The organism is Dyella psychrodurans (assembly GCF_003363265.1).
GTDB lineage: Bacteria > Pseudomonadota > Gammaproteobacteria > Xanthomonadales > Rhodanobacteraceae > Dyella_B > Dyella_B psychrodurans.
Map to the genome: position 1 here is coordinate 288,177 of NZ_QRBF01000004.1, position 57,671 is coordinate 345,847.

The following is a 57,671-nucleotide window of genomic DNA, read 5'->3' on the forward strand; positions in this document are numbered from 1 at the left end:
GCGCCATCGCTGGGTGGTGCTGGCGTCGACGGTGGTGTTGTTCTTCGTCGCGCTGGCCGGCTTTGGCGTGGTGCCTAAGCAATTTTTCCCGAGTTCCGATCGTCCGGAGTTGCTGGTCGATCTGCGCTTGCCGGAAGGCGCGTCCATCGCGGCGACGCTGCGCGAGACCAAGCGTTTCGAAGCGGCCTTGCAGGGACGAAAGGAAATCGCCAGCTACGTGAGCTTTGTCGGCAGCGGCGCGCCGCGTTTCTACCTTCCGCTGGATCAGCAGCTGACGCAACCCAACTTCGCCCAGTTCGTGATCACGGCCAAGGATGTCGAGCAGCGCGAACACCTCGCGACGTACCTGGATGGCGTGCTGAAACAGGATTTCAGCGCCGTTCGTACGCGCGTGAGCCGATTGGAGAACGGCCCGCCGGTGGGTTTCCCGGTGCAGTTCCGCGTCGATGGCGATGACATTGGAAAAGTGCGCGAGATCGCCGAGCAGGTGGCCGCCGTGATGCGCGCGAATCCGCACACCACCAACGTGCAGTTCGACTGGGATGAGCCTGCCGAACGTTCGGTGCGATTCGAGGTCGACCAGAACAAGGCTCGGCAGCTCGGCATCAGCTCGCAGGATGTCGCCAACTTCCTGGCGATGAATCTGTCGGGCACCACGGTGACGCAGTTCCGCGAGCGCGACAAGCTGATCGCCGTCGATCTGCGCAGCGAGCAGGGCGATCGCATCCATCCCGACCAGATCGAACGTCTGGCGATACCCACGCCCAACGGCACCGCGATCCCGCTGGCGCAAATCGGGCACGTCAGCTACGGCCTCGAATACGGCGTGATCTGGGAACGCGACCGGCAGCCGTCGATCACTGTGCAATCGGATACGCTCGACGGTGCGCAAGGTCTGGATGTCACCAACGAAGTGGACCGCAAACTGGCCGATATTCGCAGCCATTTGCCGGTCGGCTATCGCGTGGAAGTGGGTGGCTCCGTCGAACAGAACGAAAAGGCGCAAGGTTCGATCAACGCACAGATGCCGCTGATGGTCATCGCGGTGTTGACCCTGCTGATGATCCAGCTGCAAAGCATGGGCCGCACCTTCATGGTGGTGTTGACCGCGCCGCTCGGATTGATCGGCGTGATCAGTGCGCTGTTGCTGTTCGGCAAGCCCTTCGGATTCGTGGCCATGCTCGGCACGATCGCAATGTTCGGCATCATCATGCGCAACTCGGTGATCCTGGTCGATCAGATCGAACAGGACATCGGCGCGGGTCATCCGCGTTGGGAGGCCATCATCGGTGCCACGGTGCGGCGCTTCCGTCCCATTACGCTCACGGCTGCCGCGGCGGTGCTGGCGCTCATTCCGCTGTTGCGCAGCAACTTCTTCGGTCCGATGGCCACGGCCTTGATGGGTGGCATTACCGTCGCGACCGTACTCACGTTGTTCTATCTGCCCGCGCTTTACGCGGCGTGGTTCCGCGTGCGTGCCGACGAGCCGGCGCCGGAACCGGAGGCTGTGGCATGAAGACTGAAAAGATCGCTCGACCCACGCACGCGATGGCCGCTTTGGCCACAGCGCTGACTTTATCGGGATGCGCATTCGCACCGCCTGCGAAACCGCCGGCCTCACCGTCGCCGCAGCATTACGCGGTAGCGCCGACACCGGCACAGAGCGCGACGGCCGATGGCGTGGCGCAACGCTTCAGCCTCGGCGAAAGACCCGTGCCGGACTGGTGGCGGTTGTATCAGTGCGACACGCTCGATAGCTGGGTCGAAGAGGGTTTGCACAACAATCCCTCGCTGACGGCGACCAGGCACACGCTTGAAGCGGCACATCAGCTGCTGCGCGCCCAGGTCGGGCAAAACATGCTGCCGTCCCTGGATGGCGGTGCGCAGGCGAGCCGGCAACGTGCCTTGGGTTTTCCGCAAATCGGTCCGCCCACCAATCTCTACGACGTTTACGCCGGCCAGCTGCAATTGAGCTACACCTTCGATTTGTTCGGCGCCACGCGACATGGGATCGAGCAGACCGCGGCGCAGGTCGATCAGCAGTCGTATGAATTCGACGCGGCACGACGTGCGCTGGCGGCCAACATCGTGACGGCGGCGATCAATGCGGCGTCGTTGTCGGAACAGCTCGACGCCAGCGAGCGATTGTCGGTGCTGGCGCACCAGCAGGCGGATATCGCCGAGCGCGGTTATCGGCTCGGTGCCGTGTCGCACGACGACCTGTTGCTGGCGCAGCAGCAGGCGGCAACGTTCGATGCGTCATTGCCTGCCTTGCGCGCGGAGGCCTTGCGCGCCCGACATGCCTTGGCGGTGCTGATGGGACGCACGCCGGATCAGGCGCCCTCGAACCTCACCCTTGCGCAATGGCATCTGCCGGCGGATGTGCCGGTCAGCGTGCCCTCCGAACTGCTGCAGCAACGGCCGGATGTGCTGGCCGCGGAGGCGTCCGTCCATGCGGCATCGGCGCAGGTTGGCGTGGCTACCGCCAATCTGTTTCCGCATCTTTCGCTGTCCGCATCCCTGGGTTCGGCGGCGTTCAATCGTGCCATGCTCTTTACGGGTGCGGGTTCGGTCTGGAGCGCAGGCGCGTCGCTGACGCAACCGATCTTTCACGGTGGCGCGCTGATCGCGCAACGCAAGGCGGCGATTGCGAACTACAACGCGGCGATTGCCCAGTATCAGCAGACGGTGCTCAATGCCTTCCAGAATGTCGCCGACACACTGACTGCGCTGGATCAGGATGCGTTGGCGTTGCAGTCGGCCCAGTTGGCGGCAACGTCGGCGGAACAATCGTTCAAGGATGTCGATGTGCGTTATCGGCTCGGAGCTGTTTCGTACCCGACGACAGTGCTCAGCGAACAGCAGCTGCAGAACGCAAGGCTTGGGGAAATCCGCGCCAGCGCGGCCCGGCTTGCTGATACAGCAGCGCTGTTCCAGGCCATGGGCGTGCCGCCCTCCGCCGTGCTGGCAGCGAATCGCCAAGAGCATCCAACAAAATGATCGCGTAGCGTTAAAAGCCAGCCAGGCACATCACACTCCCTCCCCTGCGTGCAGCAGGGGAGGGCGGGGGTGGGGTGAAGCCTTTATGCGAAGCAAGAGCGTTACCCCCTCCCAACCTCCCCCTGCTTCGCAGGGGGAGGAGCAGCTCGCGGCCTCTTTCATCATCTTCGGCCAGTGTCGATGTGCTCATTTTGTTGGAAGCTCTAAGAGCCCATTTCGCGCCATTTCAAAATCGGCAGTCTGAAACGTCTTGGAAGGACTGTGACTGATTTGTAGGGCGAATGCCTTGAACAAGCCAAACCATCCGCCCGCAGGCGTCCTGGGTATCGGTGCCGATGCTTTCCTGCCTCCCGGCGTGTCCGCCCCGGAATGGTCCTATCGATTGGGCCAGGTACGCCAACCAACGCCACCGACGCTGCTTGGCCGGTGCCGCGCCGCGATGGCGCGTCTATCCGCGGCGGTGCCGCACGATTGGACGGCCAACATGTTGCGTTCGCTGCGCGACCGCCGCGATTGGCGCGGTGCGTGGTACAAGCGTGGCGCATCGGCGATCAAATATGTGCTGCGTAGTGCCTGCATGCCGGTGCGTCACGGACGCTTTCTCGCATTCGTCCACGCCCATCCGCAGATGGTTGCTTATCGGCAGCGCGATCCGCGGTTGCTGGAACGTCACATGCATCGCTACGTCAATGCGCATTGGCATCGTCGCCGTCGCCTGCAGAATTTGCATCAGCACTATCGCTTTGCGCTCGCGAATTTGCCGGGCGGATTGTTCGATCTGGTTTATGGCCTGGGGCACGCCAGTTTGGGAGGCTTCATCGCCAAGGATGGCAGCTTGCTGACCCTTTGCATGCGTCCGCCGATTTTCATGGGCTGCGAGGGTGAGTTGTGCCTGCAGCTCTGCGACGGGAATGAAACGCCGCTCTACAGCATCGTCTTCTCCGTCGTCGGGGAGCATCGCCCGCGCCTGCTCATCGGTTGCCTGCAAGGACCCGGCGGCGACAGTGCCAGGGATGTTGTGCGCGAACTTACGCGCAATCTGCATGGCATGCGTCCGAAGCAATTGATGTTGGCGCTGGTGTACGCTTTTGCGCGGCGCTATGGCATTCACGACATCGTCGCCGTCAGCAATGAAGCGCATCCGCTGCGGCGTACCGGCCGTCCGGTGTTGTCCGATTACGATGCGTTCTGGGAAGAACAGCACGGTACGGCTATCGCCGGCGGCTGGTACGCGCTGCCCGCATCTCCGCACCACAAGTCGGAAGCCGATGTGCCCAGCAACCATCGCTCCGCCTTCCGTCGCCGCGAGGCATTGAGGCTTCAGGCCGAGCAACGGGTCATGAATGCACTGGGTAGCCTTCCGGTAAAACAGGCCGACCCCCTTGTGCACGGGCGGCTGACGGCATACAAGCCCATGCATGAATTCCGTGAAAGATCGTGGGCAAGCTGAACACAGCGATTTATGAGGGCATGACGACCGTGACGCTTTCGGTGCACGCGAACGATGTTGAGCAGCTGTTTCGCGAGCACAATCGCGCGCTGATCGCGTTCCTTCAGTGCCGGCTCAATTCGCACTCCGATGCGCAGGAGGTCGCGCAGGAGGCGTATCTGCGCGTGCTCACCATGAGCAATCGCGAAGAGGTCGATTCGCTGCGCAGCTATCTGTTCACCATCGCGGGCAATCTGGCGATCGATCGCTTGCGCAAGCGCAAGGTGCGCAGCGATTTCGCAGCGGTGCAGTCTCAGGAGGAGCCGGCAACCGAAGCTTTGCCGGACCATCATGCGATGGCGGTCGAGCAAGTGGCCGGCCTGCGGCGCGCACTGCGCGAGCTGCCGCCCAAGGCGAGCCAGGCGTTTGTCCTGCACGTTATTGAAGGGCGCGATTTTGGAACCGTCGCGCAAACCATGAAACTCAGCGAGCGCATGGTGCGCTATCACGTCGCCAACGCGCTGGCGCACTGCCGCGCGTGGGTGGACGAGAAGGAGAAGCCGTGATGGCCAAGATCGACCCACGCAAGCAAGACGAAATCTTGCACGCCGCCGCCGATTGGTGGGTGAAGCTGCGCGAGCCCGATACCGAAGGCGAGGCGGTCGAGCAGTGGCTCGCATGGGCCACCGAAGACGAGCGTCATCTGGAAACGTTCGAACGCATGAACGAGCTTGCAGGAAGGCTGGGGTCGCTGGATGCGGTGTCCCGCCAAGGGTTGATCAACGCGTTCACGCGGCCTGCCGCACCACCGCGTCGCTGGTTGCCTTTGGCTGTTGCTGCATCGATCGCCGTGGTGGCGCTGTCGGGTACCTACATCGTCTGGAGGAACGGTGTGTCCAGTGTTGGTTCGCAGGTGTATGCGAGTGCCGTCGCGCAGAACAAGGACATCACCTTGCCGGATGGTACGCAGGTGGCGCTGGGTGCCGCGTCGACGCTCACCACGCATTTCAGTCACGGCCAGCGTCGCGTGGAATTGAGCCAGGGCGAAGCCTTCTTTCAGGTGATTCATGACAACAGCCGTCCGTTCGTGGTGGCGGCAGGGAATGTGTCGGTCCGCGATATCGGCACGGCGTTCGATGTGCGTCGCACGGGCGAGCGCGTGACGATCGCCGTGACGCAGGGACGTGTGCAGATTGCCGATACGCATCCGTCGCCGGGTCAGGAGCCGCGCGGTACGCTGGAAGTTTCCGCCGGTCAGCTGGTTTCCTACGATCCGAATTCGTCGGGCATGACCATCGGCAGCATTACATCCGAGCAGGCTACCGGGTGGCGCGACGATCGACTGGACTTCATCGACGAGCCGCTGAGCGTGGTGGTCGCCAACCTCAATCGCTACAGCGTGCGTCAGCTGCATATCGCGGATGCCGATCTCGGCAAGCTGACCTACACCGGCAGTGTTCGCACCGATGCCATCGACAGTTGGTTGAGTGCCTTGCCCCAGGTGTTTCCATTGCGTGTAAGCACAGGCGGCAATGAGGTCATTCTTTCGGACGCGGCGTATCCATCGCATCGCTGAACGCCGGGATGCAGGTGTCGCGGCGTTCCCAGGTGCCAACCGGCACGCCACATGGCAGACTCGTGATTTGGTCCTGGATTGACGCGATTCATGAGTCGGCTTGCCTGGCTGCCAGCTTACGGCTGCCTGACATTGTTGTGTGCTGTGACGAGTGCCAAGGCGGCGCCGTCGTATGCGGCAGAACAGCCGGCGACGCTGCGTTTTTCCATACCTGCGCAATCGCTCTCTACCGCGTTGATTGCGTTCGGCAAGCAAGCCAACGTGCAAGTGCTCACGGCGGGACGGACGATCGATGCGCTGCGTTCCACTGACGTCAGCGGAGCGTTGACGGCCGAGGCCGCGCTGACGCGGCTGCTTCAGGGAACGGGCGCGGTCTATACGTTTGTCGATGCACGCACCGTCGTGATCAAGCCGCGCGAGGCAGAAACATCGCAAGCAGGGAACGCCAAACCCTTATCCAAGCCTGTACCGGTGGCGACACTGCTCCCACCCATACAAGCGATCGGATTGGTCGGCCGCGATGTCGGTTTCATGGCGGACGTCAGCAGCGGTCCTACGCGCACGGTTTCCGATCCGATCGATGTGCCGCAGTCGGTGGGCATCGTCACGCAGAGTCTGCTCCAGTCGCAGCAACTGCGGACAGTTGCCGATGCGGTGCAGAACGTATCCGGTGCGCAATATGTCGACGGCTCCAGTGGCCTGCCGATTTTCGAGGTCCGCGGATTCTTCACCGGCAACGGCATGACCGATGGTTTGCCCAACAACATTTTGGGCATCGGCGATTCGCCGCCGCTGATCGGCGTGGAGCGTGTCGAGGTGCTCAAGGGACCGCAGGCGATTCTGGGCGATACGTCGGTCTACAACAATTTCGGCGGCTTGATCGATGTGGTGTTGAAAAAGCCGCAGGCGGAGCCGGTCCGCGAGTTCACGTTTTCCATCGGCGATCACGGCCAGAAGCAAGCAGGCGTGGATCTGGCGGGGCCCCTGAACGACAGCCACTCGTGGAGTTATCGCCTGATCCTGAATGGCGATGTCGCGAACGACACGGTGCAGGGGATGCGTGGCCAGCGCAATCGCTACGTCGCGCCGTCGATCGGTTGGACGACGCCCGATACGACATTCATCGGCGGTGTGTCATGGATGATGAATCACATGCCGATCCCCGATCACGTGATCCTGCTCGACGATACGTTGTCGTCCGCTTCGCCGCGGGGTTTGCTACTCGACAATCCCGACGATCACACGGCCGTCGAAACGCGGCGGTTGTTCTACCTGTTCGAGCATCGGTTCAACGATAACTGGACCTTTCGCAGCAGGGCGCAGTACGTGCGCGAGTCCATCGATCTCAAGGATTGGCTGATCGGCGGCATAGAGCCGACCGGCGACGTGAATGCGACCGCCGAACACTATCGATCTTCGGATGCCTACTACGTCACGCAGAACGATGTCGCTGCCACGTTCGGGAAAGGCTGGCTGCAGCATTCGATGGTGCTTGGCTTCGACTATTCGCGCGTGCAAGTAGGCAGCAGCGACGATGCGTTGAGCAACGGTGGTGGCGGCATGCCATACAACATCTTCACCGGTGGGGCGCTGCCGCTGCCCGATGCGATGCTTTCACCAAGCGATTACGCCAGCGGTTATTCGCCGGGTAGTCCGTGGGTGACCGACAGCGGCATTTTTCTTCAGGATCGGATCAGCCTGGGCAGCTATTGGGAAGTGCTGATGGCGGTGCGGCGTGCGGCGTACGAATTGCAGACCAGCTACCCGGACGGCACCCCCTGGAATCAGCACAAGGCGAAATGGGTGCCGAACTTCGGCGTGGTGTACAAGCTCACGCCGGATACGTCGATTTACGCCAACACGTCCAACGGTTTTCAGCCCGACACGCTATTGGGCAAGGACAACCATCCCCTGCCACCGTCGTTGTCGCGGCAGATCGAACTCGGGGCGAAATTCGACGTGTTCCAGAACAGGGCCCGTCTGACGGTGGCGGCGTATCGCATCATGCTTGATCACAGCACCGATCTGATTTCGTTGCAGCCGCCGTATTACGTGGTGAGCGGTCCCGGGCAGTCCAACAAGGGCGTTGAAGTTGAATTCAACGGGCAGGTCGCGCCCGGCATGGACCTCAGCGCGGCATACACGTATAGCGTGATCCGCAACAACGACGGGACGCCGGCAACCAGTGCATCGCGACAGCGCTTCAATGTGTGGGCGAGTTACACCTTCCAGTATGGTTTATTGCGTGGTTTCGGCTTGGCGGGTGGCGTGCTCGCGCGCAGCCGCAGCCTGACCCAGACTTCCGACTTCACCAGCTATATCCGAATTCCAGGGCAGGCGGATGCTTCTGCCAACGTTTTTTATCGCGCCCACCGCTGGAGCGTGACGCTCGGCGTGAAGAACCTCTTCGACCGGCAGCTTTACGGTACGTATTTCGACGAAACCTTCGTGCCGTTGCGTTACCGGCGCACCTATATGCTGAGTGGCGCGGTGGACTTCTGAAATGGTGGGCGCCCCCTCTCCCGCGTGGAAGAGGGGGCTGCTGGATCAGAAGTGATAGGTGCCGGTCATGCTCACCACGTCGCCCGAGTCGGCGAAGTAGCCATTCATGGTTTGCGCGCCGAGGATCGCTTGATTCGTCAGGTGGACCGGGGCATTGCTGACGAACTGATGCTGATAGCCCAGATCGAAGCTGACATGCTGGTTGAGCTTGTAGCCGAAACCGATGCCTAGCAGCTTGCGGGCGTTATCGGGCACGCGCGGATCGCGGCTGATGATGTTGCTGGGCGTTTCGTCGTAGCCGATGCCGCCATGCAACGTCCATTGATCGGTAAGCTTGTAGTCGCCGCCTACCGCAAACAGATAGCTGTCCTTGAACTCTTCGGGCAGCGCGAGCAATTGCTGGCCGTTCGACATCAACACCAGGTCCTTGAAGGTCGACCATTGCGTCCACTTGATGGTGCCGGCGATGGATAGCCGATCGTTGAAGGCGTGCAGCCAGTCTGCACTGGCGAACGCGGGTGTATCGAATTGCGCGGAGGCCGATGCACCGTTGGGATTGATGGTCGGCAGGCTCGGATCCAGCACGGGTGCCAGTGCAAGCAGCTGTTTGCCTGCGGCGCTGCCATACACGGCGTAGCTGCCGCTCAGGTTGTTCTTCACGCGCGAGTGATAGCTCATGCCGAAGGTATCCTGATCGGTCGGCTTGTACACAAAACCGCCGAAGTAACCGAAGGAGAATTTGCGCTTGACGTTGACGTTGAGCTGCTCGTCGTCCTGCTGTGGCGGGAGGGGCAGGCCGAAGATCGCCTTGGCCGCGCCGTTGGGATCGAGCATGGTGTTGAGTTCGGCCTTGGTGCGCTGACCGAGTACGCCCACACCCAGCGAGAACTTGTCACTGACCTTGAAGGCCGCCGACAGGCTGATGTTGACCGACTGCAGATCGGTTTCGGTACCGAAATAACGACCCCGCCATTGCGGGTTGTACTTGCTCTCCAGGCCGTACGGCACGGCGAGCGCGCCACCCAGCGCGAGCCAGTCGTTCACGGGCACGACCCATCCGGCGTTCGGGAAAGGAACGAACTTGCCGAAGCCATTGGGGTTGCCGCCGGTGGTCGGGTTGCCGTCCACGTCGAGGGTCTGGCCGGTGAACTGGCCCTGGGGTCGAATTTCAGTGAGCGTGCCTTGAAACACCGGGGCGCTGAAAAAGGACATCGCCGCCGGATTGTTGTAGGCCGCCGTGGGATCGTCCGGGAACAGCGAGCCGCCCGCATTCGCGTGCGCCCAGCCGGCGGCGTTATCGGTTGGAAGTTGGAAAGCGCCTGCCTGAGCCACAACCGGAAGGGCGAGGGCAGATACCACGGCTATAGCGAGGGCGGCATGCTGGCGGCGGCGAGTCATGCGAGGCTTGGAATGATGAGTCACGTTCTTCTCCTCTGGCGGCGGTAATCGGGTACGACGCAAAGTTTCTGTAAAAGGCGTGATCAGAATGTCGATGGCTTGATTAACAAATCCCCTGGCCGTCTTCACGATAGCATTACAGGCACAAGAAAGAAGAAGCGACCGATACCGGCAACGGGCAACGCAGCATGCGCGCGTTCGGCGCGAGCATGCCATTGTGCGCAACACTTCCCGCGTTGTGCGTTGCGCAAAAACAGGCGGGTGTTCGTTGATCTCCCGGAATCCGAACACGTTTTAAACGTTGGCCGCCGTGCCGGCTCGCCAGCTCCATAAGGCGGTGGGGCGCGCGTGACGGCTCTGTCCGTGCGGCGCCATGCCGCGCTTACGAGAGTTCGATTCGAAAAAATCGTCGCGCATGCCACGCGAAGATCATGAGCAGGCCCTTAGGGTATAGCGACGCTGTTCCAGCTGAAGTGTCGATGTGTGGATTTGCGTCGGGTGCTTCATGGCTCGACCACGCAGGGCGCGTTTACGCGACGGCGGGATAACGGAGGGTTTGTGTTCTTCGCGGGCCATGCGCCCCCTGCTTCGCCAGGGGGCGTTTTTGATGGAACGAATGGGTTACTTCGAGGTTTGCGGTTGCGCGGTGAAGATGTCGCTGCCGAAGGTGTTTAGTCGATCGTCTTGAGCGTAACCGAGATGCTTCAGGCCGAAGATATTTTCAAGCGTGCGCAGCAGGCTGTAGTGGTTGTACTCCACCTCGGAGTGCGTGCCTGGCGCGATGAAGGGCGACAGCAGCACGGCACCGATCTGTCCGCCGCCTGGGCCGATCTTTCCACCCGGTTGCGGACCGCCCGGGAGCGGCTGTTCGTTACAGCAGGCGTTGCCGTCGTTGCCTTCATCGAAGGTGACGATCAGCAAACCATCTTTCTTGAATGCCGGCGATTGAACGATGCGCGGCACCCAGGTGTTCAGGAAAGCATCGGCAGAAATCAGGCCGCCCGGTTGCTTGCCATCCTTGCAAGGTGCGTCATGGCCGTCATGGCAAAGATTCGGCGTGATGTAGACGAAATTCGGCGTGCTGTCGATGCGCGCGAGGTCGTGGGTAAGGTGATCGAGGTTCACCACGTGCGTGTCGCAGTTCTTCTTGTCATCGATGATGGCGTGGAAGTACACGAACGGATTGTGCTTCGTCGCGTACTGGTCGTTCGGTGCGGCATGCTCGGTCCCGTCGATCGCCCCGATGGCCGGATGCGCGCACGTCGCCGCTTCGCGTGCAGGATCCAGGCCCATGTCTTCCATATATGCCTTCCAGTTAAGGCCTGCGTCGGCAAGCTGGTTGGCGATGGTGCGCACGCTCTTGGGATAGACGCAGCCATCACCCGGCAGTTGTCCGTTGGCGTCGGGCTTGCTCGCGGTGGGCGCGAATTCGCTGAAGGTGTCGCAATCGGCCTGTGTGGCAGGATTGGGTGCCTGTCCGCTGATCATGGCGACGTAGTTGTCCAGGCTGTAATGGCCGATGCCGTAATAGTTGGGCAACAGCGCGCCTAGCTTGGGCAGCTCGCGGGAAAGGTAGGGTGCAGGCGATTGCGGGTTGAACGTGACCTGGTAGGACTCGTTCTCCAGCATGATGATGAAAACATGCCGTACCGGCGGGAGCGTAGACGCCGAGGCGGCAAGGCCGGTTGCCGGCATGCACAGCATGGCGATCAGTGCGACGAAAACGGCACGAGTGTGCATCAGCCTGCGCCATGCACCCAGACAGGTCGATAAGTAAGACATCAGCGGATTCCTTGAGGACGTCGCACCTCGCGAGATACGAGGTGCAACGGCTATTGCAGCCGCCTTGCGCGACAGGATCAAGTCACGCGAGTGTCAGGGCCGCCGAGATGTCTAAGCCAGATCACGCACGACCGTAAACATCGTCGAAGCGAACGATGTCGTCTTCGCCCAGATAGCTGCCCGACTGCACCTCGATCAATTCCAGCGCCACCTTGCCGGGATTGCGCAGGCGATGCACGCTGCCAAGCGGGATATAGGTGCTCTGGTTTTCGGTCAGCAGGAACACCTTCTCGTCGCAGGTCACTTCAGCCGTGCCCGACACGACGATCCAGTGCTCGGCGCGATGATGATGCTTCTGCAGGCTCAGGCTGGCGCCCGGCTTCACCACGATGCGCTTGACCTGGAAGCGACCGCCCGCCTCGAGCGAGTCGTAGCTGCCCCACGGACGGTGCACTACGCGATGGAAGGAATGTTCGGTGCGGCCGGAGGCCTTGAGCTGGTCGACCACTTTCTTCACGTCTTGCGCCGCGTCGCGATGCGCCACCAGCGTGGCATCGGGCGTGCTGACGACGATCAGGTCGTCCACGCCGACGGTGGCGATCATGTGGCGATCGTGCGAGCGCAGCAGCGAATTGCGCGTGTTCACGGCGAGCGTGTCGCCTTCGCGCTGATTGCCCTGTTCGTCGTGCTGACCCGAAAGCCACAGGGCCGACCAGGAGCCGATGTCGCTCCAGGCGCAACTGACCGGAATCACCGCCGCGCGGGACGTTTTTTCCATCACGGCATAGTCGATCGAGTTGTCCGGAACCTTGGTAAACGCTTCCTTGTCGACGCGTACGAAATCCAGGTCGCGGTGGCCCGTGGCGTAGGCGGCGCGCACGGTGGCCAGCATGTCCGGGGCGTGCTGGTCCAGTTCTTCGAGGTAGCGCGAAGCCCTGAACAGGAACATGCCCGAGTTCCAGTCATAGCCGCCGTCCGAGACATAGGTTTCGGCTGTCGTCTGGTCGGGCTTCTCCACGAACTGCGCGACCCGGTAGGCGTTCTCACCAATCGATTCGGCGCGGCGGATATAGCCAAAGCCCGTTTCAGGACGATCCGGACGAATGCCGAATGTGACCAGCCAGCCGTCCCGTGCCGCAGGCAAGGCTTGTTGCACTGCGGTGGTAAAGCTCCGCGTGTCGCCAATGAGGTGATCGGCGGGCAGGACCAGGAGCAAGGCGTCGGGATCGCGCTCCAGGGCTTTCAGCGCGCCTAGCGCAATGGCGGGTGCCGTGTTGCGGGCAACCGGCTCCAGCACGATGTTGGACCCTTCGATACCCGACTCGAGGAGTTGGTCCGCGGCCAGAAACCGATGATCCTCGCTTGCCACCACGATGGGCGCCGCCACTTCCGGAAGAAGGCGAGTGCGAGCCACGGTCTGTTGGAACAGCGTGCCTTCACCGGTAAGCGACAGGAACTGCTTGGGCATGTTCCGGCGCGAGACCGGCCACAGGCGTGTTCCGCTGCCGCCACTGAGAATCAAGGGAATCAGCATGATTCAACGTGCCTGAGTGGAGAGTGTGTCGATGACTTCATGCAGGCCTGCCTGCCAGTCCGGCAAAGCATAGCCGAAGCGCTGTTGGAACCCGGTGTTGTCCAACACCGACCAGGCGGGGCGCTGGGCGGGCGTGGGAAATTCCGCGGTCGTGATGGCGGCAACGCGCGGTATGCGGGCAATCAGGCCGCGTTCGTGGGCAGTCTGGAAAATGGCGCTTGCGAAGCCGTGCCAGCTGGTGTGTCCGCTAGCGACGAGATGGTGCGTGCCGGTCATGGCACGGCGTTGCTCCGCATTGCCCGACTGCCACGCATCCAGCGCGGCCAACGTTGCGCGAACGATGGTATCGGTGCTGGTGGGAGCGCCTTGCTGGTCGGCAACCACACGCAGTTCCTCGCGTTCGGCGCCCAGTCGCAGCATGGTGCGCAGAAAGTTATGGCCGTGCGGCGCATAAACCCACGCCGTGCGCAGCAGCAAATGCGCTGCGCCACTGCTCTTGAGTGCTTGTTCGCCCGCCAGCTTGCTGCGGCCATACGCACCCAGCGGAGCGGTTGCGGCGTCCACGGCATAAGGTGCCTTTGCGCTGCCGTCGAAGACATAGTCCGTCGAGTAGTGGATGACTAGCGCATGATGGGCTGCGGCCCACTTGCCGAGTACGCCAACGGCTTCGCCATTGACGCGTGTGGCAAGGTCTTCTTCCTGCTCGGCGCGGTCTACCGCCGTATAGGCGGCCGCATTCACGATGATGTCCGGGCGCAGCCGGTCGAGCAAGGTTGTAAGCGTATCGGGCCTGGACAAGTCCGCGACTTCGGCCGATTCGCCATCGGTACGCGTGCCGTCGCGACTGGCCGCTGTCAGGTGGCCTCGCGCGGCCAATCCGCCATGTTCAAGGAAACTGCGGCCAAGCTGGCCATTGGCACCGAGCAACAAAATGTTCATGGGATGAAAACAGGCAGACGCTCGGCGGGCATGTCGGCGAGGTGCAGTGCCTTCAGATCCTTTTCGGAAAGCTGCGGCTGGCTGATGGGCCAGTCGATGCCGATACTGGCGTCGTCCCAACGAATGCTTGCATCGGCTTTCGCGTCATAGAGGGCCGTGCACTGGTAAGTGAAGGTGGCATGGTCCGACAACACGCAGAAGCCATGGGCGAAGCCTTCGGGTATCCAGAAATGCCGGTGATTGTCCGCCGTGAGCATCACGCCGGCCCACTGGCCGAACGTGGGCGAGCCGCGGCGGATATCGACCGCCACGTCGTAGACCTCGCCTTCGAGCACGCTCACCAGCTTGCCCTGCGGGTTCGGCCATTGGTAATGCAGACCGCGCAAGACACCTTTGCTCGAGCGCGATACGTTGCTCTGCACGAAATTCACGCGAATGCCGGCGGCAACGTATTTCGCTTCGTTGTAGCTCTCGTAGAAGAATCCGCGTGCGTCGCCGAATACCTGCGGTTCGATGACCATCGCACCGGGCAGGGAGGTTTCGACGATCTTCATGCCACGTGTCCTTGTTCGACCAGATGCTGCAGATATTGGCCGTAACCGGTCTTGGCGAGCGGTGCCGCAAGACGTTTCACCTGTTCGGCATCGATCCAGCCGTTGGCATAGGAAACTTCTTCCGGGCAGCACACCTTCAGGCCCTGCCGGTTCTCGATGGTCTCGATATAGTTGCCGGCTTCCATCAGCGATTCATGGGTGCCGGTGTCGAGCCAGGCGTACCCGCGACCGAGCTGCTCCAGATGAAGCGAACCATCTTCGAGGTAGTGCCGGTTGAGATCGGTGATTTCCAGTTCGCCGCGAGGCGAGGGCTTCAAGGCGGCTGCATAGTCGCAGACACGGTTGTCGTAGAAGTAGAGGCCGGTTACGGCGTAGTGCGATTTGGGCTTGCTGGGCTTTTCTTCCAGTCCGACCACGCGGCCGTGAGCGTCGAATTCCGCTACGCCGTAGCGCTCCGGATCCCTGACCCAATACCCGAAAACAGTAGCGCCTTGTTCGCGCGACCCTGCGCGCTTCAAACGTTCGGTAAGTCCGACGCCATAGAAGATGTTGTCGCCAAGCACCAGGCAGCTGGGTTGATTGCCGATGAAGTCGCGCCCGATCAGGAATGCCTGGGCCAAGCCGTCCGGCGATGGCTGCACGGCGTACTGGATGTCGATACCCCATTGCGAACCATCACCCAGTAACCGCTGGAAAAGTTCTTGCTCGTGAGGCGTGTTGATCACCAGGATTTCGCGGATTCCCGCAAGCATCAGTGTTGCCAGCGGGTAATAAATCATCGGCTTGTCGTAGACCGGAAGCAGCTGTTTGCTGACGGCCTGGGTGATGGGGTAAAGCCGGGTGCCGGACCCGCCGGCCAGGATAATGCCCTTGCGTGTGTTCATGCGCCGAGACGCTCCATGCGATAGCTGCCGTCGAGTACACGCTGCACCCACGGCTGGTTCGACAGGTACCAGTTCACAGTTTGCTCAATGCCGGTTTCAAACGTTTGCGAAGGCCGCCAGCCAAGCTCGCGCTCAAGCTTGCTGGCATCGATCGCGTATCGGCGATCATGGCCGGGGCGGTCCTTCACGTAGGTGATCAGCGATTCGCGAGGACGGCCAACCGCGAGCGGACTGCGTGCGTCAAGCAGGGCGCAGATTGTCTTCACCACCGTGATATTGGTGCGCTCGGCATTGCCCCCGACGTTGTAAGTTTCGCCTACCCGGCCAGCATCCAGAACGCGCCGGATGGCCGAGCAATGATCGCCGACGAATAGCCAGTCGCGAATATTGAGGCCGTCGCCATAAACGGGCAGGGATTCGCCTGCCAGCGCCTTCTGAATGACCAGCGGGATCAACTTCTCCGGGAACTGATACGGCCCGTAATTGTTCGAGCAATTGGTGGTGAGGGTGGGGAGGCCGTATGTGTGATGAAAAGCCCGCACCAGGTGATCGGAAGCCGCCTTGGAGGCCGAGTAGGGCGAATTGGGGGCGTAGGGAGTCGTTTCGGTGAACTTGCCCTCGGCGCCCAGCGTACCGTACACCTCGTCGGTGGAAACGTGCAAAAAGCGAAAACCGTCGCGGGACTGGCCTTCCAGCGCGCGCCAATAGTCGCGTGCCGATTCGAGCAGGCCCAGGGTGCCCACGACATTGGTGTGAACAAAGGCGGCCGGCCCGTCGATGGAGCGGTCGACGTGCGATTCCGCAGCGAAGTTCACGATGGCGTCCGGCCGATGCTCAGCCAGAAGCTGGTCGATCAGGGCGCGTTCTCCTATGTCGCCCTGCACAAAAATATGCCGCTCATTGCCGGCCAGCGGTTCCAGGGTATCGAGGTTGCCCGCATAGGTCAGCTTGTCGAGATTGATCACGCGCAAGCCGTCGGCGACGGCCTGCAGCACGAAATTGGCCCCGATGAAGCCGGCTCCGCCGGTAACGAGCAACACTTTGGCATTAGCAGAAAAATTGTTCATTAGACCCTGCTTTTTTTGTCCTAAATGCGCAACCCTGATGAGGGCCACAAAACCGTCTCACCGAACCGAGACCGCTGGATAGTTTGCCATTGATCGGCGAGTATGGCGTAGAGGAGCGATTTTTTGTGGCGGGGGAACGGCACGGAGAGGCCAGCACGCCCCGCCGGGAGTGAGCATGCAGATGGCCGGATCTTCCCTTTTGGGGCGTGTTTGGATAAGGCGGGACGTATTTTGGGAACTCACCAAGCGTGATATCGCCGGGCGCTACAGCGGGTCATTCCTGGGCCTGCTCTGGTCGTTCCTCAATCCCTTGCTGATGCTTGCCGTTTACACGCTGGCCTTTCGCCAGTTTCTAGGCATGCGTTGGCCGAACATGGAAACCGGAGCGGATTTCTCGCTGATGATTTTCTCCGGCATGATTGTTCATACGCTCATGGCAGAATGCATCGCACGGGCGCCGACGAGCATTGTCTCCAATGTAAACCTGGTCAAGCGCGTCGTGTTTCCTGTTGCGCTATTGCCATGCGTGACAGTCGTCTCGGCTCTGTTTAATGCTGCGTTAAGCTTGACGGTGCTGTTGCTCTTCGTATTGATGTCGCATCATTCGTTGTCACTGAGCCTGCTTTATTTGCCGTGCTTGTTCGCACCCTACGCGGTGTTGCTGTGCGGCATAAGCTGGTTCATGGCTTCGGTAGGGGTATTCATCCGGGACATCACCCAGCTGGCAGGCATCATCACCACGATGATGATGTTCCTCAGCCCGGTGTTCTATCCCGCATCATCCTTGCACGAGCCATATCGCTCGTGGTTGCTCTACAACCCGCTGACATTGATCATCGAGCAGACGCGAGGACTGGTGCTCTTCGGAAAAGCGCCTGATTGGCATGCGCTGGGTCTGTACGCCCTGGTGGCACTCGCGGTGTTGCTTGCGGGGTATGGCTGGTTCCGTCGAACTCAGGACGGCTTCGCTGATGTCCTGTGAATCCACGATCATCGAAGCCACCACAAAGAAAACCGCGATAAGCGTCAGCGGTCTTGGCAAGTGCTATCAACTCTACGACAAACCCATTCACCGCATGGTGCAGAGCCTGATCGGTAGCCGTTGGCGCCTCTATCGGGAATTTTGGGCGCTTCGCGGGATCGATTTCGAAGTCAGGCACGGCGAGACGCTGGGCATCATCGGGCGCAACGGAGCGGGCAAATCCACCTTGCTGCAGCTGATTGCGGGTACATTGAAGGCCACTGAAGGCAAGGTTGCCACAAACGGCCGCATTGCCGCGCTGCTGGAGTTGGGAAGCGGCTTCAATCCGGATTTCACCGGCCGCCAGAACGTCTACTTGAACGCTTCGATTCTGGGGCTTGCGCGGGCTGAGATCGATGCGCGCATAGGCGACATTCTCGCCTACGCAGACATCGGCGATTTTGTCGATCAGCCGATTCGCAACTATTCCACGGGCATGGTCATGCGGCTCGCGTTCGCCGTGGTCGCGCACGTCGACGCGGATATATTGATCGTCGATGAGGCGCTTGCCGTCGGCGATGCATTCTTTATGCAGAAATGCATGCGTTTCCTGCGCGATTTCCGCAAGCGTGGAACCATGCTGTTCGTGAGTCACGATGGCGGAGCCGTGACCAGCCTCTGCGATCGTGCGATATGGCTGGAACACGGTCGCATTCAGCGCATCGGCGACGCACGCATGGTCATGGAAGCCTACATGGAGGCTTCCCTGATTGAGCGTCAGGGCGGCGTTGGCACGCGCGGTGACGCCAAAGTGCGGTTGCAGCCTGAAAAGAAGGAGAGACGGATCAACTTGCGACAGGAACTGATCGATCGGTCCGTCCTGCGCAACGACATGCTGGTTTTCCCATTTCGGCCCGATGTCGAAGGGTTTGGCGAGCATAAGGCGAGAGTTACCCACGTCGCGTTCTGCGATGGGGCAGGTCAGCCCGTGGCGGTGGTATTGGCGGGCGAGCAGGTGACGCTGGAAATCGAGCTTGTGGCCGAGCACGACATCGACAACGTCATCGTTGGCTTCTACATCAAGGACCGGCTCGGACAGCTGTTGCTTGGCGACAACACCGTGCTCAGTGATGAGGGGGATTTTGGCGTTTCCGCGGGCGAATCATTCAGGGCGCGATTCTGTTTCGAGATGCCCCGCCTTAGCGCGGCCGATTACTTCATTACGGTAGGCGTGGCAGAGGGAACGCAGGAGCATCATGTGATACAGCATTGGTTGCACGAAGCGTTGCGATTTACCGCGATGGGAGGGGGCTACGCGACGGGGCTTGTGGGTGTGCCGATGCATGACGTTTCGCTTGAGCGAGTCGCCGATGAGCTGTGATTTCCGTTTGGAAGAACATCCCATCATGCTGATGAGGCCTGGCGTGGTGCCACCGTTTGGATGGGTGGGGCACATCCCGTTCGCGTACCTTGCGGTGGATCTTCTTCGTCCCGCCAGTGTGGTCGAGCTGGGGACGCACTCGGGCAATTCGTATCTGGCGATGTGTCAGGCTGTTCGCGCGCTCGATCTGGCCACCCGCTGTTGCGCCGTCGACACCTGGCAGGGCGATGCGCATGCGAGTCGCTACGGGGAGCAAGTATTCCAGGCGCTTCGCGCTCGCCACGATCCTCGTTACGGCGACTTTTCGCGCTTGATCCGAAGCAGCTTCGACGATGCGCTCGAACACTTCCCCGATCGCAGCATCGATCTGCTGCACATAGACGGGCTTCATACCTATGAGGCCGTGAGGCATGACTTCGAAACATGGTTGCCGAAACTCAGCGATCGCGCTGTCGTATTGCTGCACGACACGGCGGCGGAGGGGCAAGGGTTCGGTGTGCATGCCTTCTTCGAGGAATTGACGAAGCGTTACCCGTGTTTCGGATTCAATCATAGTCACGGGCTTGGGGTTGTCGCTGTGGGCACGAATGTGCCGGAACCGTTTGTCGGCTTCATGCAGCGCGCGCAGGCAAATCCATCGGCGTTTCGCGCATTCTTCGAGGCGCAGGCGGCCAATCTGGTCGACGCGAACGGTCATGTTCAAGGCAATGCCTACGAGCCTCAGGCGGTTGTTTGCCATCTCTACTACCGCCGTGCCGATGAATCGTACGACGATGCGCGCAAAGTGTCCGTCAAAGTCGATGCTTCGCATGGCACGCTGGATGTTTCCTTCCTGCTGCCCCAGGGCGTCTTGCCCGACTATCTTCGCATTGATCCGGCCGATTGCCCCGGGGTTTACGGTTTCCAACAAGTGCGCCTTCGGGTTGGCGGTGGTTCTTGCGACAAGCTTTTGGATAGGCTGCGAGAGCGGCTTGGGCATGTGGAAGGCGAATTGCTGCAGCGCATGGGCATGCAGAGCCTTTGCATCGCGAGCTTTGGCAACGATCCGTATGTCGAGTTTGAAGTAGGCACTGCCTTGGCGGGTGCCGCGGAAAACGAGGCTCTGGAAGTCACTGCGCGAGTCGATTATGAACTCGTTATCAACGAGCCCTCCGTGCACCGGCTGATGGAGCGTCACGCCCTTGTCGATATGCGAGAGCAGGCGCGCTCCAGGGTCGATGTGCAAAATTTCGCTCGTGATGTGTCAAAGCAATTTGCCGAAATGAATGCGGCGCTGAGTCAGGTGAGCTCAAAGCTGAATCAGGCGAGCTCAAAGCTGAATCAGATGGAGCAATTCATGCATCGGTCTCTCTGGCGCAAGATGTGGTTGCAGCTTCGCAAGAGAGGAGATTGACGCAATGTCGATGCGCAGAGGAATTCTGGATCTGATACGCGCCCGGCTCCGTCCCTGGTATCGGAAGCTGAGGGGAAACGCGTTCCTGCTGCATCCGATCGGTCAGTTGAGTCGCTTGTCACCTTCCGGGAACACCTGGAGATCGAAAGGATCGGATCCCAAGTTTGCATGTGTATCGTCGTGCTATCCGTTGCGCGCGGGGTGGTACAGCTTTTCCATTGAGCTGGAAGTGCTGGACGGGGGGCGTCTATGGCCGATGCTCTATTTTGACTTCGGCCATGGCATGCATGAGGCTTGGTCGCGCGATCTCAATTTCGTGCGTTCGGGAGTTCGCCGTCACCGTGGTGTGGTGCTGCTTTCGCATGACGTGCATGACATGCGCTTCGATCCTGCAGATGCGCCCTGTACGTTTCACGTCGGCAAACTCAACATGAAACGCATCGCCAGGCCGAGGGCGGCGTGGCTGATGCTGCGCGCTCTCAAGTCGCGACGCAGCGAATCGGGTACCGGTTTTGAAGAGAATGTCTATATGGAGGCCATGCGTCGCCTGCGTTCGTCCCGTGACAGGCGCGCTTTTGCTACGTGGTTGTATGGGCTTTATACATGGCGAAAGGAAACCAAGCCGGTCTACCAGGCCTGGCTGAATCTTTACGACGGCATGGGCTCGACTGTTTCCGCCGCGACGGGGATGCTCATATCGATTTTGATGCCGACCTACAATACGCCGGAGAAATGGTTGCGCAACTGCCTGGATAGCGTCCTCGCGCAGTCGTATGCGAACTGGGAGCTCTGTATTGCGGACGATGCGTCCACGGCGTCCCACGTGCGCAAGGTGCTCGAAACGTACAGCCAGCGCGATTCGCGTATTCGCGTCCACTGGCGCGACTGCAACGGGCATGTGTCCGCCGCAACCAATACCGCTCTCGACATGGCGCGCGGCGACTATTTGGCGCTGCTGGATCACGATGATGAATTACACCCGTTGGCGTTGTCATCGGTAGTCCGTGCGTTGCAGCAGAATCCCCATTGGCAGATGGTGTATTCCGACGAGGACAAGATCGACGAAGAGGGGCGGCGCTACGACCCTTACTTCAAGCCTGATTGGAATCTGGAGCTGATGCACGGCCAGAACTGCTTCAGTCATCTGGGCGTCTATTCAACCTCTCTGGTGAGGGCCGTTGGCGGCTTCCGCGAGGGGTTCGAGGGCAGCCAGGATTGGGATCTGGCGTTGCGCTGTTCCGAAAGGCTGGATCCGGGGCAGATCGGTCATATCCCCAAGGTGCTCTATCACTGGCGCGCGATCGCGGGCTCCACCGCGAAGGGCGTGGAGCAAAAGGGCTATGCGCACCATGCCGGGTTGCGCGCTCTGCAAGACCACTTGAGGCGTCTGGGAACAGCGGCCGAAGTGATGGAGATAGAAGGCTTGCTGGGTTTGTTCCGCGTTCGCCATCCCGTCCCCGACGATCAGCCGATGGTGAGTATCGTCATCCCCACGCGAGACAAGATGGAGCTTTTGCGCAGATGCGTCGATTCGATTCTGGAGCGGACGACGTACAAAAACTACGAGATCGTGGTTGTCGACAATCAATCGAGCGAAGATGCTTCGCTCGATTACCTGCGCTCCATTTCAGAATATCCCCGTGTTCGCATTCTAAAGCACGATCATCCGTTCAATTATTCGCGGATAAACAACGAGGCGGTGAAGCATTGCCACGGTAAGCTGATTTGCCTTCTTAATAACGACATTGAAGTCATTACGCCTGGGTGGCTGGAGGAGCTCGTTGGTCACGCGTTGCGCCCCATGGTCGGTGCAGTGGGTGCGATGCTCTATTACCCCAACGACACTATTCAGCATGCGGGCGTCATCGTGGGTGTGCATGGGGTGGCGGCACATCCTTATTCAGCGCGCTCGCGTGGGTACAACGGGCAAATGGGGCGCGCGCGACTGACCCAGGCCATGAGTGCCGTGACGGCGGCCTGCCTGGTAGTGCGAAAGGACGTTTTCGAACGGATGGGAGGCCTTGATGAGTCGCTTCAGGTCGCTTTTAACGACGTGGATTTTTGTCTGCGGCTGCGCCAGCACGGCTATACCAATGTCTGGACTCCTTTCGCGGAACTCTATCATTGGGAGTCGGCGTCGCGCGGAGTCGAGGACACGTCGGAAAAACAAGACCGCTTTGATGGTGAAGTCAATTTCATGGTGGGTCGATGGTCTAAACAACTCCGTGCCGACCCTTATTACAACCCCAATTTGACGCTGTCCGGCGAACCTTTCACGCTCGCATTTCCGCCGCGGGATGGTCTCTTCATTGATGCAGAGGAACAGGTGGAGCTCGTCGACGAGCTGCTTGCCGCTCGCGGGTCGCGCGCAGCCGTCGGCGTGACCATGGATATGGTGGGCATGCGTGGAGCAGAATCAGGCCTGGAATGAGATAAGTGCGGCTCGATGCACTTGGTGCGGAAACAAAATGATGCTTGAGCAAGATTCCATTGAAAGCAATCTGATTCTTGCAAGGACGCATATGCAGCGCGGGCATTTTACCGATGCCATCGCGCTGCTAAGGCGTTGCAATCGTCAGAACCGCCACGTGCTGTACGAACAGTTGCTGGCTCAATGCCAGTACGAGATTTACGTGGCAGAGCCCCCCCGGGCGAGCAACGTGCTGCCCTGGCCGGAGCAAATCGACGATGTATTCGCCGGCGCGTCCGGCTTGCCTGAGATCCGGGCCGACCAGCTGAATGCGCGAACGCTCGCCGCGGGGATCCAGTATCACGGCGCGCTGATCGTGCGTGGCTTGCTGACCGAATCCAAGGCGTCGGAGATGGCTGCGGGGGTTCGTCGCACCCTGGATTCTTGCGGGGAGTGGCATCAAAAGGGACAGCCGGCATTCGAATCGCCTTGGTATTGGCGGTTGCCATTGTCCGAGGAATGCGAACTCGCTCAAGCGCGGTTTTGGGTGGAAGGAGCTTGCGGCGTATGGACGGTCGACTCACCCCGCATGCTTTTCGACCTCACGGAGACGTTGGGGCAAGTTGGAGTGATTGACGCGATTGCCGGATATTTCGGGGAGCGGCCGCTTCTTTCGGTAGGAAAGTCGACGTTACGTTGTGTGCCGAGCACGATACGCGTCGCCGACTGGCATCAGGACGGTGCATTCATGGGCGGCGACATCCGCAGCGTGAACGTCTGGCTGAGTCTGTCGCATTGTGGGGAAGACGCGTCCGGCCTGGAGGTGTTGCCGCGGCGGCTGCCTCGTGTGCTGCCTACAGGAACGCATGGTGCCAATTTTGAGTGGTCGGTCGGGCCTGGCATGGTGGAGTTGGCCGGGGAGGGCATGAGCACGGTCAGTCCGGTGTTCGCTCCCGGCGATGCCATGCTGTTCGATCATTATTTTCTGCATCGCACGGGCATACCGGAGGCGATCGCCAAAGATCGGTATGCCATCGAATCCTGGTTCTTCGCACCCTCTGCGTATCCGCAGCAGCAATTGCCGTTGTGGCTGTGAAAGTGCGTTGAAGCGCAGGGCGCGCAGCGGGCGAATAGGGAGTCTCAGTGCAAGGGTTGCCGCTCCAGCTCGGCAATCCGGCGGCTCAGTGTTTCGATGACGTCGCGCGCGCGCTCAAGGGCTTGCGTGCGGCGACTGAGACAAGTCTCGGTCTGTGCCAGGATGGCGCGCAGGTGCATGCTGTCGGTTTCGATCGCCACGCATGCATCGAGCAGGCTTTCCGCAGTGAAGAAGCTGTCGATCAGTCGTCGCAGTTCAGGCGTCATGCGAGCCGCGGGAACCATGATGCCCAGGCCGTTGAAAAACGGCAGTTTGCGAAAGTGGAACTCGATGCCGGCGCTTGCCATGTAATCCTCGATGGCGGTAAGTACGCCATTGCGCGGACCGCCTTCGTGAAGCGCATTGGCGAGCACGCCATTCATGCCTTGCTCGACCAGTTCGTTGACGCCCGGCAACATGCCTCGATAGGCATAGGGATGCTTTTGCGAGGCTTCCAGGTCGTCCGGGTTGTAGTACATATCGCGTCGCGCATAAGGCCAGGCGACGTCGTGCGATATCACGATCGGTGGCGCCAGGCCCGCCATTTCCGCTCTTGCATGCAAGAGGTTTAGCTCGCTGTAGACCGTGGCCCAGTTGTGGTCGCCATCGATGAGGGCGATGTCGGGCGTGTCGAGTTGTGGAATGACCGCGACGCTTTTCAGCGGATGATAGCGATAGTGTTCCGTGCCGAACTGTCGAAGCACATCATGCAGGCTCGGCTTCGGTGCCGGATCGACGATATCTGCGAACGCGCCTTTGTTCTGGCAGTACTCCAGAATGTTGCGCGTATTCCAACCCGAGTCGGCGCCTATTTCCAAAAGTCGATTGGGCTGCACGACATCAATCAGAGGCCGGATATAGCGGTGCCAAAAGCGGTTCATCAAGCGTTCTCCCGGAGTGACGGCGCGGAAGGAATCTCGTCCAGCGCAGGGTCGTAGTGTATGGCGTTGACGGTCCCTCCGATCTTGCGCAGATAGCCGAATGGACAGGTGCTGATCAGCTGCCTGTTCCAGCTCCGGTCAATAACGAAGGTGCTGTTGCGGGCAAATTCGCGAACGATCTGCAGCGGGTCTCGATTCGAATATCCCAGCCAAGGTTGTCCGAAGAGCGTGCCGAGGCATACAAGGTACGATCGATAGGAAACCAATGCTCCATAGGCCTGGAGCGACGCTAGAGAGAGTGTTTCTGACCGCATCACGTCATACAGCACCAGCACGGACTCGGCGCTGCCCGTCCAATGTCGCACGGTAGCCAGGGTATGCATATCGTCGGCTTGTTCGTGCAGGACGGTCAGCCGCGACATCGGCATCGCGGGTAGCGACACTGGGTTCACGCAAAGCATGCGACTGCCTTCACTGCGCATGGCGCAAAGCGTCGAGTCGATAAAGCCGATCAGCCCTGCTTCCGCGCCGACCGCAATAATGGCGTCGGGACGCAATTGATGGATGATTTCCTGAAGGCTCATCAGGTCGGCCGGAGCAACGCCGGCAGGTTCTCCCATCCATGTGACGCTTTCTTGCAGTCCGCACTCCGCATACACCGACTGGAGGTAGGTCTGTGCGCCATCGTCGAAATGAACTGGCAGTTGCCCCGGACGTATCTGCCCGGTGATGCCAAGACGTAGAGGAATCAGACTGCGCTGGCGAATGCCGGTAGCGAATTCGGACCGCAGGCTGCCGTGAAATTGCAGGCGAGAGGGAGGGACACCGTTAAATTCCTTGCCACGCAGCGCGCGATAGGCATTGGCGTAGGAACGAACGCGCACGTCTTTCTCTGTGTCTTCCACGTTGGTGGTAGTGCCGCCGTGGAATTGATGGAAGCTCGCTTCCCCGACGAGAGACACCAGAGGACCCCTGGCATTTTCACTAGCACGATGCCAAAGATCCAGATTCGCAAAACCGCCCCCGGCTTGATCGAACGCTTCGTCCATCCCGCCGATGCGGTCATAAAGCGATGTGGGCAGCATCAGGCAATTGCTTTCGCTGAGACCTTCGAGCCATGGCTCAGGCCCCTCACCGATCGGTGCGCTGATGCGGAACAATTCATACCCGTTGTTCGGCCACTGGATGCGCTCGAACAGGCGATCTTCCATGTGTTGCGAATATCCGGCGACGGCGAGCCAGCGCTGATCGCCCCCGACAAACCAGTGGCGGACAGCAACCACGGCATCGGCGTGTTGGGTCCATGTTTGCCGTGCCGCCCGAAACACGCCGGGGGTCAGCAAATGAGCGCCATCAATCATGATCGCGAGGTAATCCCCTCGCGCCTGAAGGGCGGCTTCGTTGATCGCGGCACAGGGGGACGCCAGTTGGCGGCTGGGCCGCAACAGGCGAAACTGAGGGCCGAAGCTTGCGATCCATGCCGGATCGAGCGGAGGGTTGGATCCGTTGTCAATGCACAGGACTTCGTAGTCGAAGTCCTGTGCATCCTCCTGATAGCGTTGGCTCAGCGACGTCAGCGTTCGTTCGGCTTCGCGCCGCATGTTGTAGAAGTTGACGATGACCGAGAGCGTGACTTTCTGCGTTACCGGTGTGCGGCTCAGGGGAGCAGGGCCGGGCGAGTGTTGCGCCGATCCGATCCCGGGGCCGAGCACGCGCATGGTGAAAGGCCGTGCGAGCACCGTGGCACCCGTATCACTGCGCCTAAGATCCAAGGTATGCAGTTCGCCGTCGCACAGTTCAGGTGGCAGTGCCGCCTCGAATCCGCAACAGCCGTCTCCCTGCCGCAGTTCGGCGAGATCCCCGCGCCATTGATTCGTATCGAGGCGCAATATTTCGCGCCCGGATTCGTGCAGCGACAGGCTCAGGGGGCGGTTCGCAGGAGCCAGCCAGTACGCCCATCCGCGGATGCGTGCCGGACCGCATTGATCGAGGGAGCCGCAAAGATCCGTCGTGGAGATGGGTATGGGCAGCACGTCGGTGTTGCCTGGGCGGTCAGCCATCCCGTGGGGCAGTGCGGGGATCGTCAATGGGCTGCCTTGCAGGCCATGGCTCATGCCATCAGGGGTGACTGCCGTAATGGTCAGCTCAGTTCCCGCCGGCGGCATGGGGCCGAGTGTCGCAACAAATCCGCAATAGCCTCCTCGCTTCTCCGCCTGGGCGAGATCCGGGCGGAACAGGTGGGCTTCGGCGGTACCCCATACCCGATCACCGGATCGGACCTCGACATGGAGGGGGGCCTCGTCGGGAACGTCCGGTACCCATGCCCATCCCCTCAAGGCGGATCCTTCCAAGCCATCCACGACTCCTTCCACAGGATTGTTGCGAGTGGGACGGCGTCGGATTTTCAGCATGAGAGGGGTACCAGCGGGGCAAGGAGGGATCAAAAGATCACGTTTTCAACGTGAATTGGCAACACGCAAGCGTATGGTGCGCCGCATTTCATCTCAAGGCGGTAGAGCCAGGTATCGGCTGGCTGAACAGGGCTTTCAGGTATGCGTTCGGTAATGGCCGGTACGGCAAGGTAAGATTACAGTTTTATCTCTGACACAACGAAATCGGACGCCATGGCAGCCAAGAAGAGTCGTAGCAAGGTGAACGTCCTGGGTCTGGGGACGCGGGCAATCCACGCGGGCCAACATCCCGACCCTTCCACAGGGGCGATCATGACCCCGATCTACGCCACGTCGACTTACGTGCAGGAAAGTCCAGGGAAGCACAAGGGTTACGAATATTCGCGCACGCAGAACCCCACGCGCATGGCTTACGAGCGCTGCGTTGCGGATCTTGAAGGAGGAAAGGCGGGATTCGCTTTCGGATCCGGTCTGGCGGCCGCGGCCACGGTGCTGGATCTGCTCGATTCGGGCAGCCATGTCATTGCCATGGACGACCTGTACGGCGGTACCTACCGATTGTTCGAACGGGTTCGTCGCCGCTCGGCGGGACTGGATTTCAGTTTCATCGATCTTAATGACGATGAAGCGCTCAAGAGTGTCCTCAAGCCCAACACGCGCATGATTTGGGCGGAGACACCCACCAACCCGATGCTTAAGCTGGTGGACCTCGCCAAAGTCGCCCGGTTTGCAAAGAAACACGGACTCATCCTGGTCGTGGACAACACCTTCTGTTCGCCGATGCTGCAGCGGCCGTTGGAACATGGGGCCGATCTGGTACTGCACTCGGCCACCAAATACCTTAATGGTCATTCGGATATGGTTGGCGGCGTCGTTGTGGCCGGGTCAAAGGCGCTGGCCGAACAGATGGCTTTCTTGCAGAACTCAGTGGGTGCCGTGGGTGGTCCCTTCGATGCGTTCCTTGCCATGCGCGGACTCAAGACCTTGCATCTGAGGATGAAGGCGCATTGCGAAAATGCGTCGGAGCTCGCGAGCTGGCTGGCCAAGCACGAAGCTGTGCAGCGAGTGATCTATCCGGGTTTGAAAAGCCATGCGCAGCACGCCCTGGCGGGCCGGCAGATGGATGGCTTCGGCGGCATCATAAGCATCGAAGTAAAGGGCGGGCTCAAGAAGGCGCGCCGCGTGCTGGAGCGCTGCGAACTATTCGCGCTCGCGGAATCCCTTGGTGGCGTGGAAAGTCTGATCGAGCACCCGGCCATCATGACCCATGCCTCCGTACCGGCTGCTAATCGCAAGAGGCTGGGCATCAGCGACGGCCTGATCAGGTTGTCGGTGGGTGTGGAAAACCTGGCTGACTTGAAAGCAGAGCTTTCGATGGCCCTTGCGTAACGACCATCTTCGAATAGATGGCTTAAATCGATTTGCCTGGAGTGTTTTGAATGGATCCTCACCTTTCCCAGCCGACATCACCGTGGGCGATGATAAGGACGATCTGGCGTCATCGGGCGTTGATAATGCAGATGACGGTGCGCGACGTGGTGGGGCGTTACCGTGGGTCTTTCATGGGTTTGACGTGGTCGTTCTTCAACCCGTTGCTCATGTTGCTGATCTATACGTTCGTATTCACCACCGTGTTTCACTCGCGCTGGGGAATCGGAGCGTCCGCAGGAAAGGTCGATTTCGCGATTGTGCTGTTTATCGGCATGATCGTTTACTCGATATTTGCGGACAATATCAATCGCGCGCCGATGTTGATCGTATCGAACGTCAACTACGTCAAGCGTGTGGTTTTTCCGCTGGAGGTGCTGCCGGTCATCGCCATGGGGGCATCGATTTTTCACTGCCTCATTAGTTTGCTGGTGTGGCTTCTGGCCTATTTGCTGCTGGTCGGCGTACCCCACCTTACGGCGTTGCTGTTTCCCATAGTGATCCTTCCCTTTGTGCTGGGGATCCTTGGGGCAAGCTGGTTCCTGGCGTCGATCGGCGTGTTTTTGCGTGACGTAGCGCAAACCACCGGAATCCTCACCACCGCGCTGATGTTCCTGGCGCCGGTTTTCTATTCGATCGACAACCTGCCCCCCAAATTCAAGGCAGTCATCCTCATCAATCCTGCAACGTTCATTATCGAGCAGGCGCGCATCGTTCTTGTCTGGGGGCAAGCACCGGACTGGGCGGGGTTGGGTATTTATTCGTTGATCAGCGCGATAGTCGCCTGGCTAGGCTACTGGTGGTTCCAAAAGACTCGCAAAGGATTCGCGGATGTACTCTGAAACGAACGCTATCGACATCAAAAATGTCTCCAAGGCGTTTCCCGTGTACGAGCGCCCGCATCACCGTCTCGTCCAGATGCTTGCGCGGCGGAACAAGCAACGCTGGTATAACGAATTCACCGCGTTGCGTGATGTTTCCTTCAGCGTGCCCCACGGCGAAACGCTGGGCATTGTGGGTCGCAATGGATCGGGCAAGTCCACGTTGTTGCAGATCGTTTGCGGTACGCAGACGCCGACGGCTGGAGAGGTCAATGTCGACGGCCGTGTTGCCGCGTTGCTGGAGCTTGGCTCGGGATTCAATCCGGAGTTCACGGGTCGTGAAAATGTGTACCTCAATGGCGTCGTGCTTGGACTGGACCGCAGCGAAGTCGAAGAGCGCTTCGAAGCGATCGCGGCTTTCGCGGAAATCGGCGATTTCATGGAACGTCCGGTCCGCACATACTCCAGTGGCATGTATGTCCGGCTGGCCTTCGCTGTGGCGATCAATGTATCGCCGGACATTCTGATCGTCGACGAGGCGCTCTCCGTCGGCGACGAGGCCTTTCAGCGCAAGTGCTTCGCGCGAATCAATAAGATTCGCGAAAGCGGCGCCACGATACTTTTTGTTTCCCACTCCGCCAGTACGATCGTCGAGCTATGTGATCGCGCTGTCTTGCTCGATGGCGGCGAGCTCCTGGCCATCGGCAGTCCGAAGCACATCGTGTCGCGCTATCAAAAGCTGCTTTACTCGCCCGCGGATAAGGTGAAATCCATCCGGGACGCGATCAAGAGCGAATCCGATGCCGCCTCGGTGACCGGTAGCGCAACCGATTCGGCAGGCCCTGGCCATGGCGAGCACGCCGTCCAAAACCTGCGCGACACGGAAGAGGACGGAGAGAAGGCGTATTTTGAGGAAGGGCTTGTCCCCAAAAGTACCTTCCGATACGACGCCGTCGGCGCGAACATCCAGGATCCGCATATCGAGACATTGAGCGGAAAACGAGTGAATGTGCTCGAGGCGGGTAAAGACTATGAATACGTATATACCGTCAAGTTCGAACGCTCCGCCACCAATGTCCGCTGCGGGATGCTCGTAAAGACCATTACAGGTCTGGATCTTGTCGGCTGCGTTACTTCGTGGTCGGGAGAGGGCATGCCCTATGTCGAAGCGGGCTCGTTGATCGAGGTTCGGTTTCGGTTCCCGTGCCTGTTTTCGTCGGGTGCATATTTCCTCAACGCCGGCGTTCAAGGTTGCATAGACGAAGAAGAGGTTTATCTCGACCGTTGGATAGATGTGGCCATGTTCAAAGTCATCCACGAGGCAGGGAGGCTCAGCACCACCACCATCGACTTGAACATAAAACCTGAAATCAGTGTCCGTCACACTTCGATGGCTCATTCATGACACAAGCGCAGACTCAACCACGCAAAGTTCTTCTGGTGCTCGGCATGCATCGCAGTGGCACGTCCGCGGTGACTCGTGTCGTCAATTTGCTTGGTGCTGAACTCGGCCGCAACCTCGTTGAGGCAGGATCCGACAACCCCGAAGGCTTTTGGGAGCACGCCGAAGCGGTATCGATCAATGAAGATTTGCTGCACGGACTGGGTAGGACCTGGTACGACATGCGCGAAATGCCCAGGGGCTGGGAACAGCACGACGCGGCCAAACTGGCCCTGGAGCGAATAAAGGCCCTTATCGGGCACGATTTCGAAGGAAAGTCATTCGTTGCCATGAAAGATCCGCGGATGAGCTTGACCGCGCCGTTGTGGATCGAGGCGTTCCAGTCGTTCGGATTTGAAGTGGTCTGCCTGTTCGTCGTCCGAAACCCCAAGGAGGTCGTCAGGTCGCTTCAGGCGCGAAATAAATGGGCAAGGGAGCCGCTCTTCCTGATGTGGGTCCAGTACATCATGGAGGCCGCCGCAGCAACACGACACTTGCCAAGAACGTTGGTAACTTACGACCAACTTCTGTCGGATTGGAAAGAAACGACGCGAAGGATTGGTTCTGATTTGCAATTGGAATGGCCTAATGATCCACGCGGTGCTGCCGCGCAGATCGACGCCTTCCTGGACAAGGGTCAGAGGCATCACGTTGCGACGAATCAGGTAACTCAACAGGAATCAGGCGAAAGCATGCCCTTGTTCGCTGCACAGGTGTATTCCATATGCCTGGATATCGCAGCTGGCGAGGAGGCGTGGGATGCATTGAATCAACTTCGGCTCCGCTTCAGCGAAATCGCCGACCTTTATGCCGCGGTTGTCGACAATCTGCAGACACTTCGATGGGATGCCGAGGGAAGAGCGCAGTCGGCGGAAGCGCGCGTGGCGCAGCTCAACGTCAATGCGGTAGATCTCGTCGTCGACAAGGTCGACATGGTCGCCGAGGTGATGTCCCTTCGCATTGACGATTTGCAGTCGCAATTGAATGCGGTGCACGAACGGCTACGTGATCGCCTCGACCGCAAGGAAGACCTGGAGACCCTGACCCATCTCACGGCTCGAGACGGTACATCCCGTGCCGGTACCAACGAGTCGTCTGCGCCAACGGGCGCAAATGCCGGTCTGAGTGATCCGCAGTCAAGAGCAGGGCGCGAAAATGCCGCGATGCTCGCGGTCGCCATGCTCATGGAGAAGCAGCTCAATCTGAACGTCAACGTTGCCAACATCGTCGAGAAGCAAACGTTGGAGATCTCAGACCTGCGAGTTGCATTCGAACATCAGCTTCAAAATCATGCAAGTGAACTCGTCTATACCACTCACAAACTAGATGACATGGGTAGCAGACTGGGCGATGCCGATCACAAGCTGGATGACATCGGCAAGAGGCTGGACGATGCCGATGGTAAGTTTTCTTCAAGCATGTCGACATTGGCCAGGCAGCTGGATGAACAACATGCCGAGCACGCCACCCATGCGGATCGCATGACACAACAGCTGCTGCAGGTTCAAGGCGTGCTCGATCAGCACGTTTCTGCACTTCAAGGAGCTATGGGTCAGAGAGAAAATGAAATAAACGCTTTTATGGACCAATTGTCACGCAAGGATGCCGAGGTGAAGGCAATGAAATCATCTGCCAGCTGGAGAGTCACTGCACCGCTTCGGTGGCTGAGACGAGCGTTTTCGCCGCGGGGCTGGCGGAGTCGCGTGGGTCGTGGCATGCGCATGGTCTATGATCGTTTGCCTTTGTCGACCACGCGCAGGCTCGCGGTGAAGCGCGTCCTGTTTAGGACCAGCGCCCCGCTGATCAGGAACACGGCAACGTATCAGGCGTGGCGCAAGCACGAAAAAAATCTCGGCGAGGCACCCGGGGTCATGCAGAGCGACGGGCAAGCTCCGTTGCAGTCTGCTGCACCGGTCATTGTAGAGCCCACCGCTGAAGCATCGCGTGTGCTTGGTGATCTATATCAACTGTCTGCCGGAGGGGTGCATGCCGACTATGTCCCCATGGATGACCGTCCCGCCGATACCGCGAATCTGGATGTTCGTGCGATCGCGTTCTATCTGCCGCAATTCCACCCCATTCCGGAAAACGACGCCTGGTGGGGCAGGGGTTTTACGGAATGGACCAACGTGTCCAAGGCCGTTCCACAGTTTGTAGGACATCATCAGCCTCACCTCCCAGGCGAGCTCGGGTTTTACGACTTGCGCATCGTGGACGTCATGCGTCGGCAGGTCGAGCTGGCGCGGCACTATGGTGTTCAAGGATTTTGTTTCCATTACTACTGGTTTGGCGGCAGGCTTTTACTGGAACGGCCGCTGCAGCAGTTCTTGGATAACAAGGACATCGACTTCCCCTTTTGCATCTGCTGGGCGAACGAAAACTGGACCAGGCGCTGGGATGGTCTCGATCAGGAGATGCTCATCGCGCAAAACTACTCGCCCGAGGACGATATTGCGTTCATCACGGCGCTTGAGCCAATGCTGCGCGATCCTCGCTATATCAGGGTGGGTGGTCGACCGCTGGTCGTCCTCTACCGTCCCTCGATTTTGCCCGATGCCGCGGCGACAGTGCTCCGTTGGAGAGACCATTGTCGCAACGTGGGAATCGGAGAACTGTTCGTCGCCATGGTCCAGTTCGATGTGGAAGATCCGCGGCGGTTCGGCTTCGATGCGGCTATCGAGTTCCCCCCGCATAAGCTCGCCCGCGACCTGGCGCCGATCAACGGTTCGCTGCAGATCGTCAACCCGGGATACTCGGGTCATGTTGTCGACTATCGCGACATCATCGAGAGCGCGCGCAAGATGAGTGACGTCGACTACCACATGTTCCGCGGCGTTTTCCCCTCCTGGGATAACGAAGCGCGAAAGCCCGGTCGCGGCTATACGTTCGCAAATGCCACGCCGCGTCGTTATCGCGAATGGCTGAACATGGCGGTTGACTATGCGCGACGGCATCCCGTGCATGACGAGCGTATCGTGTTCATCAATGCATGGAACGAATGGGCAGAAGGGGCGCATCTGGAGCCCGATCGCCGCTACGGTTATGCCTATCTGAAGCAGACACGTGCCGCCTTGCGGCATGGCGCAGACGTTGGTTGCGAGCGCAATCAAGTCGTAGTCGTGTCCCATGATGCGCATCCGCATGGTGCGCAATATCTCGCATTGAACCTCGTGCGAGAGCTTCGCCGGTGCATGGGCATGGATATAGAGGTATTGCTGCTGGGAGAGGGTCGTCTAGTTCCGGACTTCGAAGCCTTGGCTCCCGTGCATAAGCTATACGAGGAGGCATGCGATGTCGGGGAAGTAGCTCGCGATCTCTACCGACGCGGCTTCTCTACGGTTATTGCCAATACCGCTGTTTCAGGCAAGATCGTCGGCGAGCTGCACGAAGCAGGGCTCAAAGTGACCTCGCTCGTGCACGAGTTGCCTGGCGTCATCAGGAACTACGGCCTGCAAGACGCCGTGCGTGAGATGAGTGCGTATGCCGAGCACATCGTCGTGCCAGCTGCGGCGGTGGGCAAAGGGCTCTGCGAATTCGTCGATACGCCACAAATGCATGGCAAGCTCGTAACTCGCCCCCAGGGTATGTTTACGCGCAGCCGGTATCGAGGTTGGGTCGATCTTTCGGAAGCACGCGGCAATCTGCGCAGGCGCCTCTCGCTGAGTAAAAAGGCCAAGATCGTTTTGTCCGTGGGATATGCGGACTGGCGCAAGGGCGTGGATCTTCTTGCCCAGGCTGCGATTTCCTGCATGAATGCCGAACCCGACCTGCATTTTGTCTGGGTGGGGCATCACGACTCGAATATCGTGGCCGAGGCCACGGCCATGCTGTCGGCCGCTGGCTGTGAGTCGCGCTTCCACTTCGTTGGACTGGACTTCGATACGGACGACTATTACGCCGGTGCTGACGTCTATGCGTTGACGTCGCGCGAAGATCCGTTCCCCTCAGTCGTGTTGGAAAGTCTGTCGGTCGGTACTCCTGTGGTCGCATTCGCGGCGACCGGTGGCGCGGCTGACCTGATCGAGCAACAAGGCGGCGGCATTTGCGTCCCTGCATTCGACACGGCGGCTTATGCGCAGGCACTGCTCGACATCCTTCGCAATTCCGCGTTGCGAAGCGAGCTGGGCGCCACCGGTGTGAAGTTGGTCGATTCCTCCTTCTCGTTCCGGACATATGCGATGGATCTTCTCGCGCTCAGCGGTATGGATGTTCCGCGAGTGTCCGTCGTCGTACCCAACTACAACTACGCCCGCTACATGCAGGAGCGGCTTGCAACGATTTCCGATCAGACAGTGCCCGTATACGAAATCATCGTCCTTGACGATGCATCTTCCGATGACAGCCTTAGTACACTTCAGGATCTCAGGTGCAAGATTCACCCCGAGCCAAGAATCATCACGAATCAAACCAATAGCGGTTCCGTATTCCGGCAATGGTTGAAAGGCGTGGAGCTGGCCAAGGGCGATTATGTTTGGATTGCCGAGGCCGATGATCTTTGCAAGCCGAACTTCTTGAGGCGATTGACGCGCCTCCTGCAATCGCATTCCGAGGCGGTGCTGGGATACACGCAATCTGAGCAGATCGACGAGTCGGGCAAAGTGCTTTCGCCCGACTATCTCGGCTATACGGACGATTTGGATTTGGCGCGCTGGTCCGAGAGTTACCTGGCCGACGGCGTGGACGAAGTGACCGCCGGTCTGGCCGTGAAAAACACCTTGCCGAATGTGAGTGCGGTGCTGTTCAGGAGAGAGGCGCTGCTCGAGGTACTCCAGGACAACATCGAAGACATTGCCAGTTACCGCATCGCGGGCGATTGGCTGGTTTATTTACTGATGCTAAAGAAGGGTAAGATGGTGTACGACGCTAGCCCGTGCAACCAGCATCGCCGGCACTCCACCAGCGTGACGCTCGGATCGGCGGCGGAGTTGCATTATCAAGAAGTGGTGCGAGTTCAGCGCGCGGCGGAGAAGTTGTTCGAACTGGACGAGCGAACCAAGGAATCCGCGCGCCTTTATGCACGTATGGTGAGGTCACACTTGGGGCTCCCCGATGCCCACATTGCGGCGACTGACACATGAGCGTATTGATTATTGGCGGAAACGGGTTCCTGGGGTCGAACCTGGTCAGCGGGTTGCGCGAAGCAGGACGTCGCATCCGGGTGCTTGATCGTTCCCCGCAACGCCCCGATTTCGATTGGCAGGGTATTGACTATCGTTTGGGCGGCCTCGACACCACCGATGTGCTGGTCGATGCGCTCGATGGCGTTGAGATGGTTTATCACCTGGCGAGCACGACGGTACCGGGTACGTCCAACCAGGATCCAGTGTTTGACGTAACCAGCAACGTCGTAGGCAGCCTAAATTTGGTCGCCGCCATGTCGAAGGTCGGAGTGCGGCGTATCGTGTTCTTCTCGTCTGGCGGCACGGTCTACGGCGTGCCGCAGAGCCTCCCCGTTGCGGAAAATCATGTCCTGAGGCCTATATCCTCATATGGCGTCACCAAAGTTGCCATCGAAAACTATTTGTTGATGTACCAGCAACTGGGCGTTCTCGACCCACTGATCCTGCGGCCGTCGAATCCTTATGGGCCACGGCAGTCGACAGCGGGTATCCAAGGTGCGATCGGCGCATTTCTGGGGAAGGCGCGCCACGGGCAGGCCGTTACGATTTGGGGCAGTGGCGAAACAGTTCGCGATTATATTTACGTCGATGACCTTATCGCATTGGCTATCAAGGCTGGTTTGAGCGATGCTTGCGGTGTCTACAATGTGGGGAGCGGGGCCGGATTGTCGTTGAACGAAATCTGTGCCCTCATCCGAGAAATTACCGGGACTGCCTTGCCTGTCGAGTATTTGCCGGCGCGCAAGTTCGATGTGCCTAAGGTCGTTCTGGATATCGCAGCGGCCCAGATGCAATTCCAATGGGCTCCTCGCGTCCCATTGCGTGAGGGGCTCACCAGAACATGGGCGGCGCTGCAGGCGGTTCCCTAAGGTTTTTCTGAACGAGTTATCCCGACGCATTTTGATAACGTTTGATCTGTTAGGTTAATGCTTTTGCATGCAGGAGGGAGCAAGGCTAATGGCTATGACGGCTGGCGTTCCAATGAAGAAGTGGGTGCAAGATCTCGTACGCAGTCAGACTGAAGCAGTTACTTCACCATTAGGCGATCCCCTGCCTGCATTCCCTCCCGAAGCCCTGCAAGTTGCCACGACCGGGCGTTACGGCGAATCGGCTATTGAACAGGCGGCTAATTTTTATGAAGACGCCGTCAATGGCATTGCCAAGTGCAGGACCTCGATCGGCCCCGACTGGAAGGTTCTGGATTTCGGCAGTGGATGGGGGCGCATCACCCGGCTGGCTCTGCGTGATTTCAAGCTGTCGAACATTCATGGCATAGACGTGGACGAGGGCTTGGTGTCGTTGTCCAACGACCTGTTCGGCACATCGATATTCGCCACATGCAAGTCGTTTCCGCCCACGGATATCCCCAGTGGCTCGATGCACCTTGTGCTGGCCTATTCGGTTTTTTCGCATCTATCCGAGGAGGCTGCTCGGGCGTGGCTGGAGGAATTCGCCAGAGTCTTGAAGCCTGGCCAGTTCGTTGCATTCACCACGCGTGGGGAATCCTTCCTCGACTATTGCCAGCAGTTGGCTACCCATCACAACGATGTCGCTGTAAGCAGCTACCAGGACACGCTCTCGCAGATGTTTCCCGCGCACGAAATCGATAACATCAAGACGGCCTACCGTCGCGGAGAGTTCATTTATCGCGGTATCGGCGGCGGCGGCATACGCGACGGCAGCTTCTACGGCGAAGCGTTCTTGCCCAAGGGCTGGGTGGAGCGTCAACTCGGCAAAACGTTCGATATCGTTCATGCCGGCATCAACCATGCGCGCTACGATCAGTTTTGCTTTGTGCTTCGAAAGAAGAGATCGAAAGCTTTGCTGATCAGACAGGCACTGGGCGTGGCCAGGGCATAAGTACGCACCACGGCGGATCGATCCACTGTAGGCCTAAGGGATTCTGATTCTGGCAAGGTGGCTTGCCCGGCCCGAAATCGAGCCGTGTATGCGGATCGAGCCTGGGCGGCGCGCAGGCTCGCATCGCGATAAAAGCCACAACGCATTCGGCTCCAACCGGGATGCGATGCTTCGGTACTTCTTATGCCGGCTTTTCGGCAACAAGCAGAAATTGACGTCCGAGAATCGGCCAGGCTAGAGGCACTTTGAGATACGCGCTGACGAGAAGTGGATGCTGCGGAAGCGCTGATCGCGTCGTATATGGCAGGAATCGCGGAATATTCCGAATGACGTGAAATCCGTTGATCGAAAGGCCTTCTTCCAGCGAAGCATGAGAGAGCGGAAGATGGTGATCGTAGAAGTCCCAATATTCGCCCGCGAGATAGCGAATGTTCGGCCCCATCACGATGAATTTACCGCCGGGGCGAAGTACGCGATGCACTTCCTGCAAGACGGCATCGCACGCGCTCTTCGATTCCAGGTGCTCGAGAAAATTCGATGTGAATACAACATCGATGCTGCCTGACTCAACGCCTACCATCTGGTCGGCACGCGTTTGGTGAAACGCAATGTCCTTATTGAGAAATCCCTTGGTGTCGGGATTCAGGTCGATGGCGTGCTTGCTTTTCGCCTCGATATTGTTGATGAACTCGCCATAGCCGCACGCGACATCCAGCACCGTCGAACTCGGGTCGATCAACCGCTGGAAGAATTCGCGGCAAAGCACGCGCCAAATTTTCATTTTTCCCGGCAGCTGGGCTTCGTTGAAGCGAAAGCGATAGAGCGAAGCGAGGTCAGTCATAGAATCACGCAAATGTAAGTTTCTTGTGGGCGTAAAAGCTCAGAAGGATTGGCGACCCGACCCCGGCGAGGTGCCCGATCGCCTCGTCGAGTCCGGTGTTGGCTACAACGATACTTGCGAGCTTCGCTACCGAAACGCTCACGACAACAGTGAGCACGAGACCCGCGAGGTTGACCAAAACGTACAAATAAATCTGTTTGGTCGTACCGTGTCTGCCCCCGGTAAATACGTATTTCCTCATTAACAGGAAGCCGGTAGCCAAACCTACGAAAAACGCCAAGGTAATGGATGGTACGTAGGACAGATAGTGGTTGAAAGCGAATCGGGACAAAAAATTTGCAGCAGCAGCAATGCCTCCAGCAACTGCAAATTTGCCGAATTGATTAATCAGGCGCATCTGTTGCGATCTCTTTAAACCCCCGTTGGTCGCTTGCCTGAATCATCCCCGGCGAGCAAACCCCATTTATCCAAGTATAGCAAAGCTTGGCGACCCATTCGCCGCATTATCGGGTCCAGACTTCCCCGCGATGTTCCCCGGCACCTCGCCTCATGCGTCCGGCTCGGCCTTCAGCACCTGAGGCCGGGAGTCCCCGAATGCCATGCGATAGCAAGCCGCCAGCGCTATGCCGCAGAGCACGAGCACGGGAGCTATATCCACATACCGGGCCGATAAAAGGGGTTCGATGACCCAGACAATTGCCCCGTAACAGATCGACAGGAGGCATACCAAGTCGAAATACCATTTACGGGCCAGTATCAGCGCCAGCGTCAGGCTCGCTAGAACTTCCAGAATGGACTCATAAGACTGTGCGTGGTTTATATAGCAGTCGAATCCGAATAAGACGTAAAAGCCAACGGCCAGAAGGCCCGTGCACATCATGATTGGCAACAGGCGAGTAGACCCCTGTGTTGCCTTGTCCCTAACGACGAGTTTGCCAAGGATCAGAGGCACGATACCAATCGCCAGAAAGCGCAGTGAGGGCACGAAGTTGAAAAAGTCTTTAATTCGCAACGCTCCGTCGTAGGAGTCCACAGGAGCAGACTCATACATGCCACATGTGGTTGCCTGGCCGGCAAAAATGATCTTCAACGCTAGCTCTTTCATCCGTAGCCAAGAAGAAAGCGTCAAATTCGCATAAGCGTCGTGGATAGTGGCGAAGAGGCTTTTGCCCTCCTCGCCAAAGCCGAATGTCCCGGCAAAGGCGTACTTGATAAGAGCGTTGCCAGGCGGCTGCTCGAAGTGCTGCCACAGTGCCCACGGTGCAAGTACGAGTAACCCCGTAATAGCGGCGCCAACGCAGAAGCGTACCGACGGCAGTCCGCGAAGCGCGAAAGCGAAGATGATGGCCGCAATGATTCCAAACGCGGTTCCACCGTGTGACAGGAGGCCGAGGCAACTTAGTGCAGCGGCAACGATAAGTTTGGAGTCAAACTTTCTCTGAGTTTGTTGTGCGTTGACCATAATCGGCTCCAAGAGCAGCGTAAACGCTACGAGAGCAAATGCCGCACCGAGCATCTTGGGCCAGATGAATACGCTGTTGAATATGGCAAATGGGGTCAGTGCAATGATCACCATCGCCTTGAAGACGTCACGGCGATCCAGGCGCATCGCCGTTAAAAGGTAATAGAGCGCGACGGCCCATAATCCATTGATGACGATGCCCGAAATCTCCTGATACTGATAGAAGAGGGGGTAGCCATCCCTATGCGACGTCGAGAGCCAGGACACGAGGCGCAGTGTGGACATCAGGCCGTAAGCCAGCGGAGGGCGGTCAGATATCTTCCACGGACTGAAGCCAAGGAGCCTGGGATCATGCCCATGGAATAGGTGCTCCGATATGAGCATGGGCAACTGGTCATCGGTCGACCATTGCACTGGTGTGAATAGCGCGTTGACTGTCCATGGACCTGCGCCATTGTGTGTCGCTACAGCGAGACAGAACGCTGAGATTACGACTGCCGCCCAAAGCGCAGTAGGTGTCTTCCAAGATTGCCACGCGCGAGCGAGCACATTGCGGCGACGCGCGCGTAACCAGATAAAAAGGGCTGGCACAGAAAGGAGCAATACAGCAGAGATTATGCGTCCTGCGTGATGCGACGCGAAGTAAATAAAGAACAGCGCGTAGCCAATCAATCCGAAACAAATCATCCCTGACGTCAGCCAGTTGCCTCCGCTGCGGTTGAAGCCAAGAAAAACGCTTGGCAAAAAAATCAGGCTCCATGCAAATGCGAAGGTGAAGGTGAAGGCAAGGATACCTATCAAGCCAATGAAGCTATTCTTGTAGTACTCGACCCAGGATATGGAGAAAGGCGTACCAACTGTGATGAAAAAGGTCGTGCTCGCGCTGTATGCGTTCAGAGCTACGTCGCCGGGGCACCATTCGGAAGGAAGCCGAAGAAGCGCTTCCGTCATTTGTGTATTTGTTCTAGCGGACGCCACGGGTAGCTGCGCGCCTGACTTCAGGCACACTAGATAGAGCTTTATGCCGTCGGTTCCAGCAAAGCCTCCGTAAGGCACCGCCATATAGCGTCGCGGTTTGAAGGGTTTGGTTCGGATATCCGCCTTGGTAGCCTGCGTACTTGGGCTCCAGGTTCGCCAATAGACCGCCTGGGGTGAATTTCGAATGCTGTCGCTAACTTCGTAGAGTCCAGGCTGTGTGTTTTGGAAAGCCGCGCCGTTGATAACCCAGTCGGTCTTACTGATCAGCGGCGTCGCCTTTCTGGCGGGCCAGGCGGCAATGAGCATGCTCAAACCGAGAACGCTTATGAAAAACATGAGCGCTACACGGCGAGCGTTGTTCAACAAATGCGAGTATGGAAAAGCAAGCTTTTCAGAACGGTGCCTTGTATCAAACATTTGATAAGTTCCGCCGCTGTATGCGGGATGCGATGTTGATGGGCAAAAAGCTCATTGGTAGATCACGCAATAGCCGACGACGCTGGGTGATCTATGTTGCGTCACTACATCCAACAGTTCGCGGTATGAGTCTTTGGTCTTAATGTCTTCGCTGAGTTTATTCGGACAAACAATTATTGCGCCGATACGCTCGCCATCGGTGTATCTGAGCGGATCGGCTGCGATGGCGCTTAGCGTGCTTGCGCTGAGCGGTGTGTATATGTTGATTTGGTCGGGAATCAGCAATGCTCGTCTTTCCGAGTAATATGGAATTTCGGAAGACCAAAGCAAGCCGAAGCCCATTAGCACCTGATCTTGGGGGACGCTCTTGCGAATGTAGGAAGCCAGTAGTATTTGCTGATCCCTATTGGCCGGGCCCGTCATGACCGCATAGAAGTACTTTGAATAGCCATAGACTTGAAACAAGACCAGGCATGCGAGTAAAGCGACAGAGCTACGCGGACTGAGCAGGCCGATGCAGAAGATGGCGTATCCGGAAGCGAGGATCAGAAATACTGCATTCGCGTACTGATAATAGTTATGGATGGTATGCAGGCTGGAAAATATCAGGTACGGCGCTACATAGAGCGCCAGAAGAGTAAAAAAAATTGCCAATTGACGCCTGCCAAGCCGAAACAGCGCAAGCGCCGTTACCAACCCCACTGGTAACCATGAGCCGAAGGTTTCGTTCGGTGCGCGCATCAGAACTACGCGCCAGAGAGCCGGAGACACTCTCTGTGACAATGTTCCGAAATTCCACCGCGACAAAGCGCTGCTGGTTAAGAACTCGCCGATCAGATTTTGCGATTTCACCAGATCGCTGTAATGCGTCCACGCACACAAAGCGACTACAGAAAGCGCAGTTGCAAGTGCAATCTGGAAAATGGGATATAGCTGTTTTGGACTCCAGATGCGATCTCTTCTGCAATAAATTGCATATACGACGATGATCGCACCGGCGAATGAAAATCCAAGGAAGGTGGTGATTTTAATGGATGCTGCTAGCGAACCCGTGAGGGTCGATTCAAGCAGTCCATATGTACTGGGCGAGTTAAGGTGATCTGCAATCGCGGCGACGAACCATATGGAGAAAAATAGAGCGGTCGACTCCATCATGAACGTTCGCGACCAAAAGACGTAGATCGGGCTAAAGAGCAGCAGTGTGCTGCATATCCGAAAGAGGGATTGTCCTTTTTTAAAATGACTGGTGAAACGCCACAACGGCCACAGGCAGGCGAAGAAGAAGCCTTCGTTAACGACGCGTCCCGCTTCGTCCAGCGTAAGTAAGTGGATGTGTGACGCAAGAGTTGCGACTATCCACTGGTAAAGGGGAAATTCCAGAGGGATGGACCATGGCGAGCCGAGAACTGGAGTCGGGTACGCAAGCCAAGGGCCGCCCTTCATCATCCAGTAGGTGCTGATCGCTGTCTGTGTCTGACGTAACGCAAACTCGTCGAGGATGGGGCGATCGAATCCGATGATCAGCTGCGATAGGCAAAATAACGCACCGAGCAGCACGAATGCCCATTCAATTCTCTCGATAGTCGTACTGGTCCGTGAAGTATCCATATGTCCTGATGACCGAAATATCCTGCTGCCTGACGCGACGTTGAAGCTGGTAGCGGACTAGTTCAAGTTGAGAATGCGTCCGGCGTCGCACATAAATTCTTGGCCGCGGTCATCGTCGTAAGCCACCAGCACGTGGTATCGCCCGCCCGGTAAATTGGATGTGCCGATCAAGCTTAGGAAGCCGGCGTCTGCAAATCCTTCCCTACCTTCGAATGCCTCCTGTACATCCTGGCGTTCGGCTCGAAATGTAAGGGGAACCTTGTAAGCATCATGTGTTGAGGTATCGATCAGCTCGATCCAGGAATTTTTGGCGTTTGTCCCGTCCGTTTGATTGATCAGCCAGCCCCCCAGCCCGACGGTCGTATCATGTGGCAGAGATATATCCCTGTCATAGTTCTGTCCGTTTATTGCCTCGATGTTGCAGCTGGTCACACTCTGAAAGCTCTTCTGTGCTTCAGCGGCAGACAGCTTTACCGGGGCAACTTGGTTAAGCGGCGTAGGTGTTGTGGGGATTGGAAGATTGATTTGACCATGCGTGTCCTTTGACTGGACCCCAGGCGGAAAAAGAAACCGAAATGCTGCAATGGCTAAAGCGCCTATAACAAGTACGCCAATACCTTGCTTGCTGCGCTTTCGGCTAGTTTCGCTGGTGATTTCGTTACTCATTAATTTGAACCCTTGAAGGAGTTGTCCAGTTGCAAAAGCCAGTTAGGCAGCCAGTGACAAAGGCGACGAGTGTGCAGGAGACACATGAAATAATTTGCTGCTGATTACTACGATGAGTGCATACTGTTGAATCGGGTGCTTGATTGGCAGAAATAAATGAGTGCTTTTGTGTGGATGGAGGCTGCGTCATGAAAGAGCTTGCGCCGAGTTTGTGCTCCGGGTGCAAATCAGATGTCGATGCTGAGGTTTTCCCGGTATGCACAAGTATTTCTCCCCGATTAGTAGCAAGATTATTGCCGACGCGAAAGCCTCTATTTGTACGTCACACACGAGCCGACCACTTCGGATGTCCTGCCGCGTGTAAGCCTGTCCAAAAGCGTGTTGTATGCAGTTTTGGTGCCAGCCGCTTCAGAAAAGCTATTGGGACATACGATGACAAGGCCAATGTGCTTTCCGTCAGCAAACTTTCCCGGATCAGCCGCGATCTTGAGTAGAACAGCGTCAGATGTCCCGTTACTGATGAGTAATGCACGTCGCTCTGCGTAATAAGGTACTTCGGAAGACCAGTCCAATCCAAATCCTGCTACAACGTCATCAGGATTCACGTTACGGCGCGCGTATGAAGCAAGTAAAACTTGCAGTTCGCGATTTTGCGGCTTGATGCTCTGGTAAAAAAATTTAACGTAACCGTATGCGTCGAAGGAAATCGCGCACAGAAGTAAGGCAGTGAGAAGTTTGGGCCGTTTGTGAGCGATACAGAAAATCAAATAAGCGGCGGCCAGGACCAAGAAAATCGAATTGGCGTATTGATAGTAATGATGTATCACATGGAGGTTTGGAAAAACAAAAAATGGCGCGGCGAACAAAAATAGCAGCAGTCCATAGGCCAGGAGTTGCGGGCGCGATAGCTTCCTTAGCGCTAAAACCGTTAGGGCCAAGACGAATAGCCACGTACCTAGCGCCTCATTCGGGGCGCGTCGAAAAATGGTCATGCGAAGATCCGGCGACTTCCTCTGCGCCAGGGTGCCGAAGTTCCAAGTCTTTAGTGCTTCACTCGTATAGCCCGTGGCCAAAATATTTTTCATTTTTAAGCCGTCGCTAAAGTGGGTCCAGGCATAGAGGGACGCTATAGCGATGACAATGGTCAGGGCCATTGCCGCGATTATAAAGAGCTGTCTTTTGAGGGAGTTGTTGTTGCGGTTTGCATATAGGATGTATAGAACAACCAGTGCCCCGGCAAATGAGAAGCCGACAAACGTAGTTATTTTTATGCAGGCTGCCAACGCACCGGTGATGGTGGTTTCAGCGAAGCCGTAAGCGCTTGGGGCGTTGACGTAATCCGTTATAGAGGCAACGAACCATAGTGAAAAAAACAGTGCTGTTGACTCGATCATGAAAGAGCGAGACCAAAACACGTAGATCGGTGAACACAGAAGAAGTCCTGCACAAATGCGAAAGAGGGATCTTCCGCTTTTGCAATGCGTCGAAATGCGCCATAGCGGCCATAGACAAGCGAAAAAGAAGAATTCACTAACGAGGCGGCCGGCTTCATCCAGCGAAAGGAAGGGGCAGCATTCCGCTAACAGGGCAACGATCCACTGGTATAGCGGAAACTCGAATGGAAGTGCCCAAGGGGCGCCCAGGACTGGTGTGGCGTAAGCAAGCCAAGAGTCGCCTTTTAACATCCAGTAGACGCTGATGGCCGTCTGAGTCTGGCGAAAAGCGTATTGGTCAAGTATTGATTGACTAAAGCCAAGGATCAGCTGAGATAAGCTGAACAAAACACCTAGCCCTAGTAACGTCCATTCAATCCGTGCAGCTACTTTTGATCCTGAGTCGGTGTTCATAAGCTTGACTTGTCCCCTGTTTTTAACTCGTCCAGCAGTCTTTCGCTTAACCTTGCTTACAGAGTGGAGCGAAAGGTACTCATGTCTCCCGTGGTTCATTACTGTTGTGGCGATCGCCCCAATGCCACGAACGACGGTCTCTCTGACATCGGTCCCCCCGGGGGCCGATAACAGATGATCAGCCAATACCAATCAGATAATGACGATCTGCAAGGCCGCAGCCAGGTTTGCCAGTGCGAATCACCACACGTCGCCGTGAAATGCGTTGACGGCGGATTGAAAGACGAAAAGTCGGTTCAGCGCGAACGCATGTGATCATGCCCGTGACATGGAAGGTAACGATAGCGGGCACATACGACATCCACTTGCCGAGAAGGATGCGTGAGCCGAAGTTGGCTATCGTGGCCACGCCGCCGGTAAATGGAAATCCGAAGATTTGGCGCGACTTCATCCCACGTGCCCTGTGGCCTCATCTATCAGTTTCGATGCTACCGCTATGCTCTCGTTGATCGAGCGGTCCTCGGGGTAATAGTACGCAGTATCCGCCATATACAGCCCGCTTACGGGCGTTTTCATGGGCGGGAGCATGTCGTAGAACCCGGGAGGGCAGATGGTTTGTGCAAAGTCGTAGCGATGGCAGTGTCGTGCTAGCACCCAGTCGCGTGAAAACGCCGGGTTGATCTTGGGCAGATAACGGATCACCTCGTCGATCAGATCCTCGTTGCTATGGGCCCACTTGGGATGCGTTTTGGGCATGTAGAAGGGGGCGTACAGCACGGACGGCGACATTCGGTTGAGGTTGGAATATTCGATGACGCCGGGAATTTCGATGGATGAGTCGTTGATGTTCATCCAGAAATTTTCGCTGAGCGGCTGTTTTAACTTCAGGATGACGCACGCGACCGGAATATTTTTGATGCGATTGATGCGGGCGGCAAAGTCGGCGGGAAGGTCCGGAACCAGTCGTGGCACATATTGGATCGGTGCAGTTGAAATGAGCGCATCGCACGAGCGTTGTTCCCCGCCGACCACGATGCCGCTGACGCGACCATCCGTGAGGACGACCTTGTCGATGCCGGATTTGAGATGAATGCGTCCACCCCGATCGACAATAAAGCGCTCCATTTTGGCGAGCAGCGTTGCCGAGCCGCCTTCGAGATAGCCCATGCTTTCTTGCATGAGATTGCGGCGGGACAGGGCTACTCGCTTGATGCGGGTGCCGATCCACGCGGCCGAGATGTCGTCGCTGTATTCGAACAGCTTCAGATCGAACAGGCTTTTCCAGAGCACGTTGTAGGCGCGCTCGCCGATCCATTTGCGCAGCCATGCGGTGGCGCGGAGTTTGTCGAACGGGCGCCAGTCCTTGATGCCTTTGGCGTACATGGCGTGCACGCCGTAGCGAATCTTGCTGATGAAGTCGAGACCGTCGAAAGCCAGCAGAGCGAACGGCGTTCCCCACTTGTACAACTTGCCGTTATAGAAGAATCCCATCTTGGTATCCGTCCACCGGAGCTTGTCCGACAGCCCAAGCTCCTTCAGTAGATCGAACAGTGCAAAGTCGGTCTTGCAGATGAAGTGGTAGTAGCGCTCGATCTCCAGGCCATCGAAATCGAAGTTCGCAGACATGCCGCCGATGCGGTCGTCGCGCTCGTAGATGTCCACTTCGTAGCCGCGCTTGAGGAGCTCCATCGCCGCCATCAGACCCATCGGGCCGGCACCGAGTACGACGTATTTCATTGGCAATGTCCGCTGGAATAAGTGATGAGCATGATAGGTCCTTTGGCTCGAGGGCTATCGTTTGAGCACGATGCCGCTGTAAGTCGGGTCGCAATAGCTTTCTCGTACTGCATCTACGAATGGTGTCTGTCGCACGCCGAAGACGCGCTCGGTATCCACCCCGTGGAACTCATCGCCTGCCGTCAGGGCCTTCAGTTGATCGGCGGTGAAGGGCGGTTTGCCGCTGAACAGCGCGTAGACGCGCAACAGGAAGTGGAAAAGGCCGTAGGGAATATGCATGATCGGAGTTCGCAGCTTTTTCACCTGTTTGATCGTGCGTATGATGTCCACATAGTCGATTCGCGTGTCGCCCACGATGTTGTACGCGTCGCCAGCGGGCTGGTTTTCGATGCAGCGGACGATGCACCGGCAGAAATCGCGTTCGTAAAGAGGCTGGCGCATGTAGCGGCCGTCGCCGGGGATGGGAAAGACCGGCGTTTTGGCCATGAATCGCGACAGCCACCCCAGGTGCTTGGGGTCGAACCATCCAAACATCAGTGTGGGGCGCAGCACGCAGTGCTGGACTCCACTTTCGGAAACCAGCTTTTCCTGCGCTTTTTTTGTGTTGGTGTAGTCGTCGTTCGCGACTGAATTGACCACGGACGAACTGATGTGCACCAGATAGGGTACGCCATGCTTTCGCGTCGCATCGAGTACGCGTTGCGTTGCATCGATGTTGTTGCGCACGAACAGGTCGGGGAACTTTCCAGTGATCTGCGCGTGCAACTGGACGATGCAGGCCGCACCGGAAAAGGCATCAGTCCAGGAGCCGTCTTCGGCAAGATCCTGTTCGATGACGGTGATGTCCGGATGCAAGTCATGCAGGATCTTGAGGTTGTAGGCGTGCTTGTCTATGGCCACGATGTTGTCGTAACCCTGTGCCTTCAATTCCACGACCAGGTTCTGCCCTACCAGTCCGGCCGCACCGGTCAACACCAGCTTGACGTGCTTATCGATCTTGCTCATATGGGTTCTACAATTTGATGCGCTTGAAAATGGGTTCGGGGATGTGCCGGATGATCAGCATGATGATCGACCAGAACCACGGGAGATAAATCACGCTGCGACGGCGGTCGACGGCACGCACGATGCCACGCGCTATCGCATCGGGCTTGGCCCAAAGCGCACCTTTTTGAAAGTGCTGCGTCATGGGTGTATCGACGAAACCGGGTTTGATGGTGATCACGGTCACGCCTACCTTGGCCAGTCGCTGCCGCATGCCGCTCGCGAATGTGCTCACCGCCGCCTTGGCCGCCCCATAGAGATAGTTGCTCTGCCTTCCGCGGTCCCCCGCAACAGAGGATATGACTGCCAGTACCCCGTGCCGTTGCGCTTCCAGTTCCGTTGCGGCAATCGTCATGAGGGAGATGGTGGCGGTGCCATTGGTATTGAATTCGGAAACGGCGTGATCGGCGGAACGCTCGCACTCGCTTTGGTCGGGCAAGGTTCCATGCGCGATCAGTACGACATCAACTTTTTCCAGCCACGACCAGGCCTTTGCGAACGCATCGACGTGCGCGGCGTGATGGTTGACGTCCAGCGTGCCGAAAGCGACATCTGCGGCTCCGCGTATCTTGAGATCCTGCGCCAGGTCCTCCAGGCGCTGTGCTCGACGGGCGATGAGGTACAGCCGAGCTCCGCGGGCTGCGTAGCGTCGGGCTGTGGCTTCGGCGATGGCGGACGTCGCGCCGATGATGATGACCCTGTGCATGCCTACTCCGTGACCCGTCGCCAGAAGCTGGACGAAAACCGGGGATCGATGAAATGACTGAAATCTTCCCAAGTTGGGAAATATTGACGAAACCGCCGCCCTGCCATGCGGGCGTCCTTGGCCGGATAGACGGCGCCGCCAGCCTCGGCAACGATGTCGTCGAGCGTTTCCAGCAAGCGTAGTGTCTGATCGCCGCGATTGGGAAAGTCGAGGGCGAGCGTGGTGCCGGGGCGCGGAAAGGACAGCATGCCCGGCGATACCCGGTCGCCGAATTGCTTGAGCACCGCGAGGAAGGAGCCTTCGCCGGCGGAAGCAATGGTTTTAAGCAAGTGTTCTATGCATGCCTTGGCATCGGAAGGGGGGACGACGCATTGGTATTGCATAAAGCCGTGCGGACCGTAGATGCGGTTCCAGTCAGCAATACTGTCCAGCGGGTAGAAATAGGGTTCGTAGTGCGTGGTCGCTTGTACGACCGATGCCCGCTGTCGATGAAAGTACAGGCTGTTGAACGCCTTCAGGCTCAGGGGATTGATGAGCGAAAAGGGCGGCGAAAAAGGCACGCCCAGTCGTCGCCCGGGGGCGGATGGGCGGGCATCCGGGCAGGCCGGGGCGTGGTTGGCGCAGGTAAAGATGCCGCGGCCCAACGATCGGTCCTTGCCGGCGCAGTCGATCCACGCGACAGTGTATTCGTGATCGCTGGCGGAGCGTTCCGACAAACGGAAGAAGCCGTCGAGATCCTCGAACCGATGAGATTCCGTGCTCATCCAGGCCCCTGCTATGCGGCGCAGCTGGAGGGTCGCCTGAGTAATCAGGCCGGTCAGGCCAAGGCCGCCGACGGTGGCTGCAAACCATTCCGTTTGACGCTGCGGTCCGCAGACTATTCGGCTGCCATCGGACCGAAGGAGTTCCAGGCTCAGTACGTGCTGCCCGAAGGTGCCGGTGACGTGGTGATTCTTGCCGTGCACATCATTGGCGATGGCCCCGCCCACGGTAACGAACTTGGTGCCGGGGGTTACGGGGAGAAACCAGCCTTGCGGGACGACAAGGTCCAGGATATCCGACAGCAGCAGACCGGCTTCGCATTCAAGTTGTCCTGATGCGGCATCGAAACGGATGTAGCGATCCATATTTCGCGTGCGCAGCAGGACACCGCCTTCATTGAGGCAGCTGTCTCCGTAGCTGCGACCATTACCGTGCGGAAGCATCAGTCCTGCGATATCGGGTAGCGCCTGGCGCCGATCCGAGACATCGACAACAGTCTGCTGTGAGATCGCGGGGTAGCGTCCCCAGGATTGGACGACTCTGCTCATCAGATCGAAAGGACTACGATGATGCCGGCGATCAACAGCAAAACGCGACTCACCTTGTCCGTGATCGCAAAGACAACAGGATCATCGTGCATGATGCCGCGATGGGCGATCGCCCACGTCCGACTGATCCAGTACAGCAACAAAGGACAAAGCAGCCACAGATAATCAGGGTGGCGGTACAAAGACTGACTGGCGGTGCTATCGATATACAGCGCAAGTACCAGCACAGAAAGATATCCGCTGGATGCGCCGAGAGATTGGATCAGGGGGATGTCTTCTACATCATAACCGCGGCCGGCCGCCTTGATTTCCGCCGCTCGCTGCGCAGCAAGCAGTTCGGTGTAGCGCTTGACCATGGCGAGGCTGAGAAAGATGAACATCGAAAATGCCAGCAACCAAAACGACAGCTTTGCCTGGATTGCCGCAGTGCCCGCTACGATGCGCGTGGTGTAAAGCAAGGCGAGAACCACCACATCGAGCATGACGATTCGTTTGAACTTAAATGAATAGCCGGTAGTGAGCAGGTAGTAACCCAGCAAAACAAGCGCAAAAGTGGGCGTTAACCTCCAGGCTAGCGAGAAAGACGCTATCAGCAAGGCGAATGCGGCAATGGGACCCTGGTAGAGCGGGATGGTGCCGGCGGCGAAGGGGCGATGCTTTTTGCGGCGATGTTGACGGTCGGCGGACAAATCGAGGAGATCGTTCGTCACGTAAACGCTGGACGCGCAAAGGCCAAAACAAAGAAAGGCCAACGCCGTCGATAGAAAAGCCTTGGGCTCAAAAACGCGATGCGAGGCAAGCAGAGGCAAGAACAGGAGGATGTTTTTCACCCACTGGTGCACGCGAAGCGCTTTGAGCCATTGCCGACCGGTTGCTTCGGTGCGGCTGAAGGTTCGCTCCACGCGTGTCACACGGGCCGCGGCCACCGAGAGATTTGATCCGGATTCGACCACAATGGCGGCATTCGCGTACTTCCATACGTGCAGATCGACGGCGGCGTTCCCGACGTAGTCGAATCCACGTTCGCCATAAAGCTCCACCAGGGATGCGGCCTTGTTTGCTCCAGACAAATTGTGCTGCCCATCGCTGGCGATGACGTCGTCGAATCCGCCAACATGGTCCGCCACGCGGGTCGCAAGTGCGGTATCAGCCGCGCTGCACAGGATGGTAGTGCGCAGGGATTGTTGTTCCCGTACCCAGGCCACCACCTCGTCATTGTAGGGGAGCGTGGACACACTCAACTCCACGCGTTGCGCAATCTCCCGTTTGAGCCTGGCTTTTCCACGCAATAGCCAGACAAGCATCGGGAACAGCATGAACGGACGATGCGACAGTAGCGCGAAAGCCGACTCCACAAGCAGGTCCGTGCGAATCAACGTGCCATCGAGGTCGACGCACAAGGGCGGGCGCGCGCCTTTAGTGTCACGCGCGCTATCGGTCATCGTAATTGCGGATGTCATCCTTTCCCCATCATTGCAAGCGCCGGCCGCCACGAGATGTAAAGGCATCCGTGGCTAGACCTGCAAAACCCCTCACAAGATTATCATATTGCGCTTAGGGCAAGTGATCGTCGCAAGCAGCTTGGGGATGAAGGGGTAGCGCTCGAAGGGAAATGTCGCCAGCGTATGAATGGCTATTCGCGGATAACCCGATTGACCTTCAGAAGGTTCCCGGCGCTGCTTTGACAGATTTTTGACCGTCAGGTGGGCCGATCGCCGGCATCGTGGGCGGCAAGGGCGTCCGTCTTGATAGGCCAAAAAATAATCAGAAACAAAATGATGTTTCAGTGCTTGTTCGGGTTAATAAGATTCACCCGGCATGCTGTATTGAATAATGCAATAAATCGACTCCCGGCTCGGGTGGTCACTTTTTACCCGCATGCGGTGGCTCGATATCCAGAGCTGATCTGCCAACGGCTTTTTTTGAAGTTTTCCATGGGAGGAAAGAGTACGCAAAAACGTACGGGGTTGCCTGGGTCTTTTACCCGCGGGACTTTATTTGCCTTCACATATACTGTGCATTAGGGGTAATCGTGGCAGAATTCAACGACTTTTTATGCTGCGACTGAGATGAATCAATTCTCCGGGAATTTGGACCAATTGGAAGCAGAAAGCATCCACATCTTTCGAGAGGTGGCAGCTAGCTTCCAGCGTCCGGTCATGCTGTATTCCATAGGCAAGGACTCCTCGGTGCTCTTGCACTTGCTGCGCAAGGCGTTTTATCCAGCGCGGCCGCCGATGCCGCTGTTGCATGTGGATACGACATGGAAATTTCGGGAGATGATCGCCTTTCGCGACCAAGTCGCCGCCGAGGGTGATGTGCAGGTCATCGTGCATATCAACGAAGACGGAGTGCGAAAGGGAATCTCCCCGCTTGTCCACGGAGCCACCGTGCATACGGATGTGATGAAGACGGTTGCGCTCAAGCAGGCGCTTGACAAATATGGCTTCGATGCTGCCATCGGCGGCGCGCGTCGCGATGAGGAAAAATCGCGAGCCAAGGAACGTGTCTTCTCCTTCCGTAACGCGCAGCATCGCTGGGACCCCAAGCGTCAACGCCCGGAGCTGTGGAATCTCTACAACACGCATATCCACAAGGGAGAAAGCGTGCGCGCTTTTCCGTTGTCCAATTGGACGGAAATGGATGTATGGCACTATATCCGGAGAGAGCAAATCCCGGTCGTTCCGCTTTATTTCGCCAAGACGCGCCCGATTGTGCTGCGCGACGGCGCGCTGATCATGGTGGACGATGATCGTTTTGTGCTGCGGGAGGATGAGAAGATCGAGCAGCGCACGGTGCGCTTCCGCACCCTGGGTTGCTACCCGTTGACGGGCGCGGTCGAATCCACGGCAAGCACGATCGATGAAATCATTGCTGAAATGGCCGCTTCGCGGACGTCCGAGCGTCAGGGAAGGGTTATCGATCATGATCCATCGGCCTCTATGGAGCGCAAGAAACAAGAGGGCTATTTCTGATGGTCGCCACGGACGATTCTGCACGCAGCCTGCTGCGTTTCATCACCTGTGGCAGCGTGGACGACGGCAAGAGCACGTTGCTTGGCCGGCTTCTTTTCGATGCTGGCATGCTGCCCGACGATCAGGTCGAGGCCCTGCGCCGCGATAGCCGTCGCCAGCATCCCGACGGGGACGTGCTGGATTTCTCGCTCTTGACCGACGGCCTGGATGCGGAGCGCCAGCAAGGCATCACCATCGACGTGGCCTATCGCTACTTTCACAGTGCGCGGCGCAACTTCATCGTGGCCGATTGCCCGGGCCACGAGCAATATACGCGCAACATGGCTACCGGCGCGTCGCATGCGGATGTGGCTGTGGTGCTGGTCGATGCACGCAAAGGACTGCTGCCCCAGACACGGCGGCACACCTACATATGCGCCCTGTTGGGGATACACAAAATCATTCTCGCAGTCAACAAGATGGATCTGGTCGACTACGCGAAGGAAGTCTATGAGCCCATCAAAGAGGCCTATATCAATCTGGCCAAAGAGCTCGGCATTGCCGCAGTCCATGCGCTACCGGTCGCCGCGCTGACTGGCGACAATGTTGGAGCGCCTTCCAAGGACATGCCGTGGTACGAAGGCCCGACGCTTCTGGACTTGCTCGAGACCATTCATGTCGAACCAAGTCAGGCTGTCGATTTTCGTATGCCGGTGCAGTGGGTCAACCGTCCCGACCAGTCGTTTCGTGGTTATGCGGGTACCATCTGTGGCGGCCGCGTCAAGGTTGGAGCATCGATCGTGGTGCAACCCGGTGCGCATCGTGCACACATTGCGCGCATCGTGACGGCGGACGGCGATTTGCCGGAGGCTCATGCTGGTCAAGCCGTGACACTGACCCTGGATCGTGAAGTCGACGTCAGTCGCGGCGATGTCATTGCAGACGCGGGGCGTCCTGCGCCCGAGGCTGATCAATTTGCCGTGCACCTGTTATGGATGGGCGACGAGCCGCTGCTACCCAATCGTGGCTACTGGTTGAAAATCGGTGCAAAGACGGTCAATGCACGCGTTACGTCGATCAAGCATAAGATCGATGTCAATACCCAGGCCCAGTTGGCAGCACACCGCCTGCAATTGAACGAGGTCGGCTATTGCAACATCGATCTGGATCATCCGATTGCGTTCGAAGCTTATGCGGATAACCACGCACTGGGCGGGTTCATCCTGATCGATAGGCAAAATCATGCCACCGTCGCATGCGGCGTCCTCGATTTTGATCTCCACCGGGCGACCAATGTGCATTGGCAGCACCTGGATGTGGACAAGGAGGTGCGGGCGCGCAGCAAGGGGCAGCATCCGAAGTGCCTGTGGTTTACGGGTTTGTCTGGTGCAGGCAAGTCGACGGTCGCCAATTTGCTTGAGCGTCGCCTAAGCAGGCTTGGCTACCACACATATCTGCTCGACGGCGACAATCTCCGGCATGGTTTAAATCGCGATCTGGGGTTCACGGCCGAAGCACGCGTCGAGAACGTGCGACGCGTGGCCGAGGTGGCTCACCTGATGGTCGATGCAGGGCTGATCGTATTGGTGTGCGTCATTTCACCTTTCCATAGCGAGCGTGATTTCGCCCGCAATCTGTTCGTCGAAGGTGAATTCGCTGAAGTGTACGTCGATACGCCTCTGGAAGAGTGCGAGCGCCGTGACCCGAAGGGTTTGTATCGCAAGGCGCGAGCGGGTGAGATCAGTAACTTCACGGGTATCGATTCGCCGTATGAAGCACCCGTGTCGCCTGAAGTGCATTTGCATCCAGGCGAAAGTTCGCTGGAGACGATGGTCGAAGAACTGGTATCGCATGTATTCCCTCATGCGGATCGCTGATTGCTGCAACCTACATGCGCCTTGGATATGGATCATGCCGCGTGGCGCCTTGACGTGAACCTATTCACTTTGGCGCGGGTGTTTCCTCAGGATTATGCAAGCGGAGTCGAATTTGGAGCCACATCAGCCACCGTTTCTCGTGTTTGGCGCGCCGCAGATCGACGAAGCGGAGATTGCAGAGGTCGTGGCCTGCTTGCGTTCGGGCTGGTTGGGGACGGGGCCGCGTGTTGCTCAATTTGAACGAGACTTTGCGCACTTCCGCGGAATACCCGCCGCGCAGGTTGCGGCAGTCAATTCATGCACGGCCGCCTTGCATGTAAGCATGCTGGCAGCCGAGATCGAGCCGGGCTCGGAAGTGATTACCACGCCATTGACGTTCTGCGCCACGGTCAACGCCATCCTTCATGCAGGGCTGACGCCGGTGCTGGCCGATGTCGATCCTTCGACCCAGAACATCGACCCCGATGCGATCGAGGCTGCCATCACGCCTCGCACGCGCGCAATTCTTCCTGTGCACTTTGCCGGTCGTCCATGCGAGATGGATCGCATCATGGCTATTGCACGCAAGCACAATCTTGTCGTGATTGAAGATTGCGCTCACGCGGTAGAGGCCGAGTATCGCGGGCAGCCGCTAGGTACGTTCGGCGACTTCGGCTGCTTCAGTTTCTACGTAACCAAGAATGTAACGACGGGCGAAGGCGGCATGATTCTCGGCCGTAGCGAAGAGCAGCTGGCGACAGCGCGCATTTTGGCCTTGCATGGCATGAGCCAGGATGCCTGGCATCGGTTTGGCGACAAAGGCTACAAGCACTACCAGGTCGTGGAGTGCGGCTTTAAGTACAACATGATGGACGTGCAGGCGGCGATAGGCTTGCATCAGCTGGCGCGTGTCGAAGAAAGCTGGCGTCGTCGCGTGGAGATCTGGCAGCGTTACGATCATGCGTTTGCGTCGTTACCGATCCGGTTGCCGGCACCTGCCGACGCGGAGACGCGACACGGACGGCATTTGTACACCTTGATGATCGATTCGCAACGTTGCGGCATCACGCGCGACGACTTTCTCGAACACATGAACCACGCGCGGATCGGAACCGGCGTGCATTACCTCTCCATTCCGGAGCACCCGTATTACCAGCGGCGCTTTGGCTGGACCCCGGAGCAGTGGCCTCACGCTATGAAGATTGGAAGCGAAACCGTCAGCCTTCCGCTTTCGCCTGCGATGTCCGACGGTGACGTCCAGCGGGTGATAGAGGCGGTGCATGCGATTATCGCCAACTGAATGCGCTCGCCATAAAAAAGGCGGCACCCGGGTGCCGCCTTTTTCTCGTCCGCGTCGGTGGAACTGGTTCAGCCGATCGCTTGCTCCAACTCTGGAATCAATTTGAACAGGTCGCCCACCAGCCCGAAGTCCGCCACTTCGAAGATCGGCGCTTCGCCGTCCTTGTTGATGGCAACGATGGTGCCCGCGTCCTTGATGCCGGTCAGATGCTGGATCGCACCGGAGATACCGATGGCCATGTACAGCTCCGGCGCGATGATCTTGCCGGTCTGGCCCACTTGCATCTCGTTCGGCACGTAGCCTGCGTCCACCGCGGCACGCGATGCGCCGACGGCTGCGCCGATCTTGTCGGCGAACTTGTAGATGATCTCGAAGTTTTCCTTCGAACCCACACCACGGCCGCCCGAAACGACCTTGCTCGCGCTTTGCAGGTCCGGACGATCGCTCTTGCCTTGCTTGAGTTCGACGAAGCGGGTGTGCGAGGGCAGGGCCACATCCAGGCTCAGTGCCTCGATGGGTGCGCTGTTGGCGCTTGCGGCCGCTGCAGGCCAGGAGGCCGTGCGGATGGTGGCCACGACCGCGTGCGCGGCATCGGCTTCCACGGTGATGATCGCATTGCCTGCGTAGATGGGGCGCTTGAACGTGTGGCTGCCTTCCACGCTCATCACGTCGCTGACCTGCGCGACGCCAAGCAGGGCGGCGACGCGCGGTGCGACGTCCTTGCCGAACGTGGTGGAAGGTGCGAACACGTGGCTGTAGCCGGCGGCGGCCTTGGCGATCTGCGGTGCCAGCACGGCGGCTAGCGGATGGGCGTTCTCGGCGCGCGCAATGGTAAGAACGCGGCTCACGCCCTCGATCTGCGCTGCGCTGGCCGCAACGGCGTCCACGTTGTCGGCGAGCACCAGCACGTCGATGGCTTCGGGCTTCACCGCGGCGGCCGCGCTCACGGCGCGTGCGGTGGCGGAATTAAGCTTGCCGTCCAGATGTTCGGCGATAACCAGGATCTTGCTCATGGGTGTCTCCTTGTCCGGGCGGCTG

Annotated in this window: 42 protein-coding genes (1 of these 42 only partly in view); 20 read left to right on the plus strand and 22 right to left on the minus strand. The window is 58.4% G+C overall.

Annotated elements, in window-relative coordinates; translation table 11 throughout:
• From DWU99_RS12725 to DWU99_RS12750, 6 genes are all read left to right on the plus strand, one after another.
• Positions 1-1,516 carry the 3' portion of an efflux RND transporter permease subunit gene (locus tag DWU99_RS12725; protein ID WP_115478427.1) on the plus strand. It extends 1,661 nt beyond the left edge of the window, so the window shows 1,516 of its 3,177 coding nt (coding positions 1,662-3,177); the start codon falls outside the window, past its left edge; the stop codon is at positions 1,514-1,516.
• Complete coding sequence (locus DWU99_RS12730) at positions 1,513-3,000, plus strand: efflux transporter outer membrane subunit (protein ID WP_233511101.1); 1,488 nt, start codon at positions 1,513-1,515, stop codon at positions 2,998-3,000. Before DWU99_RS12725 ends, DWU99_RS12730 begins: the two co-directional genes overlap by 4 nt.
• A gap of 286 nt (positions 3,001-3,286) precedes the next feature.
• Positions 3,287-4,450 (plus strand): VirK/YbjX family protein, encoded by a 1,164-nt coding sequence (locus DWU99_RS12735; RefSeq protein WP_115478428.1) that lies wholly within the window; start codon positions 3,287-3,289, stop codon positions 4,448-4,450.
• Positions 4,438-4,995 carry an RNA polymerase sigma factor gene (locus DWU99_RS12740; protein WP_233511103.1) on the plus strand — a complete coding sequence of 186 codons (558 nt, stop codon included), beginning with the start codon at positions 4,438-4,440 and terminating at the stop codon, positions 4,993-4,995. Before DWU99_RS12735 ends, DWU99_RS12740 begins: the two co-directional genes overlap by 13 nt.
• The gene (locus DWU99_RS12745) at positions 4,995-6,005 is read left to right on the plus strand and encodes a FecR family protein (RefSeq protein ID WP_115478429.1); all 1,011 of its coding nucleotides are present in this window, start codon (positions 4,995-4,997) and stop codon (positions 6,003-6,005) included. The genes DWU99_RS12740 and DWU99_RS12745 overlap by 1 nt, the downstream gene beginning before the upstream one ends.
• 90 nt (positions 6,006-6,095) lie before the next feature.
• Positions 6,096-8,507 carry a TonB-dependent siderophore receptor gene (locus tag DWU99_RS12750; protein ID WP_115478430.1) on the plus strand — a complete coding sequence of 804 codons (2,412 nt, stop codon included), beginning with the start codon at positions 6,096-6,098 and terminating at the stop codon, positions 8,505-8,507.
• A gap of 45 nt (positions 8,508-8,552) precedes the next feature.
• Here DWU99_RS12750 and DWU99_RS12755 read toward each other — a convergent pair whose 3' ends face one another.
• From DWU99_RS12755 to rfbB, 7 genes are all read right to left on the minus strand, one after another.
• Positions 8,553-9,929 carry an outer membrane protein transport protein gene (locus DWU99_RS12755; protein WP_233511104.1) on the minus strand — a complete coding sequence of 459 codons (1,377 nt, stop codon included), beginning with the start codon at positions 9,927-9,929 and terminating at the stop codon, positions 8,553-8,555.
• A gap of 597 nt (positions 9,930-10,526) precedes the next feature.
• On the minus strand, positions 10,527-11,687 hold the full coding sequence (locus tag DWU99_RS12760) for an alkaline phosphatase family protein (protein ID WP_233511106.1): 1,161 nt from the start codon (positions 11,685-11,687) through the stop codon (positions 10,527-10,529).
• A 121-nt stretch (positions 11,688-11,808) separates the two neighbouring features.
• The gene (locus DWU99_RS12765) at positions 11,809-13,221 is read right to left on the minus strand and encodes a mannose-1-phosphate guanylyltransferase/mannose-6-phosphate isomerase (RefSeq protein WP_115478432.1); all 1,413 of its coding nucleotides are present in this window, start codon (positions 13,219-13,221) and stop codon (positions 11,809-11,811) included.
• 3 nt (positions 13,222-13,224) lie between these two features.
• On the minus strand, positions 13,225-14,160 hold the full coding sequence (gene rfbD, locus DWU99_RS12770; protein ID WP_115478433.1) for a dTDP-4-dehydrorhamnose reductase: 936 nt from the start codon (positions 14,158-14,160) through the stop codon (positions 13,225-13,227).
• Entirely contained in the window at positions 14,157-14,714 is a 558-nt protein-coding gene (gene rfbC, locus DWU99_RS12775; RefSeq protein WP_115478434.1) for a dTDP-4-dehydrorhamnose 3,5-epimerase, read from the minus strand. The genes rfbD and rfbC overlap by 4 nt, the downstream gene beginning before the upstream one ends.
• Positions 14,711-15,598: a glucose-1-phosphate thymidylyltransferase RfbA gene (rfbA, locus tag DWU99_RS12780; RefSeq protein ID WP_115478435.1), complete on the minus strand. Its 888-nt coding sequence runs from the start codon at positions 15,596-15,598 to the stop codon at positions 14,711-14,713. The genes rfbC and rfbA overlap by 4 nt, the downstream gene beginning before the upstream one ends.
• On the minus strand, positions 15,595-16,665 hold the full coding sequence (gene rfbB / locus DWU99_RS12785; protein ID WP_115478436.1) for a dTDP-glucose 4,6-dehydratase: 1,071 nt from the start codon (positions 16,663-16,665) through the stop codon (positions 15,595-15,597). Before rfbB ends, rfbA begins: the two co-directional genes overlap by 4 nt.
• Before the next feature lie 175 nt (positions 16,666-16,840).
• Here rfbB and DWU99_RS12790 point away from each other — a divergent pair, with 175 nt between their 5' ends.
• The 5 genes from DWU99_RS12790 to DWU99_RS12810 are packed head-to-tail and all read left to right on the plus strand — an operon-like array spanning position 16,841 to position 23,906.
• Positions 16,841-17,647 (plus strand): ABC transporter permease, encoded by an 807-nt coding sequence (locus DWU99_RS12790; protein ID WP_115478437.1) that lies wholly within the window; start codon positions 16,841-16,843, stop codon positions 17,645-17,647.
• A complete protein-coding gene (locus tag DWU99_RS12795; protein WP_115478438.1) occupies positions 17,637-19,007 on the plus strand; it encodes an ABC transporter ATP-binding protein in 1,371 nt (456 codons plus the stop codon). Before DWU99_RS12790 ends, DWU99_RS12795 begins: the two co-directional genes overlap by 11 nt.
• 31 nt (positions 19,008-19,038) lie before the next feature.
• The gene (locus DWU99_RS12800; protein WP_267897529.1) at positions 19,039-20,400 is read left to right on the plus strand and encodes a class I SAM-dependent methyltransferase; all 1,362 of its coding nucleotides are present in this window, start codon (positions 19,039-19,041) and stop codon (positions 20,398-20,400) included.
• Positions 20,401-20,404: 4 nt separating this feature from the next.
• A complete protein-coding gene (locus tag DWU99_RS12805; protein ID WP_115478440.1) occupies positions 20,405-22,831 on the plus strand; it encodes a glycosyltransferase family 2 protein in 2,427 nt (808 codons plus the stop codon).
• Positions 22,806-23,906 carry a CDC27 family protein gene (locus DWU99_RS12810; protein WP_147292928.1) on the plus strand — a complete coding sequence of 367 codons (1,101 nt, stop codon included), beginning with the start codon at positions 22,806-22,808 and terminating at the stop codon, positions 23,904-23,906. The genes DWU99_RS12805 and DWU99_RS12810 overlap by 26 nt, the downstream gene beginning before the upstream one ends.
• 44 nt (positions 23,907-23,950) lie before the next feature.
• On the opposite strand, the gene DWU99_RS12815 is transcribed toward DWU99_RS12810, so the two are convergent.
• Both DWU99_RS12815 and DWU99_RS12820 read right to left on the minus strand, forming a co-directional pair.
• Positions 23,951-24,826: a class I SAM-dependent methyltransferase gene (locus DWU99_RS12815; RefSeq protein ID WP_115478442.1), complete on the minus strand. Its 876-nt coding sequence runs from the start codon at positions 24,824-24,826 to the stop codon at positions 23,951-23,953.
• Positions 24,826-27,237 (minus strand): CmcI family methyltransferase, encoded by a 2,412-nt coding sequence (locus tag DWU99_RS12820; protein WP_115478443.1) that lies wholly within the window; start codon positions 27,235-27,237, stop codon positions 24,826-24,828. The genes DWU99_RS12815 and DWU99_RS12820 overlap by 1 nt, the downstream gene beginning before the upstream one ends.
• A 213-nt stretch (positions 27,238-27,450) precedes the next feature.
• Between DWU99_RS12820 and DWU99_RS12825 the strand changes: the two genes are divergently transcribed.
• The 6 genes from DWU99_RS12825 to DWU99_RS12850 all read left to right on the plus strand — a co-directional run bounded on the left by DWU99_RS12825 (position 27,451) and on the right by DWU99_RS12850 (position 37,907).
• Positions 27,451-28,626: a trans-sulfuration enzyme family protein gene (locus DWU99_RS12825; RefSeq protein ID WP_115478444.1), complete on the plus strand. Its 1,176-nt coding sequence runs from the start codon at positions 27,451-27,453 to the stop codon at positions 28,624-28,626.
• A gap of 50 nt (positions 28,627-28,676) precedes the next feature.
• Complete coding sequence (locus tag DWU99_RS12830) at positions 28,677-29,507, plus strand: ABC transporter permease (protein WP_115478445.1); 831 nt, start codon at positions 28,677-28,679, stop codon at positions 29,505-29,507.
• Positions 29,497-30,891 (plus strand): ABC transporter ATP-binding protein, encoded by a 1,395-nt coding sequence (locus tag DWU99_RS12835; protein WP_115478446.1) that lies wholly within the window; start codon positions 29,497-29,499, stop codon positions 30,889-30,891. The genes DWU99_RS12830 and DWU99_RS12835 overlap by 11 nt, the downstream gene beginning before the upstream one ends.
• Positions 30,888-36,005, plus strand: a complete 5,118-nt coding sequence (locus tag DWU99_RS12840; protein ID WP_115478447.1) for a glycoside hydrolase family 99-like domain-containing protein — start codon at positions 30,888-30,890, stop codon at positions 36,003-36,005. The genes DWU99_RS12835 and DWU99_RS12840 overlap by 4 nt, the downstream gene beginning before the upstream one ends.
• Complete coding sequence (locus DWU99_RS12845) at positions 36,002-36,916, plus strand: NAD-dependent epimerase/dehydratase family protein (protein ID WP_115478448.1); 915 nt, start codon at positions 36,002-36,004, stop codon at positions 36,914-36,916. Before DWU99_RS12840 ends, DWU99_RS12845 begins: the two co-directional genes overlap by 4 nt.
• A gap of 67 nt (positions 36,917-36,983) precedes the next feature.
• Complete coding sequence (locus DWU99_RS12850) at positions 36,984-37,907, plus strand: class I SAM-dependent methyltransferase (protein WP_115478449.1); 924 nt, start codon at positions 36,984-36,986, stop codon at positions 37,905-37,907.
• A gap of 181 nt (positions 37,908-38,088) precedes the next feature.
• Here DWU99_RS12850 and DWU99_RS12855 read toward each other — a convergent pair whose 3' ends face one another.
• The 12 genes from DWU99_RS12855 to DWU99_RS12910 form a co-directional block, all read right to left on the minus strand.
• Positions 38,089-38,748, minus strand: a complete 660-nt coding sequence (locus tag DWU99_RS12855) for a class I SAM-dependent methyltransferase (RefSeq protein WP_115478450.1) — start codon at positions 38,746-38,748, stop codon at positions 38,089-38,091.
• A gap of 4 nt (positions 38,749-38,752) precedes the next feature.
• Positions 38,753-39,145: a GtrA family protein gene (locus DWU99_RS12860; RefSeq protein WP_115478451.1), complete on the minus strand. Its 393-nt coding sequence runs from the start codon at positions 39,143-39,145 to the stop codon at positions 38,753-38,755.
• 150 nt (positions 39,146-39,295) lie between these two features.
• Positions 39,296-41,605 carry a hypothetical protein gene (locus tag DWU99_RS12865; protein WP_115478452.1) on the minus strand — a complete coding sequence of 770 codons (2,310 nt, stop codon included), beginning with the start codon at positions 41,603-41,605 and terminating at the stop codon, positions 39,296-39,298.
• A gap of 51 nt (positions 41,606-41,656) precedes the next feature.
• The gene (locus tag DWU99_RS12870; protein ID WP_115478453.1) at positions 41,657-43,213 is read right to left on the minus strand and encodes a hypothetical protein; all 1,557 of its coding nucleotides are present in this window, start codon (positions 43,211-43,213) and stop codon (positions 41,657-41,659) included.
• A 57-nt stretch (positions 43,214-43,270) separates the two neighbouring features.
• Positions 43,271-43,879 carry a hypothetical protein gene (locus tag DWU99_RS12875; protein ID WP_115478454.1) on the minus strand — a complete coding sequence of 203 codons (609 nt, stop codon included), beginning with the start codon at positions 43,877-43,879 and terminating at the stop codon, positions 43,271-43,273.
• Between the two features lie 311 nt (positions 43,880-44,190).
• A complete protein-coding gene (locus DWU99_RS12880; RefSeq protein ID WP_115478455.1) occupies positions 44,191-45,726 on the minus strand; it encodes a hypothetical protein in 1,536 nt (511 codons plus the stop codon).
• 178 nt (positions 45,727-45,904) lie between these two features.
• Positions 45,905-46,177 carry a hypothetical protein gene (locus tag DWU99_RS12885; RefSeq protein WP_115478456.1) on the minus strand — a complete coding sequence of 91 codons (273 nt, stop codon included), beginning with the start codon at positions 46,175-46,177 and terminating at the stop codon, positions 45,905-45,907.
• On the minus strand, positions 46,174-47,463 hold the full coding sequence (locus tag DWU99_RS12890) for an NAD(P)/FAD-dependent oxidoreductase (RefSeq protein WP_115478457.1): 1,290 nt from the start codon (positions 47,461-47,463) through the stop codon (positions 46,174-46,176). Before DWU99_RS12890 ends, DWU99_RS12885 begins: the two co-directional genes overlap by 4 nt.
• A gap of 54 nt (positions 47,464-47,517) precedes the next feature.
• Positions 47,518-48,468 carry an NAD-dependent epimerase/dehydratase family protein gene (locus tag DWU99_RS12895; RefSeq protein WP_115478458.1) on the minus strand — a complete coding sequence of 317 codons (951 nt, stop codon included), beginning with the start codon at positions 48,466-48,468 and terminating at the stop codon, positions 47,518-47,520.
• 7 nt (positions 48,469-48,475) lie between these two features.
• On the minus strand, positions 48,476-49,213 hold the full coding sequence (locus DWU99_RS12900) for an SDR family oxidoreductase (protein ID WP_115478459.1): 738 nt from the start codon (positions 49,211-49,213) through the stop codon (positions 48,476-48,478).
• A 2-nt stretch (positions 49,214-49,215) separates the two neighbouring features.
• On the minus strand, positions 49,216-50,523 hold the full coding sequence (locus DWU99_RS12905; RefSeq protein ID WP_115478460.1) for an FAD-binding oxidoreductase: 1,308 nt from the start codon (positions 50,521-50,523) through the stop codon (positions 49,216-49,218).
• Complete coding sequence (locus DWU99_RS12910; protein ID WP_267897527.1) at positions 50,523-51,983, minus strand: UbiA family prenyltransferase; 1,461 nt, start codon at positions 51,981-51,983, stop codon at positions 50,523-50,525. Before DWU99_RS12910 ends, DWU99_RS12905 begins: the two co-directional genes overlap by 1 nt.
• 609 nt (positions 51,984-52,592) lie before the next feature.
• On the opposite strand from DWU99_RS12910, the gene cysD reads away from it, so the two are divergent.
• The 3 genes from cysD to DWU99_RS12925 all read left to right on the plus strand — a co-directional run bounded on the left by cysD (position 52,593) and on the right by DWU99_RS12925 (position 56,633).
• Entirely contained in the window at positions 52,593-53,498 is a 906-nt protein-coding gene (gene cysD / locus DWU99_RS12915; protein ID WP_115478462.1) for a sulfate adenylyltransferase subunit CysD, read from the plus strand.
• Positions 53,498-55,354, plus strand: a complete 1,857-nt coding sequence (gene cysN, locus DWU99_RS12920; RefSeq protein WP_115478463.1) for a sulfate adenylyltransferase subunit CysN — start codon at positions 53,498-53,500, stop codon at positions 55,352-55,354. The genes cysD and cysN overlap by 1 nt, the downstream gene beginning before the upstream one ends.
• Before the next feature lie 112 nt (positions 55,355-55,466).
• Positions 55,467-56,633, plus strand: a complete 1,167-nt coding sequence (locus tag DWU99_RS12925) for a DegT/DnrJ/EryC1/StrS family aminotransferase (RefSeq protein ID WP_233511110.1) — start codon at positions 55,467-55,469, stop codon at positions 56,631-56,633.
• Positions 56,634-56,701: 68 nt separating this feature from the next.
• Here DWU99_RS12925 and DWU99_RS12930 read toward each other — a convergent pair whose 3' ends face one another.
• A complete protein-coding gene (locus DWU99_RS12930; RefSeq protein ID WP_115478465.1) occupies positions 56,702-57,646 on the minus strand; it encodes an electron transfer flavoprotein subunit alpha/FixB family protein in 945 nt (314 codons plus the stop codon).
• Positions 57,647-57,671: the final 25 nt, after the last annotated feature.

Coding starts and splice junctions, on each gene's coding strand:
- DWU99_RS12730 (WP_233511101.1), top strand. CDS start 1,513: ATGAAGACTGAAAAGATCGCTCGACCCACGCACGCGATGGCCGCTTTG.
- DWU99_RS12745 (WP_115478429.1), top strand. CDS start 4,995: ATGGCCAAGATCGACCCACGCAAGCAAGACGAAATCTTGCACGCCGCC.
- DWU99_RS12750 (WP_115478430.1), top strand. CDS start 6,096: ATGAGTCGGCTTGCCTGGCTGCCAGCTTACGGCTGCCTGACATTGTTG.
- DWU99_RS12760 (WP_233511106.1), bottom strand. CDS start 11,687: ATGTCTTACTTATCGACCTGTCTGGGTGCATGGCGCAGGCTGATGCAC.
- DWU99_RS12765 (WP_115478432.1), bottom strand. CDS start 13,221: ATGCTGATTCCCTTGATTCTCAGTGGCGGCAGCGGAACACGCCTGTGG.
- rfbD (WP_115478433.1), bottom strand. CDS start 14,160: ATGAACATTTTGTTGCTCGGTGCCAATGGCCAGCTTGGCCGCAGTTTC.
- rfbC (WP_115478434.1), bottom strand. CDS start 14,714: ATGAAGATCGTCGAAACCTCCCTGCCCGGTGCGATGGTCATCGAACCG.
- rfbA (WP_115478435.1), bottom strand. CDS start 15,598: ATGAACACACGCAAGGGCATTATCCTGGCCGGCGGGTCCGGCACCCGG.
- rfbB (WP_115478436.1), bottom strand. CDS start 16,665: ATGAACAATTTTTCTGCTAATGCCAAAGTGTTGCTCGTTACCGGCGGA.
- DWU99_RS12790 (WP_115478437.1), top strand. CDS start 16,841: ATGCAGATGGCCGGATCTTCCCTTTTGGGGCGTGTTTGGATAAGGCGG.
- DWU99_RS12795 (WP_115478438.1), top strand. CDS start 17,637: ATGTCCTGTGAATCCACGATCATCGAAGCCACCACAAAGAAAACCGCG.
- DWU99_RS12800 (WP_267897529.1), top strand. CDS start 19,039: ATGAGGCCTGGCGTGGTGCCACCGTTTGGATGGGTGGGGCACATCCCG.
- DWU99_RS12805 (WP_115478440.1), top strand. CDS start 20,405: ATGTCGATGCGCAGAGGAATTCTGGATCTGATACGCGCCCGGCTCCGT.
- DWU99_RS12815 (WP_115478442.1), bottom strand. CDS start 24,826: ATGAACCGCTTTTGGCACCGCTATATCCGGCCTCTGATTGATGTCGTG.
- DWU99_RS12820 (WP_115478443.1), bottom strand. CDS start 27,237: ATGCTGAAAATCCGACGCCGTCCCACTCGCAACAATCCTGTGGAAGGA.
- DWU99_RS12825 (WP_115478444.1), top strand. CDS start 27,451: ATGGCAGCCAAGAAGAGTCGTAGCAAGGTGAACGTCCTGGGTCTGGGG.
- DWU99_RS12830 (WP_115478445.1), top strand. CDS start 28,677: ATGGATCCTCACCTTTCCCAGCCGACATCACCGTGGGCGATGATAAGG.
- DWU99_RS12835 (WP_115478446.1), top strand. CDS start 29,497: ATGTACTCTGAAACGAACGCTATCGACATCAAAAATGTCTCCAAGGCG.
- DWU99_RS12840 (WP_115478447.1), top strand. CDS start 30,888: ATGACACAAGCGCAGACTCAACCACGCAAAGTTCTTCTGGTGCTCGGC.
- DWU99_RS12845 (WP_115478448.1), top strand. CDS start 36,002: ATGAGCGTATTGATTATTGGCGGAAACGGGTTCCTGGGGTCGAACCTG.
- DWU99_RS12850 (WP_115478449.1), top strand. CDS start 36,984: ATGCAGGAGGGAGCAAGGCTAATGGCTATGACGGCTGGCGTTCCAATG.
- DWU99_RS12855 (WP_115478450.1), bottom strand. CDS start 38,748: ATGACTGACCTCGCTTCGCTCTATCGCTTTCGCTTCAACGAAGCCCAG.
- DWU99_RS12860 (WP_115478451.1), bottom strand. CDS start 39,145: ATGCGCCTGATTAATCAATTCGGCAAATTTGCAGTTGCTGGAGGCATT.
- DWU99_RS12865 (WP_115478452.1), bottom strand. CDS start 41,605: ATGTTTGATACAAGGCACCGTTCTGAAAAGCTTGCTTTTCCATACTCG.
- DWU99_RS12870 (WP_115478453.1), bottom strand. CDS start 43,213: ATGGATACTTCACGGACCAGTACGACTATCGAGAGAATTGAATGGGCA.
- DWU99_RS12875 (WP_115478454.1), bottom strand. CDS start 43,879: ATGAGTAACGAAATCACCAGCGAAACTAGCCGAAAGCGCAGCAAGCAA.
- DWU99_RS12880 (WP_115478455.1), bottom strand. CDS start 45,726: ATGAACACCGACTCAGGATCAAAAGTAGCTGCACGGATTGAATGGACG.
- DWU99_RS12885 (WP_115478456.1), bottom strand. CDS start 46,177: ATGAAGTCGCGCCAAATCTTCGGATTTCCATTTACCGGCGGCGTGGCC.
- DWU99_RS12890 (WP_115478457.1), bottom strand. CDS start 47,463: ATGAAATACGTCGTACTCGGTGCCGGCCCGATGGGTCTGATGGCGGCG.
- DWU99_RS12895 (WP_115478458.1), bottom strand. CDS start 48,468: ATGAGCAAGATCGATAAGCACGTCAAGCTGGTGTTGACCGGTGCGGCC.
- DWU99_RS12900 (WP_115478459.1), bottom strand. CDS start 49,213: ATGCACAGGGTCATCATCATCGGCGCGACGTCCGCCATCGCCGAAGCC.
- DWU99_RS12905 (WP_115478460.1), bottom strand. CDS start 50,523: ATGAGCAGAGTCGTCCAATCCTGGGGACGCTACCCCGCGATCTCACAG.
- DWU99_RS12910 (WP_267897527.1), bottom strand. CDS start 51,983: ATGACATCCGCAATTACGATGACCGATAGCGCGCGTGACACTAAAGGC.
- cysD (WP_115478462.1), top strand. CDS start 52,593: ATGAATCAATTCTCCGGGAATTTGGACCAATTGGAAGCAGAAAGCATC.
- cysN (WP_115478463.1), top strand. CDS start 53,498: ATGGTCGCCACGGACGATTCTGCACGCAGCCTGCTGCGTTTCATCACC.
- DWU99_RS12930 (WP_115478465.1), bottom strand. CDS start 57,646: ATGAGCAAGATCCTGGTTATCGCCGAACATCTGGACGGCAAGCTTAAT.